Annotated in this window: 38 protein-coding genes and 2 pseudogenes; 21 read left to right on the top strand and 19 right to left on the bottom strand. The window is 73.8% G+C overall.

Going from position 1 to position 47,210, the window contains the following annotated elements:
• The 4 genes and pseudogenes from ABT048_RS37835 to ABT048_RS37850 all read left to right on the top strand — a co-directional run.
• A pseudogene (locus tag ABT048_RS37835) lies at positions 1–93 on the top strand (electron transfer flavoprotein subunit beta); the annotation flags it as partial.
• Positions 94–138: 45 nt separating this feature from the next.
• Complete coding sequence (locus ABT048_RS37840) at positions 139–1,101, top strand: electron transfer flavoprotein subunit alpha/FixB family protein (RefSeq protein ID WP_350526166.1); 963 nt, start codon at positions 139–141, stop codon at positions 1,099–1,101.
• A gap of 346 nt (positions 1,102–1,447) precedes the next feature.
• A complete protein-coding gene (locus ABT048_RS37845; RefSeq protein WP_350526167.1) occupies positions 1,448–2,869 on the top strand; it encodes an acyl-CoA synthetase in 1,422 nt (473 codons plus the stop codon).
• Positions 2,870–3,228: 359 nt separating this feature from the next.
• Positions 3,229–4,116 carry a C40 family peptidase gene (locus ABT048_RS37850; protein ID WP_350526168.1) on the top strand — a complete coding sequence of 296 codons (888 nt, stop codon included), beginning with the start codon at positions 3,229–3,231 and terminating at the stop codon, positions 4,114–4,116.
• A 176-nt stretch (positions 4,117–4,292) separates the two neighbouring features.
• Here ABT048_RS37850 and ABT048_RS37855 read toward each other — a convergent pair whose 3' ends face one another.
• On the bottom strand, positions 4,293–5,207 hold the full coding sequence (locus tag ABT048_RS37855) for a ribokinase (protein WP_350526169.1): 915 nt from the start codon (positions 5,205–5,207) through the stop codon (positions 4,293–4,295).
• Positions 5,208–5,628: 421 nt separating this feature from the next.
• On the opposite strand from ABT048_RS37855, the gene ABT048_RS37860 reads away from it, so the two are divergent.
• Together ABT048_RS37860 and ABT048_RS37865 are read left to right on the top strand one after the other, a co-directional pair.
• Positions 5,629–6,696 carry an NUDIX hydrolase gene (locus ABT048_RS37860; protein ID WP_350526170.1) on the top strand — a complete coding sequence of 356 codons (1,068 nt, stop codon included), beginning with the start codon at positions 5,629–5,631 and terminating at the stop codon, positions 6,694–6,696.
• Between the two features lie 181 nt (positions 6,697–6,877).
• Positions 6,878–7,753 carry a DUF4184 family protein gene (locus ABT048_RS37865; RefSeq protein WP_350526171.1) on the top strand — a complete coding sequence of 292 codons (876 nt, stop codon included), beginning with the start codon at positions 6,878–6,880 and terminating at the stop codon, positions 7,751–7,753.
• On the opposite strand, the gene ABT048_RS37870 is transcribed toward ABT048_RS37865, so the two are convergent.
• On the bottom strand, positions 7,729–9,093 hold the full coding sequence (locus ABT048_RS37870; RefSeq protein WP_350526172.1) for a dipeptidase: 1,365 nt from the start codon (positions 9,091–9,093) through the stop codon (positions 7,729–7,731). The two genes, ABT048_RS37865 and ABT048_RS37870, sit on opposite strands and share 25 nt — an antisense overlap.
• A 295-nt stretch (positions 9,094–9,388) precedes the next feature.
• Between ABT048_RS37870 and ABT048_RS37875 the strand changes: the two genes are divergently transcribed.
• Positions 9,389–10,654, top strand: a complete 1,266-nt coding sequence (locus tag ABT048_RS37875; RefSeq protein ID WP_396553343.1) for a geranylgeranyl reductase family protein — start codon at positions 9,389–9,391, stop codon at positions 10,652–10,654.
• A gap of 213 nt (positions 10,655–10,867) precedes the next feature.
• Here ABT048_RS37875 and ABT048_RS37880 read toward each other — a convergent pair whose 3' ends face one another.
• Entirely contained in the window at positions 10,868–13,171 is a 2,304-nt protein-coding gene (locus ABT048_RS37880; RefSeq protein WP_350526173.1) for a glycosyl hydrolase family 18 protein, read from the bottom strand.
• A 180-nt stretch (positions 13,172–13,351) separates the two neighbouring features.
• Positions 13,352–14,338 (bottom strand): ArsR/SmtB family transcription factor, encoded by a 987-nt coding sequence (locus ABT048_RS37885; protein WP_350526174.1) that lies wholly within the window; start codon positions 14,336–14,338, stop codon positions 13,352–13,354.
• Between the two features lie 108 nt (positions 14,339–14,446).
• Here ABT048_RS37885 and ABT048_RS37890 point away from each other — a divergent pair, with 108 nt between their 5' ends.
• Complete coding sequence (locus tag ABT048_RS37890; protein ID WP_502894119.1) at positions 14,447–16,009, top strand: MFS transporter; 1,563 nt, start codon at positions 14,447–14,449, stop codon at positions 16,007–16,009.
• 99 nt (positions 16,010–16,108) lie between these two features.
• Here ABT048_RS37890 and ABT048_RS37895 read toward each other — a convergent pair whose 3' ends face one another.
• Entirely contained in the window at positions 16,109–16,513 is a 405-nt protein-coding gene (locus ABT048_RS37895) for a RidA family protein (protein WP_350526176.1), read from the bottom strand.
• A gap of 63 nt (positions 16,514–16,576) precedes the next feature.
• Positions 16,577–17,395, bottom strand: a complete 819-nt coding sequence (locus ABT048_RS37900) for an ATP-grasp domain-containing protein (protein ID WP_350526177.1) — start codon at positions 17,393–17,395, stop codon at positions 16,577–16,579.
• 279 nt (positions 17,396–17,674) lie between these two features.
• Between ABT048_RS37900 and ABT048_RS37905 the strand changes: the two genes are divergently transcribed.
• Positions 17,675–18,448, top strand: a complete 774-nt coding sequence (locus ABT048_RS37905) for an enoyl-CoA hydratase family protein (protein WP_350526178.1) — start codon at positions 17,675–17,677, stop codon at positions 18,446–18,448.
• 158 nt (positions 18,449–18,606) lie between these two features.
• On the opposite strand, the gene ABT048_RS37910 is transcribed toward ABT048_RS37905, so the two are convergent.
• Positions 18,607–19,371, bottom strand: coding sequence for a maleylpyruvate isomerase family mycothiol-dependent enzyme (locus ABT048_RS37910; RefSeq protein ID WP_350526179.1), 765 nt, complete (start codon positions 19,369–19,371; stop codon positions 18,607–18,609).
• A gap of 240 nt (positions 19,372–19,611) precedes the next feature.
• On the opposite strand from ABT048_RS37910, the gene ABT048_RS37915 reads away from it, so the two are divergent.
• The gene (locus tag ABT048_RS37915; protein ID WP_350526180.1) at positions 19,612–20,367 is read left to right on the top strand and encodes an acyltransferase; all 756 of its coding nucleotides are present in this window, start codon (positions 19,612–19,614) and stop codon (positions 20,365–20,367) included.
• A 106-nt stretch (positions 20,368–20,473) separates the two neighbouring features.
• Entirely contained in the window at positions 20,474–20,836 is a 363-nt protein-coding gene (locus ABT048_RS37920; RefSeq protein WP_350526181.1) for a peptidoglycan-binding domain-containing protein, read from the top strand.
• Between the two features lie 155 nt (positions 20,837–20,991).
• Here the strand turns inward: ABT048_RS37920 and ABT048_RS37925 are convergent, their stop codons facing one another.
• Positions 20,992–22,431 carry a PucR family transcriptional regulator gene (locus ABT048_RS37925; RefSeq protein ID WP_350526182.1) on the bottom strand — a complete coding sequence of 480 codons (1,440 nt, stop codon included), beginning with the start codon at positions 22,429–22,431 and terminating at the stop codon, positions 20,992–20,994.
• 113 nt (positions 22,432–22,544) lie between these two features.
• Between ABT048_RS37925 and ABT048_RS37930 the strand changes: the two genes are divergently transcribed.
• Positions 22,545–23,573: an esterase/lipase family protein gene (locus ABT048_RS37930; protein WP_350526183.1), complete on the top strand. Its 1,029-nt coding sequence runs from the start codon at positions 22,545–22,547 to the stop codon at positions 23,571–23,573.
• A 147-nt stretch (positions 23,574–23,720) separates the two neighbouring features.
• Here the strand turns inward: ABT048_RS37930 and ABT048_RS37935 are convergent, their stop codons facing one another.
• Positions 23,721–24,293: a HutD/Ves family protein gene (locus tag ABT048_RS37935; RefSeq protein WP_350526184.1), complete on the bottom strand. Its 573-nt coding sequence runs from the start codon at positions 24,291–24,293 to the stop codon at positions 23,721–23,723.
• Between the two features lie 199 nt (positions 24,294–24,492).
• Positions 24,493–25,704, bottom strand: a complete 1,212-nt coding sequence (locus ABT048_RS37940; RefSeq protein WP_350526185.1) for an MFS transporter — start codon at positions 25,702–25,704, stop codon at positions 24,493–24,495.
• A gap of 236 nt (positions 25,705–25,940) precedes the next feature.
• Here ABT048_RS37940 and ABT048_RS37945 point away from each other — a divergent pair, with 236 nt between their 5' ends.
• The gene (locus tag ABT048_RS37945) at positions 25,941–27,125 is read left to right on the top strand and encodes an ROK family protein (RefSeq protein ID WP_350526201.1); all 1,185 of its coding nucleotides are present in this window, start codon (positions 25,941–25,943) and stop codon (positions 27,123–27,125) included.
• Between the two features lie 137 nt (positions 27,126–27,262).
• A complete protein-coding gene (locus tag ABT048_RS37950) occupies positions 27,263–28,381 on the top strand; it encodes a PLP-dependent cysteine synthase family protein (protein WP_350526186.1) in 1,119 nt (372 codons plus the stop codon).
• Positions 28,382–28,606: 225 nt separating this feature from the next.
• Here the strand turns inward: ABT048_RS37950 and ABT048_RS37955 are convergent, their stop codons facing one another.
• From ABT048_RS37955 to mscL, 4 genes are all read right to left on the bottom strand, one after another.
• Complete coding sequence (locus ABT048_RS37955) at positions 28,607–31,150, bottom strand: right-handed parallel beta-helix repeat-containing protein (RefSeq protein WP_350526187.1); 2,544 nt, start codon at positions 31,148–31,150, stop codon at positions 28,607–28,609.
• Between the two features lie 421 nt (positions 31,151–31,571).
• The gene (locus ABT048_RS37960; protein WP_350526188.1) at positions 31,572–32,447 is read right to left on the bottom strand and encodes an MOSC domain-containing protein; all 876 of its coding nucleotides are present in this window, start codon (positions 32,445–32,447) and stop codon (positions 31,572–31,574) included.
• Positions 32,448–32,647: 200 nt separating this feature from the next.
• The gene (locus ABT048_RS37965) at positions 32,648–33,433 is read right to left on the bottom strand and encodes a DUF6643 family protein (protein WP_350526189.1); all 786 of its coding nucleotides are present in this window, start codon (positions 33,431–33,433) and stop codon (positions 32,648–32,650) included.
• Positions 33,434–33,872: 439 nt separating this feature from the next.
• The gene (gene mscL / locus ABT048_RS37970; RefSeq protein ID WP_350526190.1) at positions 33,873–34,319 is read right to left on the bottom strand and encodes a large conductance mechanosensitive channel protein MscL; all 447 of its coding nucleotides are present in this window, start codon (positions 34,317–34,319) and stop codon (positions 33,873–33,875) included.
• Between the two features lie 488 nt (positions 34,320–34,807).
• Between mscL and ABT048_RS37975 the strand changes: the two genes are divergently transcribed.
• The 3 genes from ABT048_RS37975 to ABT048_RS37985 all read left to right on the top strand — a co-directional run bounded on the left by ABT048_RS37975 (position 34,808) and on the right by ABT048_RS37985 (position 37,873).
• Complete coding sequence (locus tag ABT048_RS37975; RefSeq protein WP_350526191.1) at positions 34,808–35,971, top strand: glycosyltransferase; 1,164 nt, start codon at positions 34,808–34,810, stop codon at positions 35,969–35,971.
• A 225-nt stretch (positions 35,972–36,196) separates the two neighbouring features.
• Complete coding sequence (locus tag ABT048_RS37980; protein ID WP_350526192.1) at positions 36,197–36,868, top strand: thiol:disulfide interchange protein DsbA/DsbL; 672 nt, start codon at positions 36,197–36,199, stop codon at positions 36,866–36,868.
• Positions 36,869–36,997: 129 nt separating this feature from the next.
• The gene (locus tag ABT048_RS37985; protein WP_350526193.1) at positions 36,998–37,873 is read left to right on the top strand and encodes an alpha/beta fold hydrolase; all 876 of its coding nucleotides are present in this window, start codon (positions 36,998–37,000) and stop codon (positions 37,871–37,873) included.
• A 106-nt stretch (positions 37,874–37,979) separates the two neighbouring features.
• On the opposite strand, the gene ABT048_RS37990 is transcribed toward ABT048_RS37985, so the two are convergent.
• A complete protein-coding gene (locus tag ABT048_RS37990; RefSeq protein WP_350526194.1) occupies positions 37,980–38,726 on the bottom strand; it encodes an SAM-dependent methyltransferase in 747 nt (248 codons plus the stop codon).
• A gap of 87 nt (positions 38,727–38,813) precedes the next feature.
• Positions 38,814–39,953: a glycosyltransferase gene (locus ABT048_RS37995; protein ID WP_350526202.1), complete on the bottom strand. Its 1,140-nt coding sequence runs from the start codon at positions 39,951–39,953 to the stop codon at positions 38,814–38,816.
• A 66-nt stretch (positions 39,954–40,019) separates the two neighbouring features.
• Between ABT048_RS37995 and ABT048_RS38000 the strand changes: the two genes are divergently transcribed.
• Positions 40,020–40,790: a glutamate racemase gene (locus tag ABT048_RS38000; RefSeq protein WP_350526195.1), complete on the top strand. Its 771-nt coding sequence runs from the start codon at positions 40,020–40,022 to the stop codon at positions 40,788–40,790.
• A gap of 1,245 nt (positions 40,791–42,035) precedes the next feature.
• Here the strand turns inward: ABT048_RS38000 and ABT048_RS38005 are convergent.
• Complete coding sequence (locus tag ABT048_RS38005; RefSeq protein WP_350526196.1) at positions 42,036–43,073, bottom strand: polysaccharide deacetylase family protein; 1,038 nt, start codon at positions 43,071–43,073, stop codon at positions 42,036–42,038.
• 535 nt (positions 43,074–43,608) lie between these two features.
• Here ABT048_RS38005 and ABT048_RS38010 point away from each other — a divergent pair.
• A complete protein-coding gene (locus ABT048_RS38010; protein WP_350526197.1) occupies positions 43,609–43,833 on the top strand; it encodes a hypothetical protein in 225 nt (74 codons plus the stop codon).
• A 567-nt stretch (positions 43,834–44,400) separates the two neighbouring features.
• Here the strand turns inward: ABT048_RS38010 and ABT048_RS38015 are convergent.
• Positions 44,401–45,316, bottom strand: a pseudogene (locus ABT048_RS38015) (IS982 family transposase).
• 77 nt (positions 45,317–45,393) lie between these two features.
• Here ABT048_RS38015 and ABT048_RS38020 point away from each other — a divergent pair.
• On the top strand, positions 45,394–45,882 hold the full coding sequence (locus tag ABT048_RS38020; protein WP_350526198.1) for an NUDIX hydrolase: 489 nt from the start codon (positions 45,394–45,396) through the stop codon (positions 45,880–45,882).
• Between the two features lie 22 nt (positions 45,883–45,904).
• Here ABT048_RS38020 and ABT048_RS38025 read toward each other — a convergent pair whose 3' ends face one another.
• Positions 45,905–46,351, bottom strand: coding sequence for a PTS-dependent dihydroxyacetone kinase phosphotransferase subunit DhaM (locus tag ABT048_RS38025; RefSeq protein WP_350526199.1), 447 nt, complete (start codon positions 46,349–46,351; stop codon positions 45,905–45,907).
• Between the two features lie 443 nt (positions 46,352–46,794).
• Between ABT048_RS38025 and ABT048_RS38030 the strand changes: the two genes are divergently transcribed.
• Positions 46,795–47,058, top strand: coding sequence for a DUF397 domain-containing protein (locus tag ABT048_RS38030; protein ID WP_396553097.1), 264 nt, complete (start codon positions 46,795–46,797; stop codon positions 47,056–47,058).
• Positions 47,059–47,210: the final 152 nt, after the last annotated feature.

Consider the following 47,210-nt stretch of genomic DNA (forward strand, 5'->3'; position numbering starts at 1 on the left):
CGTCCGGCGCGTACCGCGGGCACGGTCGTCAAGGACGAGGGCGAGGGCGGCAAGGCGCTCGCCGGCTTCCTCGCCGACCAGAAGTTCATCTAGTCCCACCCGTTCGCGCATCCAACGATCGATCAGGAGCAACGAATCATGGCTGAGATCCTGGTTCTGGTGGACCACGCCGACGGTGCGGTCCGCAAGCCGGCCCTGGAGCTGCTGACCCTGGCCCGCCGCATCGGCGAGCCGTCCGCCGTCGTCCTCGGCGCCGGTGCCGCGGCCGCCGACATCGCCGCGAAGGCCGCCGAGTTCGGCGCGGCGAAGGTGTACGTCGCCGACGGCGCCGAGTTCGCGGACCAGCTGGTCGTCCCGAAGGTGGACGCCCTGGCCCAGATCGCCAAGGCCGGCGACGTCGCGGCCGTGCTGGTCACCTCCTCCGGCGAGGGCAAGGAGGTCGCCGCCCGCGTCGCGCTGCGGATCGGCTCCGGCATCATCACCGACGCCGTCGACCTGGAGGCCGGCGACGGCGGCCCGGTCGCCACCCAGTCGGTGTTCGCCGCGTCGTTCCAGGTGAAGTCCAAGGTCACCAAGGGCGCGCCGGTCATCACGGTCAAGCCGAACGCCGTCGCCCCGGAGGCCGCCCCGGCCGCCGGCGCGGTGGAGAACGTGTCGGTCGAGTTCACCGGCAACGCCGCCAAGGTCACCTCGCGCACCCCGCGCGTGTCCACCGGCCGCCCCGAGCTGACCGAGGCCGCCATCGTGGTCTCCGGCGGCCGCGGCGTCGGTGCCGCCGAGGGCTTCGGCGTGGTCGAGGAGCTCGCGGACGCGCTCGGCGCGGCCGTCGGCGCCTCCCGCGCCGCCGTCGACGCCGGCTGGTACCCGCACAGCAGCCAGGTCGGCCAGACCGGCAAGCAGGTCTCCCCGCAGCTGTACATCGCGGCGGGCATCTCCGGCGCCATCCAGCACCGGGCCGGCATGCAGACCTCGAAGACCATCGTGGCCGTCAACAAGGACCCCGAGGCCCCGATCTTCGAGCTGGTCGACTACGGAGTGGTCGGCGACCTCTTCGAGGTGCTGCCGCAGCTCACCGCCGAGGTGAAGGCCCGCAAGGCCTGATCCCGCGGGAAGGTTCGGAGGGCGTGGTGCCGGGTGCTCGGTGCCACGCCCTCCGTCGTCGTCCCCGGAGCGCGGCGGGTGGTGCCGGGGCCCGTAGAGTCGGCGCAACGTGTGACGTGCGGGCATGAGCCGAGCTCATGTCGCAGGCATGAGTCGAGCTCATGAGCCGGACGTGTGATGCGCGGGGCATGAGTCGAGTTCATGAGCCGGACGTGTGATGCGCGGGGCATGAGTCGAGTTCATGAGCCGGACGTGTGACGCGCGGGGCATGAGCGGACCTCATGGGCCGGACGCGTGATGCGCGGGACGTGACGTGACGGCGTGGGACGAGGGCGAGGACGGTGGCATGGCACTGCTGACGGCACTTCAGGGCGGTTTCGGCGACGCGGCGGACGCGCTGCGGATCGACGGCAGGGCGCTCTCCCGGGAGGAGTTGCTGGGCGCGGCGACCGCCGTCGCGGATCGGGTGGCGGGCGCCCCCGCGTTGGCGGTGCTCGCCCGGCCCACCGTCGAGACGGTCACCGCCGTGGTCGGCGGCCTGCTGGCGGGCGTCCCGGTGGTGCCGCTGCCGCCCGACTCGGGGCCCAAGGAGCGCGAGCACATCCTGCGCGACTCCGGTGCGGCGCTGCTCGCCCACGCCGTCGGGGAGGCGCTGCCCGACGGCGGCTCCGTCGAGGGGCTGCCGGTCGATCCGCTGCGGCGCTCCGCCGCCACCCACGCCGAACCGGCCGCGGACTCGACCGCCTTCGTGCTCTACACCTCGGGCACCACCGGCGCGCCCAAGGGAGCGGTGATCAGGCGGGAGGCGATCGCCGCCGACCTCGACGCCCTGGCCACGGCCTGGCAGTGGACCGCCGAGGACACCCTCGCCCACGGCCTGCCGCTGTTCCACGTGCACGGGCTGCTGCTCGGCGTGCTCGGCGCCCTGCGCACCGGCAGTCGGCTGGTCCACACCGGCCGGCCCACCCCGGCGGGGTACGCGGCGGCCGGCGGCAGCCTCTACTTCGGGGTGCCCACCGTCTGGTCCCGGCTGGCGGCGGACCCGGAGGCGGCCGCCCGGCTGGCCTCGGCCCGGCTGTTGGTCTCCGGTAGTGCACCGCTGCCGGTGCCGGTGTTCGAGCGGCTGGCCGCGCTCACCGGCCACGCCCCGATCGAGCGCTACGGGATGACCGAGTCGCTGATCACCGTCAGCACCAGGGCGGACGGCGAACGGCGCCCCGGGAGCGTCGGCCTCCCGCTGGAGGGGGTGCGCACCCGGCTGGTCGGCGAGGACGGCGCACCGGTGCCGAACGACGGGGAGACCGTCGGTGAGCTGCAGGTCTCCGGTCCGACGCTGTTCAGCGGCTACCTCAACCGGCCGGACGCCGACGCCGAGGCGTGGACGGCGGACGGCTGGTTCCGTACCGGCGACGTCGCGGTGATCGGAGCGGACGGCTTCCACCGGATCGTCGGCCGGGCCTCGGTGGACCTGATCAAGAGCGGCGGCTACCGGATCGGTGCGGGCGAGGTGGAGGCCGCGCTGCGCGACCACCCGTCGGTGGCCGACGCGGCGGTGGTCGGCGTGCCGGACGAGGACCTCGGACAGGCGATCGTCGCGTACGTCATCCCGGACGGCGCCGTGACGGGGGAACAGCTGACGGCCTTTGTGGCGGATCGGCTGTCGGTGCACAAGCGGCCGCGCCGAGTCGTGCTGGTGCCCGAACTACCCAGGAACGCACTGGGAAAGGTGCTGAAGAAGCAGCTGCTGACGGAGGCCGCGGGTCGGTGATGAGGGGGCGTCGGACGCCCCCTGCGGTGACGGGTCCTCACCCTGATGCGCCGTCGGTGCCCACGCCGGCGGCCCTTCCTTCCATTGGCGCACTCCACTGCGCGCCGTGAGCGGACGCGTGCCTAACGTGACGGGCAGGCAGAACCGAATCCCCGGGTGACACGTCGCGGCTCCCGGCCGCAAGGCCGGAGGCCGCGGAGTGTCCGGGCGGGGATCTGCCGAGCCGTACCGACCGGTGCCGCCGGGACGTACGGCGGGTTCGAAGCAGTTCCGCAGCCGCCCGCCCGGCGGTAGTCCGCAGCGAGCCGCGCGATCCGCAGCGACTCGCAGAGACCGCAGCAGTGAAGGAAGTCAGCAGTATGACCACCGTCAACACCGGCGCGCCGGATGCCGCCGACGAACCGACCGCGCAGCAGGTTGCTGCCACCACCCGTTCCCCCCGTCCGTCCCGGGCCGCGCGGCTCCGCCGGGGGATAGGCATGGTGGCCGTGATCGCGACCGGAGCGGGTGTCCTCGGCCTCGGCACCGGTGTGAGCCCCGCGGCCGCCGAGACCGCGCCGGCCCACGCCGGCTGGGACGGCTCGCGGTACTGGTTCAAGAACAGCCAGGGGCAGTGGCGCTGGACCTCGCACTACGACGTCTACCTGGCGCGGACCGGAGGCGGGACGAAGTCCTCGGGCGCGTCGTCGAGCGGCACGAAGTCGAGCGGGGGGATCAAGCAGGGCTGGGACGGTTCGCGCTACTGGTTCCGCAACAGCAAGGGCGAGTGGCGCTGGACCACGCACTACGACGTCTACCTGTCGCGGACCGGGGGCGGCTCCTCGTCGGCGGGTTCCTCCGGCTCCTCGGGCTCGGGTTCCTCCGGCGGCTCGGTGGCCGCGGACCCGGACGTCGAGACCGCCGTGCAGTACGCGCTCGCGCAGCTCGGCAAGCCGTTCAGGACGGCGGGCAACGGGCCGGACGGGTACGACTGCTCGGGCCTGGTGCAGCAGTCCTTCAAGCGCGGCGGCATCAGCCTGCCGCGGGTCGCCAACGACCAGTTCGCGGCGACCACGCCGGTCAAGGCGAGCCAGCTGCGTCGCGGTGACCTGCTGTTCTGGTCGCCGGACGGGACTCCGCGGGGCATCCAGCACGTGGCGATCTACCTGGGTAACAACCAGTACGTCGAGGCCGCGCGGCCGGGGACCAACATCAGGATCTCCAGTATCAGCAGCGGCTACTACCCGGCGTACATGGGTCGGCCGTAGCGGCTGCCGCGGGCCCGGGGGTTCGCAAGTCCGCAGGTCGGGGGCGTCCGGTCGGGCCGGCGCCCCCGGCCTGCGGCTGGTCGTCCGTGGCCGGCCCGGTCGTCCGGCTCGGTCGTCCGGGGCGGTCTCGTCCGGGGTCCGGTCGTCCGACGCGCGGTCAGAAATCCGTCCCGCGGTCAGAGGTCCGTCGGGCGGGGGAGGGCGCCGCGGGCGCCGAGGGCGGTGACGGCGAAGGCCCCGGCGGCCACGGCCGTGGCGGCAGCGGCGCGGAGGTCGCTGCCGCGCGCGAGCTCGGCGGCGAGTGCGCCGCAGAAGACGTCCCCGGCCCCGGTGGTGTCGACCACCCGGACGGCCGGGGCGGGCAGCCGGTCGTACCGTCCGTCCGCGGCGACCAGGACGCCGTCACCGCCGAGGGTGATCACCACGCCCTCGGCGCGGGTGGCGAGGGCCCGGGCGGCTTCGGTGACGTCGGCGGCCCCGGTGAGCTGGCGGGCCTCGACGGCGTTGGCGATGACCAGCGGCCGGCGCCCGGTCGGGCCGACGTCCGGCAGCTCGCCGGCCGGGGCGGTGTTGTGCAGCCAGCGGGTGCCGCCGGAGGGGCCCGCGGCGGGCAGGGCGGCGGCGGTCGCGCGGATGCACTCCGCGGGGACCTCGTTGCTGGTGAGCACCACGTCGACGGGGAGGAGCCGGAGGCGGCCCAGGGCCGCGGTCACCTCGTCCGGGGTGAGGTGCGCATTGGCGCCGGGGACCACGACGATGCTGTTCTCGCCGGAGGGGTCGACCATGACGATCGCCTGACCGGTGGGTGCGTCGGGGTGCGTGAGCACGGAGCCCGTCTCGACCTCCGCGCCGTGCAGATCGGCGAGCGCCGCCTCGCCGTCGGAGTCGCGCCCGATCTTGGCGACCAGGTGCGTCGCCGCGCCCATCCGGGCCGCCGCGACCGCCTGGTTGGCGCCCTTGCCGCCGAAGCCCCGGGTGGCGGCGTCGGCGAGGACGGTCTCGCCGGGGGAGGGGAGCACGGGGCAGCGCAGGATGCGGTCGGTGTTCACCGATCCGATGACGACGACTCGGCCGACGGGCAGCAGCTTCATCGTTCCTCTGTACGCGCCGGGGCGCCGGCGGCGCAAGCGGGCGGGCGCAGCGGGCGCAGACCGGGGTGCAACCCGGGGTGCGGACCGCACTGCAAGCCGCCGTGCAGGCTGGGGCGCATGAGTCGGGTGCGGTGACGCGGGGCGGGTGTGCACAGGAAGTCGGCCCATCCGATCTCCTGTGCGTGAGCAGTGGTGAAGGGGTGCAATTTTGATGTAGACCGGTCTGCATATTTCCGACCTCGGGCGCCTGGCCTGGGCACATGCCGCTGTCACGGGGCAGACCGGGGCGCGCGGACGGGCGCGGTGGGGAGGCATGGGGAGCGGCGTGACGCGGGTACCACCACGGGTGGCGCTGGTTCGGCCGACGGGGGCGCTGCCCGGTGCGATCGGCATCGGGGGAAGTCGAGGGGCAGGGGACGTTGTGATCGTCTGGGTCAATGGCACATTCGGGGCGGGCAAGACGAGCGCCTGCCGCGAGCTGGTGGAACTGCTGCCCGGGAGCGTGCTCTTCGATCCCGAGCAGGTGGGCTTCGGTCTGCGCCGGATGCTCCCGGCCGACCGGCTGGCGACGGTGTCCGACTTCCAGGACCTCGCGGCCTGGCGCCGACTCGTCCCCGAGACGGCGGCCGCACTGCTCGACGAGGTCGGGGGCCCGCTGGTGGTCCCGATGACGCTGCTCAGAGAGGACTACCGGGACGAGATCTTCGGTGACCTCGCCTCCCACGGGATCACGGTGCACCACTTCGTCCTGGACCCAGAAGAAACGATCCTGCGCGAGCGCATCGCCAACCGGGAGGAGTGCCCGGGCGACCCGGAGGCCAGCGAGCGGGTCCGGACCTGGTGCCTGGAGCACCTGCCGCGCTACCGCGCCGCCCGTCGCTGGCTGGTCGGGGACGCCCGGATGGTCGACACCAGCGAACTCACGCCGCGGGAGACCGCCCTCCGGATCGCCGAGCTGGTCCGGGTCGGCGCCGCCCGCTGCCCGATCGTCCAGAGCCCGGACCCGACCGGGGACACCGTGGCCTCCGCCGTCCTGTTCTTCGACGAGCAGGACCGCGTCCTGCTGGTCGACCCGGTCTACAAGCCCGACTGGGACTTCCCCGGCGGCGTGGTCGAGCGCGGCGAGGCCCCCACCGACGCGGCCCTGCGCGAGACCGCCGAGGAACTCGGCCTGCGCCTCGACCCGTCCGGGCTGCGCCTGCTCGCCGTCGACTGGGAGCCGCGCACCGGTCCGCGCCGCGGCGGTCTGCGGCTGGTGTACGACGGCGGCCTGCTGGACGCGGCGGGCCGCCAGAACCTGCTGCTGCAGCAGGAGGAGCTGCGCAGCTGGCGCTTCGTCACGCTGGACGAGGCCGCCGAGCTGCTGCCCCCGAGCCGCTACCGGCGTCTGGCGGCCTCCCTGGACGCCCGGCGCAGCGGCGAGCTGCGGTACCTGGAGGCGGGGTGCCGGGTGGCCGTCGGGCTGGCGAGCGCGGCGGACGCGGCGTAGTCGGCGGGTGCGGCGGAGCCGGCGGCTGCGACCGAACCGGTGGCTGCGCTGCGGGCGGGGTGGCGGTCGGCCGGCCCGGTGCAAGGACGGCCCGGTGCCGGACGGCTCGGTGCAGTACGGGCCGGTGCAGTACGGGCCGGTGGGTTGGCCGGGCCGACGGCGGGGGCGCGAGGATGGGGGCATGCCGTTCACACTGAGCCACCCCGCCGCCGTCCTGCCCCTGCTGCGCCGGGCCGGGGCGCGTGGGCCGTTGGTCGCGTCGGCGCTGGTCGCCGGGTCGATGGCGCCCGACGTGCCGTTCTTCGCCGAGTCGCTGCTGCCCGGGGTCTACGGCCACGGCGGGCTGACGCACAGCTGGTGGGCGGTGCCGACGCTGGACGTGGCGATCGCCGGGGCGCTGGTGGCCGGCTGGCACGGGCTGCTGCGCGGACCGCTGGTGGCGCTGCTGCCCGAGCGGTGGGCGGGCGGTGCCGAGGCGTTGACGACCCGCCGGGCCGCCACCACGGCGGGCACGGGCACGGGCGCGGACACCGAACCGGGCGCGGGCGCTGGTGCCGACGCGGTGTGGTTCGCGGCGTCGGCGGCGATCGGCGCGGCCACCCACGTGGGCTGGGACGCGTTCACGCACGGCGGCCGGCTGGGCGTTCGGCTGCTGCCCGTACTGAACCGGTCGGTGGCCGGTGTGCCGCTGTACGAGGCGCTGCAGTACGGCAGTTCGGCGCTCGCCCTGGTGGCGATGGGCGGCTGGGCGGCGCGGGCGGTACGTGCGGTCGAGCCGGTGCGGCCGGCCGTCGGGCTCGCGCCCCGGACGCGGCGGACCGCCGTCGCGGTGCTGGGCGCGGCGACGGCGGCCGGGGTGCTGCACCGGCTCAGCCCGCTGAAGCGGAACCTGGTTCCGGAGGTGTGCTTCGGCGCCGGCGCGGGGCTCGCGGTGGGCGCCGTCGGGTACGCGGCGGTGGTGGCGGCCGCCCGCCGGCTGCGCGGCGGACGACCGGGGCCGGGGGCCGCGAGCAGCCCCCGGCCCGACGTCCGTCAGACGGAGCGCAGTTCGGCGTAGCGGCGCAGGAAGAGGGCCTCGGTGAGGGCCATCCGCTCCAGCTCCTGCGGGTCGACGCTCTCGTTGACCGCGTGGATCTGGGTGGTCGGCTCCTCGACGCCGATCAGCACGATCTCGGCCTGCGGGTACAGCGAGCGCAGCGTGTTGCAGAGCGGGATCGAGCCGCCCTCGCCGGAGGCCACCATGTCGGTGCCGAAGGCCTCGGCCATGGCCTCGCCCATCGCCTCGTACGCCGGGCCGGTGGTGTCGGCCCGGAACGGGGAGCCGCAGCCCTGGCGCTCGACGGTGAGGTCGGCACCGAGCGGGACCTGCGCCTCCAGGTGGGCGACCAGCGCCTCCTGGGCGGCGGTGGCGTCCATGCCCGGCGGGACGCGCAGGCTGATCAGGGCCTTGGCGGCGGCCTGGACGGAGGAGGTGGCGCCGATCACCGGCGGGGCGTCGATGCCGAGCACGGTGACGGACGGGCGGGCCCACAGGCGGTCGGCGATGGTGCCGGTGCCGGTCAGGGCGACGCCGTCGAGCACCTTGGCGTCGGAGCGGAACTGCTCCTCCGGGTACTGCACGCCCTCCCAGGTCTGGTCGGCGCTCAGCCCGGCGACCGCGACGTCGCCGTTCTCGTCGTGCAGCGAGGCGAGCATCCGGACCAGCGACTGCAGCGCGTCCGGGGCGGCGCCGCCGAAGGCGCCGGAGTGGAGGTTGCCGCCCAGGGTGGTGACCGAGGCCTCGACCACCGTCATGCCGCGCAGCGAGGCGGTCACCGTGGGCAGACCGGGGGCGAAGTTGCCGGTGTCGCCGATGATGATGGCGTCGGCGGCGAGCAGCTCGGGGTGGGCCTCGGCGTAGCGCTCCAGGCCGCCGGTGCCCTGCTCCTCCGAGCCCTCCACGATGATCTTCAGACCGACCGGGTAGGCGTCCCCGTACACCTGGCGCAGCGCCCGCAGGGCGGTCAGGTGCATCAGGATGTTGCCCTTGCAGTCGGCGGCGCCGCGCCCGTACCAGCGGCCGTCACGCTCGGTCAGTTCGAAGGCGGGGCTGAGCCAGGCGTCCGCGTCCAGCGGCGGCTGGACGTCGTAGTGCGAGTAGAGGAGCACGGTCGGCGCGCCCTCGGGGCCCGGGAGCTCGGCGTAGACGGACTGGGTGCCGTCCGGGGTGTCGAGCAGCTGGACGTTGGTCAGGCCCTCGGCGGCGAAGGCGTCGGCGACCCAGCGCGCGGCCTTCTCGCACTCCTCGACCGGGAACTGGCGCGGGTCGGCGACCGACGGGAAGGCGACCAGCTCGGCGAGGTCGGTGCGGGCACGGTCCATCAGGGACCGGACGGCGTCGGCCAGGGGCTGTGACATCGGGGCTCCGAGGGGATGCGTCCGCCCGCGGGGTGCTGCGGGCGGAGGGGGCGGTTGGGGTACCGCCGATCATAGGCGGAGCGGGTTCCGGGGCTCGGGGACCGGGGGTTCCGGGGCTCGGGGACCGGGGGTTCGGGGGCCGCGGGCCGGGAGCCGGGGGCTCGGGGCCCGCGTGGTCAATGCTGTCGGGCGCGGTCGGGCGTGGTCGGGTGGCCGGAGCCGTGCGGCGGGTTCGTGAGGACGCTCGGGCGGTGCTGCGTCCGGCGGGGCGGGCGGACGCATAGGATTGCTCGACGTGACTGACTCCGGAAGCTCCGATTCCCGTAGCCCGCTCGACAGCCCGAACGACGACGAGACGGCCGCGCCGCTCGGCGACCCGGCCTCGCCGCCGGACGGCGTCTGGGACGTCGTGGTGGTCGGCGCCGGACCGGCCGGCTCCTCGGCCGCCCACGCGGCCGCCGCCCAGGGCCGCCGGGTGCTGCTGCTCGACAAGGCCGAGCACCCCCGCTACAAGACCTGCGGCGGCGGCATCATCGGCCCCTCCCGGGACAGCCTGCCGCCGGACTTCCGGCTGCCGCTGCAGGACCGGGTGCACGCCGTCACCTTCGCGTACGACGGGCGGTACACCCGGACGCGGCGCTCCCAGCGGATGCTGTTCGGCCTGGTCAACCGGGACGAGTTCGACCTGCGCCTGGTGCAGGCGGCCAAGGCGGCCGGGGCGGTGCTGGTCACCGGAGTGACCGTCACCGGTGTCGAGCAGCGCGGCGGCGAGCACCGCACCGCGCTGGTGACGGCCGCCGACGGTCGCACCTTCGAGGCCCGCGCGGTGGTCGGCGCGGACGGCAGCGCGAGTCGGATCGCCCGCCACGTCGGCGTCACCTTCGACCAGATCGACCTCGGCCTGGAGGCGGAGATCCCGGTGACGCCCCAGGTCGCCGCCGACTGGGCGGGCCGGATCCACCTCGACTGGGGCCCGCTGCCCGGCAGCTACGGCTGGGTGTTCCCGAAGACCGAGACCAGCAGCCTGACCGTCGGCGTCATCTCGGCGCGCGGCGACGGGGAGCGCACCAAGCAGTACCTCGCCGACTACATCCGGCGGTTGGGCCTGTCCGGTTTCACCCCCAGGGTCGAGTCCGGGCACCTGACCCGCTGCCGGGCCGAGGACTCGCCGCTCTCCCGCGGCCGGGTGCTGGTCGCCGGGGACGCGGCCGGACTGCTGGAGCCGTGGACCCGCGAGGGCATCTCGTACGCGCTGCGCTCGGGCCGGCTGGCCGGCGAGTGGGCGGTGAAGGTCGCCGAGGCGGGCAACGCGGCGGAGGTGCGTCGCGAGGCGCTGAACTACGCGTTCGCCATCAAGGCCGGGCTGGGCGTGGAGATGCGCGCGGGCAAGCAGCTGCTGGGCGCCTTCGAGCGGCGGCCGTACCTCTTCCACGCGGCGGTCAGCCTGGTGCCGGCGGCGTGGCGGGCCTTCGCCCGGACCACCCAGGGGCACACCACCTTCGCCCAGGTGCTGCGGCAGAACCGGGCGGCGCGCAAGCTGATGTCGATGGCGTCGCGGTAGGGCCCGGCGCCTCCGGCCGACGTCGGGCCGACGCCCGCGGCCGACGCCGGGCCGGTGCGCGCGGCCGACGCCGGGCCGGTGCACCGGTGCGGGGCGGGTGTTCCTCCCGTGGTGGAGGAGCACCCGCCCCGCTCCTGTTCCCGTTCCGTCCTCGTGGCGTGGCGTGGCGTGGCGGTCGGCTTCGGGCGCCCGGTACCGGGGCGCCGGTGCCGGCTACCTGAGGCCGGTGTCGAGGGCGGTCATGAGCGTGCCGGACGGGGTGTCGCCGGACATCTCCCAGATCATGCCGCCGAGCAGGTTCTTCGACTTGAGGTAGGCCGTCTTCTGGGCGATCGACCAGGCGTCGTCGAAGGTCCACCACTGGCCGCCGGCTCCCGTGTAGCCGTACGTCGCAACCGACTTGGGGTCGTGGTAGACGGTGAGGCCGGGCACGCCGGTGATCAGGTTCTGGTACCCGCGGGTGCCGGCCTCCTCGGCGAACTGGCCCGGTGCGGCCCCGCTCGCGGACTGCCAGACGCCCTTCGCGCCGCCGTCCGCCACGCCCTGCCAGCCGCGCCCGTAGAACGGGAAGCCGATGGTGAGCTTGCGCGGGTTGACCCCGGCGTCGAGGTAGGTCCGGACGGCCGCGTCCACGCTGAAGTGGCTGCCGTACGGGTCGTTCGGGTCCGGGAAGAGGTTGGCCTGGTGGCCGGTGCGGTCGGGCTCCCAGGAGTTGTCGCTGCCCGAGCCGTGGAAGTCGTAGCCCTGGACGTTGGCGATGTCCAGCGAGCCGAAGATCCTGCCGAGGTCCCAGCCCGCGGCGACCTTCGCCGGGTCGGCCGGGGTGAAGGCGGTGAGCAGCTTGTGCGAGCCGCCCGTCGCGTCGAGCTGCTTGCGGAACTCGGCCAGCAGCAGGGTCAGGTTGTCCTTGTCGGCGGCGCTCCAGTGGTTGCCGGCGTGGCCGTCGCCGGAGCCGGGCCACTCCCAGTCGAGGTCGATGCCGTCGAAGATCCCGGCCGCGACGCCGTCGCCGCCGGCGCCGTTGTAGACCGGCAGGTTGCCCTTGATCCAGGTGTCGACGCAGGACTTGACGAACTTCCGGCGGGAGGCGTCGGTGGCGGCGACGTCGGAGAAGTACTTGGAGTACGTCCAGCCGCCGAGCGAGACGACCACCTTGAGGTTCGGGTACTCGGCCTTGAGCTTCTTCAACTGGTTGAGGTTGCCGCGGAGTTTGCCCCAGCCGTCGTCGGCCACGCCGTCCACCGACTGGTCGGCGCTCATCGGGCGGGCGTAGTCGGCGTCGGCGTCACCGGCTCCGGTGCCCTGGTCCGGGTCCTGGGGGTTGGAGGTGGTGCCCCTGGTGACGCCCGCGAGGCAGGTCAGGTTGACCGGATCGATGTTCTCGAAGGCGTAGTTGACGACGTCCAGCTTGGCGGCGCTGCCCGAGGTGTCGAGGTTCTTGACGAAGTACTGGCGGCCGTAGATGCCCCACTGGACGAAGTAGCCGACCCGGGCGTACTTGCCGGCGCCGACCAGGTCCGAGGTGGTCGCGGTGAGCGGGGCGGAGGCGGGCGAGGCGTTGTCGGCGGCGTCGCGGGCCTTCACCGTGAAGGTGTAGGTGGTGGACGGCGAAAGGCCGCCGACGGTGGCGGTGAGCGTCTTCCCGGTGACCGTCGCCACCGGGGCACCGCCCTGGTAGACGTCGTACGCGGCGACCCGGACGTTGTCGGTCGCGGCGTTCCAGGCGAGCGTCACGTCCGTCGAGCCGACCGCCGTGGTCCGGAGGCCGGTCGGCGCAGTGGGCGGAACGGGGTCGGTGGACGGGTCGAAGGTGGCGGCGGTGACGGGGACGCTCGACGGGCCGGTGTTGCCGCGGCTGTCCCTGGCGCGGACGGACAGGGTGTACGAGGTGGCCGGGGTGAGGCCGGTGACCAGGGTGGCGGTGGTCGGGCTGGAGGCGAGGACGGTGCTGCCGTTCAGCACGTCGTATGAGGCGACCGGGAAGTCCCCGCCGGTGGCGGCCGGCCAGCTCAGGGCGAGCGTGTGCGCGGTGGACTCGGTGACCGTCGGGGTGCCCGGGGCGGACGGCGGGACATCGGGGGTGCCGTCGCACTTGTCGCCGTTGATGCGGCAGTTGAGCGGGGTGGAGACCGGGCCGCTGCCGACGAACCAGAAGCTGTACGGCTCGGTGGTGGCGTGGGCGTTGACGGTGGAGTTGTAGAACGCGGCGACCACGCTGACGTGTCGGCCGGTGACCGTGGCGGTGCCGTTGTAGCTGTTGCCGATGGTGACGCCGGCCGGGAGGTCGAACTCCAGGGCCCAGCCGGACACGGCGGTCGCGTTGTCGTTGTGGACGACGTAGGTGCCCTGCCACCAGGAACCGTTGTCGGCGGTGGTGAAGGTGGCGGTGAGCCTTCCGGCGGCGTTCGCCGGGGCGGCGAGCGCGGTGAGCGTGGCGAGGGGGAGGAGCAGGACAGCGAGCAGTGCGAGCAGTCTGCTGCGCACGCGCGGGCGTCCGGCCCGGGATCGAGCGGACATGGTTCTCCCTGTGACTGTGGGGGTTGGAACAGGGGGTGTAGAACCGGGTTTGATCCGTGTGCGATCGGTGCCTGCGCCGTGGGGGGTGAAGGCATGGGAACTGTAGGAGGACTGGATCAATGCGTCAACAGGTCTGTACCACGCTCGTAGGCTGTTCGCCCCGTCAGCCGGTCGCCCGCGTCATCCGTTCGCGCCCGTCAGTTCGTCCCCGAGCGGGCTGCGTCGGTACAACACCGAGCGGCCGTGCCGGGCCCGGGTGACCAGGCCGGTGGCGGCGAGGACGGAGAGGTGCTGGCTGACCGCTCCCGGGGTGACGCCGAGGCGGTAGGCGAGGTCTGTGGTGGAGGCGGGTTCGGCGAGCAGGGCCAGCAGCCGGGCCTTCGGTGCGCCGACCAGGGCCTCGACGGCCTGCGGCGGCACCGGCGCCCCCCGGCCGGCCATGCCCGCCTGGCCGCGCGCCGGGTAACTGATCTGCGGCGCGCGGTCGTTGCTGATCATCGTGATCGCGCCGCGGACGAAGAACGTCGGGCACAGCACCAGGCCACGCCCGTCAACGGGGGTCTCCACGTCCCCGTCCGTCCAGTTCCGGTAGATCGACAGGACGCCGTTCTCCCAGTGGAGCCGGTGGTCCAGGTCGGCGAAGAGCGCCGTCGCGCCGTGCTGGGCGAGCATCCGGGCGCGGTAGACCAGGTCGGCCTCCAGCACTGCGCGGGCCTGCGGCCACCAGGTGGGGGCGAGACACACCTCCCAGTACTCCTCCAGCGCGTCGCAGATCCGCGCCAACAGCCTTTCCGGGCGGGCGATTCCGGTGGCGATCCCAGCAGGCAGCCGCCGGCCCTGGGACAGGAAGGTCTGCTCCATCTCGGCACGCAACTGCTCCGGCGGGAACGCGCGCACGGTGGCGATCTCGGAGCGGAAGTCGGGGGCAGGGGAGACCGGGCGGGGCGTCAGGAAGTCGGGGACGAAGCGGTTCTCGGCGACGAGTGAGAGCAGCAGGCGGGAGTCCAACCGTTCGAAGGAGGGCCTGAGCTGCTCGAAGGCCCGGGTCTGGAGGTGGTAGACGCCCGGGTGGGTCCACATCCGCAGGCTGAGCACAGCCTCGTGGATCGGGGAGACGGCGAACCAGGTGGTGGCGAGGTCGGCCAGGCGGAGGGTGAACCGGTGCACGGGGGCGTCCTCCTGCCGGGTCCGGCCGGGACCTGCAGCGCCCGACTCTGATTTAGCCATAGCCTAAAGGAGTACCCGGGCCGCTCCGGCGGGCGGTGAGATCCACGCATGACCACCTCGACGGCGGAGTCCTCCGCATCCTCCCGTGCCGTGCCCGAACCACCGGCTACCTCCGACACCGCTGCCGCGCCCGAAGGATGCGCCGTGGCACCCGTGAGTCCTGCGGAGGCTGTGGGCCCCGTGGAGGCTGCTGTGGGTCCTGCGGAGGTCGTGGGTCCTGCGGAGGTCGTGAGCCATTCGGAGGCCGTGAATCCTGACGCCCCGTCGGGCCCCGGCCGGAACGGAGTCGCCACCGCTCTGCGAGGGCGCCTCCACCCCGATCCGACGGTCCGTCGGCTGGCCGGAATCACCCTGGTCAACACGATGGGCAACGGCCTCTCGCTGTCCGTTGCGGTGCTGTTCTTCACCCGGGTGCTCGGCCTGAGCGCCGCCCAGTTGGGCCTGGGGATGACGGCCGCCGGCCTGTGCGGGGTCGCCGCGAGCGTGCCGGCCGGTCGGGCAGCCGACCGTTGGGGCGCCCGGCGGGTGCTGGTGGTGCTGGTGTCGGTGCAGGCGGTCGGCACCGCCGGGTATGCGTTGGTGCACAGTTACCCGGCCTTCGTGGCGCTCGCCTGCCTGGTCTCCGGCGTGGACCGGGGCTCCGCCGCCGTGCGTAACGCGCTCTACGCCGAGGTGCTGCCCGCCGACCGCAGGGTCGCGGGGCGGGCCCACCTGCGGGTGGTGACCAACATCGGGATCTGCCTGGGGACGGGCCTCGGCGCGATCGCGCTCCAGGCTGACAGCCGACCGGTCTACCTGACGGCGATCCTGGCCGATGCCGTCTCCTTCGTGGCCGTCGCCGTGCTGTTCCACTGCCTCGTCGTTCCGCCGCGCCCGTGGGTGACGGGAACGTCTGTGCCCGGGACGGTGCCCGGAACGCCGGCCTCCGAGTCGTCGGGGAACACCGGTGTCGTGAACACGTCGGATCCCTCGGACAAGGGCGTCAAGCAGGGTCGACGGCGCAACCCCGCTCTGCGGGACGGTCCGTTCGTGGCCGTGACGGTGCTGAACGCCCTGCTCTGCCTGCAGTTCGCCGTTCTGGAGGTCGGTGTGCCGCTCTGGATCGTCCAGGAGACCGCTGCGCCGCGGATCACCGTCGCGGGCACCCTGATCGTCAACACGTTGCTGGTGATCACCCTGCAGGTGCGGGCCACCCGGGGAACCGAGGAACGCGCGGGGGCCGCCCGGGCCTGCGGCCGCGCTGGTGTGGTGCTTGCCGCGTCCTGCCTGGTCATCTCGCTGGCGCACGGCCTGCCCGCGATCGCCGCGGCCGCGGTGGTGCTCGGCGGGGTCGCGTTGCAGTCGCTGGGCGAGGTGAGCGCCCAGGCGGGCGCCTGGGCACTCAGCTACGACCTCGCGGGCGAGCGCGACCACGGCGCCTACCAGGGCGTGTTCAACGCGGGGACGGCGGCCGCGCTGATGGCCGGTCCGGCACTGGTCAGCACCTTGGTGATCGGGTACGGCGCGGTCGGCTGGGTCGCTCTGGGCGCGGTGCTGGCGGCCGCCGGCCTGGCGATGCGTCCCGCCGTGCGGTGGGCCGGGCGGCGGGACGCGATCCGCACGGCGTCGTGAGTCCGGGGGTGTGATGAGTCCGGGGCGGTGTGTTCGGGCGGCGCGGTGCGGGACGAGGCCGCGGCGCGGGGCCGGGTGGCCCCGGCCGGCTCCGGCCGACTACGCGGGGAGGACCGCCAGGGCCTCGATCTCGATCAGCACGTCGGGCCTGAACAGGGCCACCACCTGCATCGCGGACGCGGCGGGCAGGGGCAGGGCGCCCAGGTACTCGTCGCGGGCCTCGCGGATGTCCGCGAGGTAGGCGATGTCGGTCATGAAGAAGGTGAACTTCACGACGTGCTCGAACCCGGCCCCGGCAGCGGCCAGGCAGCGGCGCAGGTTCTCGAAGACCTGCCGCGCCTGGGCCTTCGGATCGCCCTCGCCGACCAGGTTCCGCTGCTCGTCGAAGGCGACCTGGCCGGACACCTGGACCAGTCGGCCGGTGCCGGTGACGACCTGGGTGTAGCCGGTGCCGGGTGCGACACCGGGAGGCTCGGCGATGTGGGTGAGGTGAGAGGTGGTCATGCCGCGGATCCTGACGGTGATCCGCTGCCGTCGCAAGTTCCGGCTCCGGTCCGCCGACCGGCCTCAGCGCACCACCTCGGGCAGCTCGCGCAGGAACGGGCGGTCGGTGGCGGGGAGTTGGGCGGCCGGCCCGCCCGAGCGCAACACCACGTCGAGGACGGCGTCCGGATCGGCGGCGTAACCACCGCTGGCCCAGGCCGCATTGGCCTCCACTACCGCCCAACGGCCGTTCTCCGTACGCCCGATGTCCACCACGGAGGCGCTCGGCAGCGGCGCCCCTGCCGCCGAGGCCGCCAGGACGTCCCGGGTGAACGCGAGCACCTCGGCGGCCTCCCCGTCGGGTGCCCCCGCGGACTCCAACGGCGCGACGGACAGCTCGCCGTCCACCGCGTACCGCGAGCCGGCCCGTACCTCGCCGTCCAGGACGAACAGCCGGTACTCCGTGACGAACCGCACCACCTCGCTCACCAGCACCGGCGTGTCGGCGTCCAGCACCGCGGGCCCCGGTAGGGCACCGCCGTCGGGGTAGACCCGGGCGGCGAACAGCTTGTCCGCCGGCGGCTTGACGAACGCCGGGCGCCGCAGCCGACGCGCCTCGGCCAGCGTGGTGGCGGTGACCCGGCGCCCGGTCAGGGCGAGCGGCAGGCGGGTCAGCCAGTCGGCGGCCGGCTCCAGCAGGCCGAGGCCGAGCTCCCGTCCGACGGCGTCACCGAACAGCGGCCCGCCGTACACGTGGACCCGCGCGTCGAGCAGTTCGCGTGGGGCCTGCCAGGACGTCGCGACGCACGCCCGCAGGCCGCGGCGCCCGGCGGCGGTGCGCAGCTGCAGGCCCGTCTCGTTGATGCGCGGGGCGAGGAGCAGGACGGGGGTGTCGGTGGTCATGGCGACGATGCTGCCGTGGTGGAGGCGGGTGTCACCAGCGGATTTCGGCTCGTGCGCGGCGGGCCGGGCCGGGGGGTGGCGGCGGGCCGGTTCCGTGCGCGTCGGCGGGTCGGTCACGGTCGGGCCGGGGGGTGGGTACCGTCCGCGGCTCGCTGGGTGCGGCGGGTTGGCTCTGGCCGAGGGGCGGGTGGGCGTGCCAGAGTCGTCCGGGCGCCGTCCGGGCACCCCGGACCGCGCCCGCAGTCCGACCCACCCTCAGCCGGAAGGCAGGCCCCGCCGATGACCAGCGCAGAGCCCCTCGTCCGCGTCAGCACCGCCGACGCCGTCACCACGCTCACCCTCGACTCGCCGCACAACCGCAACGCGCTCTCCACCCGGCTGATGGCCGAGCTGCGCGCCGGGCTGGCGGCGGCCGCGGCCGACCCGGAGGTCCGCGCCGTGGTGCTCGGGCACACCGGCAAGGTGTTCTGCGCGGGTGCGGACCTCTCCGAGGCGACCGGGGCGGACCCGACGGTCGGACCGCGCGGACTGGTCGAGCTGCAGCGGGCGATCGTGGACTGCACCAAGCCGGTGATCGCCGTCATCGACGGGCACGTCCGGGCCGGCGGCCTCGGCCTGGTCGGCGCGGCGGACCTCGCCGTCGCCGGACCGGCCTCGACCTTCGCCTTCACCGAGGTCCGGCTCGGCCTCGCGCCCGCCGTCATCTCGCTGCCGCTGCGCCCCAAGCTGGAGCCGCGTGCCGCGTCCCGCTACTACCTCACCGGCGAGGTCTTCGACGCCGCCGAGGCCGCCCGGATCGGCCTGATCAGCAGCGCCACCGGGTCCGCCGAGGACACCGGCGTCGCGCTGAAGGGCCTGCTGGACGCGCTGCGCCAGGGCTCCCCGCAGGGGCTGGCGGAGTCGAAGCGCCTCGCCAACGCCGATGTGGTGCGCTCCTTCGAGCGTGACGCCGACGAACTGGTCGAGCTGTCGGCGCGGCTGTTCGGCTCGGAGGAGGCGCAGGAGGGCATGCGGGCGTTCCTGGAGAAGCGGCCCGCGCGCTGGGTGCGCTGACCGCTGGGTGCGCTGACCGCTGGGTTCGCTGACTGTCGGGTTCGCTGACCGGCGGGTTCGCTGACCGCTGGGTTCGCCGGCGCGGCTGCTCGGGTCGCGCCCGCCCGCTTGCACGCCCGGTCAGTGGGCGTCACGCCCCCCCGTGGCCGGCGTCGCGCTCAGCGGACCACCGCTGCCTCCCGCCAGAAGTCGAGCAGGCTCCGGTCGCCCGCCTGCTCGACGTCCGGGGCCTGCTCGGCGGGCAGCCGGTTCCACAGCATCAGGTAGAGCTCGCGGGCGGGGCCGGTGAGGGTCAGGTCGGCCGCGTCGGCGCTCTCGCCGGTGGTGACGGCCGGCGGCTCCTGGGTGATCGTCAGCAGCCAGGAGCCGGGGCCGTCGGTCGTGCGGATCCGGAGGGTGCGTGGCCGGTCGCTGCGCAGCTTGGTCCGGCTGCGGGTCATGAAGCCGCGCACCAGTTCGTCGATGCCGTCCAGGGCGAGCACGGTGTCCACGGCCGGGCCGGGCGCCCCGGCGGCCGCGTCGGCGTCGTGGCGGTGGACGGCGGTCTCGTGCGCCTGGCGCCGGGCCCAGAACGCCAGCGGGCTGGACGCGGGCAGGAAGGTCCAGCAATCGAGGTCGGCCGGGGCTTCGGTGAGCGCGTGCACCAGGGTGGCGTGCCCCTCGCGGTACCAGTCGAGCAGCGCCGCGTCCGACGGCATCGGCCCGACGGCGGCCTGCTCGCCCGCGTCGTCCAGCGGCGTCTGCAGCCCCCGGGACGGGAACGCGGTGGCCCAGCGGTGCACATGACCGACGTGCTGCAGCAGGTCGCGCAGTTGCCACTCCGGGCAGGTGGGGACCGGGGCGGACAGGTCCGTACGGGCGGCGGCCTCGGCGAGCCGGATGCCCTCGTGCCGCAGTGCGTCGATGTGCTCGATGATCTCCATGGCACGGAGTCTTCCATCGCGGATCGTCGACGGGCGCGGAATTCGGACATTTCTTCGAATGGTTGGGGGGTTGGGGTCGGGGCCTGCCGCCTGCGGCCCGCAGGTGCGGCGGGCTCCGGTGGGCTCCGGTGGTGGTGCAGCGGCGGTGCTCCGGCGGTGGTGCGGCCGGGGCGGGAGGGGCCGGTGTGATGTTGGCCGCCCGGCGGCCGGGCTTCCGCTACGGGCCGGTAACGTGAGCGCATGCCGATAACCCGTTCCCTCGTCTCCGCCGTCCGGGCAGGTGGCCGCCGTGTCGCCGGACGCCTCGTCCACCGGGGCTGGCGCTGGGTGCAGCGGACCGGGGCGGTCACCAACCAGAGCCCCGGACCGTACCGGTTCGGCGAGCTGGGGGACGGTACGACCCTCGCCTTCCCGCTGGGGGCGGTGTTCAACGAGCAGTGGATCACCATCGGACCGTTCTCGATCATCGGTGAGCGGGTCACCATCAGCGCCGGTTTCCTGCCCGGCCTCGACCTCGGGCCGGAGCCGATCGTGCGGATCGGCGGCGGCTGCGTGATCGGCCGGGACAGCCACATCGTCGGCCACCAGTCGATCGTGCTCGGCGATGACGTGTGGACCGGGCCCGGCGTCTACATCTCCGACCAGGCGCACGAGTACCGGGCCACCGACCTGCCGATCGGCAAGCAGTGGCCGCGCAACGAGCCGGTGGAGATCGGTGCGGGCAGCTGGATCGGCACCGGTGCGGTGATCCTGCCGGGGGCGCGGATCGGCCGCAACGTGGTGGTCGCGGCGGGCGCGGTGGTGCGCGGCGAGGTGCCCGACCACAGCGTGGTGGCGGGTGCACCGGCCAAGGTCGTCCGTCGCTGGACCGAGGAGGAGGGTTGGCAGCCGCCGCTGCGCCACGAGGCGCCGCAGCCGGTGCCGGAGGGCGTGACGGCGGAGCAACTGCGCGCCTTGGTCGGCTGGGACCTCAGGTTGCCGGGGCAGCAGGACTGACCATCGTTTTGTCGATCCTTCAGGTGGATTTTCCGTTCGTCCTGTGGTGCATCGGCTAGTGTGCCGTTCGTTCGATTTTGATCGACTTATGGAACGGGGGACCTCCATGCGCAATCGTCTCGTCGGCGGCCTTGCCACTGCCGCAATCGTGCTGGCGGCCGGGATAGCGACCGCGCCCGCCGCATCGGCGCAGGCCTCGCAGTACTGCGGCTACACCGGCGCCCAGCCCACCCTGCGGTACAACAGCACCGGTGACGCGGTGAAGCAGCTCCAGTGCGAGCTCAACCACGTCCCGTACTCGTCCGGGAGCACCCGGCTGAGCGAGGACGGGGTCTGGGGCAACGCGACCGACGCGGCCGTCTGGCGGTTCCAGCGGTGCGCAGGCATCGGGCAGGACGGCGTCGTCGGCCCGCAGACCTGGGACAAGCTGAACGGCTGGGTGCTGGCCCACACTTCTCTCGACTGCTGAGCTCGGGCTCTCCGAGGCCCCGGCCTCACTGATGACCGGGCCTCGCGGACTCTCCGGCCGGACCACCGGCCGGGGACTCCGCAGGCACCCGTGCTGTCGCCGTCCGGTGAACGGCGGCGGCGCGGGTGCGGGGCGATGTCCGGGGCTGGTGGGAACTAGCGCATGAGGGACGCCTGTTCGGCGGTCCGTGCGGCCATGGCGGCGGTGATACGCAGGACGTCGGCGGGGCGGGCCGGGTCCAGACCGGTCAGCACGGCGATCCGGCGCAGCCGGTAGTCGACGGTGTTCGGGTGCAGGTGCAGCGCGCTGGCGGTGTGCCGGCGGTTGAGGCCCCCGGCCAGGTGGGTGCGCAGGGTGGTGAGCAACTCCCCGCCATCGGCCAGGGGTTCGAGCAGCGCGGCGAGTCGGGCGCGGGCCCGGCTGGGCCGGGTGAGCTGGTACTCCAGCAGGACGTCGTCCAGCAGGTGCAGCCCCGGTGGGCGGCCGAACGCCCGGGCGATGTCGAGGACTTCGTACGCGAGGGCGGCCGCCTCGGGCACGTCGGCGGGTACGGCGGCGGCCGCCCCGGCGAGGATCGGAGCGCCGGCCGCCCGGGCCGCGGCGGTGAGGGCGGTGGCGAGCTGCGGCCAGGGCGCGCCGGCGTCGCCGTCGGGTGGCTCCAGCAGTTGCGCCGGGACCTTCGGTGCTCCGGGAACTCCTGCCGCTCCCTTCGCCGTTGCCTGCGGCCTCGGAGTCCACGAGGTCGGAGGCATGGGACTCGCCGGTGACTCCGGCGACGCCGGGGGTCTCGGTGTCGGGTCGAACGGAACGAGGACCAGTCCACCCGACGGCGTGAGCGCGGTGAGCGCCGACTGCCGGGTGCGGTGGTCGAGTTCGGCGACGAGCCGGCGGAGCTTGCGGCGGGCGGCGACGCCGGGGTCGACCTCGGGGGAGTGCTCGTCGGGGTGGTCCGCGACGGACAGGCAGAGCACGGCGTAGCGGGCGGGCAAGCGGAGCCCGGCCCGGGTGGCGGCCTCGTCGGCGGGGGTGCCCGCGAGCAGCGCGGTGAGCAGGGACTGCCGGGCCGTCCACCGCAGGTCGGCGGTCGGGCGGCGTCCGTCCAGGTAGCCCGCGCCGGCGGTGGTGGTGGCTTGGCGGAGCTGGTCGAGCAGCAGCCGGTTGAGGACCAGCAGCTCGGCGGCGTCGCCCTCCCGGGCGTGCCGGGTGACGAACTCCCAGCACACCTCCAGCCCGAGGTGGTGGGCGAGCAGGACGGCGTCCAGCGGCAGGCCCTCCTCGGCCCGCCGGGCGGCGGCTTCCCGGACGGCGGCGAACTCCTCGGCGGGGGCGGGAAGTCCGGTGCGCACAGTGTGGGCGAGGGCGCGGATCCGGCGCTCGGTGTCCCGGGTGAGTTCGCCGGTGATCTGTTCGCGGGGAAGGCGGCGGTAGACCGGCACGCGGTCCAGCAGGGCGTCGACCACGGAGCGCGCCAACTCGTGGACGCCGCAGAGGAGCCGTTGGTCGGCCGGGAGGCCGCCGATCACCGGGATGCGCCAACCCGGTTCCTGCGCCGAGGTGTTCGGTGGGGTGCAGTGGGGTGCGTTGTGACCGGTCACAGAGAACACCGTCCAGGTCTGGGGAACGCCCAAGGGCCGGGCCGGAGGGGCGACCGCATGATGGAGCCCTCGGGTTACCTGTTGGTAACAAACTTCCGCTGTGGAGGCAACAGTTGAGAACCCCACTTCTCCGCTTCTCCGCAAGTCCCTCGCGGCGTGGGCTCGGTGGCGCGTTCGGCGCGGCCCTGCTGGCGGGTGCGCTGCTGGTGGGCGCGACCGCCGTGCCCGCGAGCGCGGCTCCGGCGCTCGCCGCTCCGGCCGCCGCCGCCGCTACCGGTGACGCCGCCTCGTCGGCCGCTGCCGCCAGTCCCGGTGACGCCGCCTCGTCAGCCGCTGCCGCCGAACTGCCGCCCGACGGCGATACGGTGGCCTCGCCGCCCGGCGCCAACGACTGGACGTGCCGGCCGACCGCCGCCCACCCCAACCCGGTCGTCCTGGTGCACGGCACCTTCGCCAACCGCTACGAGAACTGGCTGGCGCTCTCCCCGCTGCTGAAGAGCCTCGGGTACTGCGTCTTCGCCCTCGACTACGGGACCATCCCCGGCATCACCTCGACCGGCAGCGGCCTGCTGCTGCCGATCGGCGGCCTCGGTGCGGTGCCCGACTCGGCGGCCCAACTCGCCCGCTTCGTGGACCTGGTGCGCAACGCGTCGGGCGCGGCCAAGGTCGACATCGTCGGCCACTCGCAGGGAGGCATGCTGCCGAACTACTACGTGAAGTTCCTCGGCGGCGCCTCGAAGGTCGACAAGCTGGTCGGGCTCGCGCCGTCCAATCACGGCACCACGCTCGACGGGATCGTCAACCTCGCGCCGTACTTCCCGGGCGTCGCGAACCTGATCTACACGGTCTGCCAGGCCTGCCGGGACCAAGCGGTCGGCTCCGACTTCAACAGGACGATGGCGTCCCGGCCGGACACCGTGCCGGGGGTGAGCTACACGGTGATCTCGACGGTGTACGACGAGGTCGTCACCCCGTGGCGGACCCAGTTCCTGAACGGTGCGAACGTCGACAACGTGGTGCTGCAGAACCACTGCCCGGTCTCGCTCGTGGAACACGTCGCGATCGCGTTCTCGCCGACGGCGCTGCACCTGGTGACCAACGCCCTGGACCCCGCGCACGCCACGCCGGTGCTCTGCGGCTGAGCCGGCTCGCTCGGTTGACCGGGTTGGCCCGGTTGCTCGGTTGACCGGGCTGCTCGGGCCGGCAGGCTGACCGGGCGACGGCGCTCCCGCCTCCGTGATCCGGGGGCGGGAGCGCCGTCCTTCGTCGGTACGTGCTGAGGCCGGCTGTCAGTGGGCCGGACGGAAGGCGACGACGGCGGTGACGCCGTCCGGGCGCAGCTCGTGCGTGCCCGGTGCGTCCAGCAGGACGGCGTCGTAGCGGGCGAGTTCGGCGCCGCTGACGACGGCCGTGCCGGCGAGGCAGACGAGGAGGACGGTTCCTCCGGCCGGGACCTCGACCGTGACGGGCGCGGTGGCCAGGTCCACGGCGGCCTCGACCCGCCCGCGACGTGTCATCACGTTGAAGTCCACCACCGGGCCGGACAGCAGGCGGCAGTCGGTGGCGGCATCGCCGGAGAACGGGAACGGCCGGTACGGGGTGTCCACCAGTTGCTCGACACCGTCGACGGTGAGCGCCATGCCGGCGCCCTCGACCAGGGTGATCACGCGGTCGATGCCGGGGAACGGGGAGAACGGTCCGGCCGAGGCGACGTCGGCCAGGCTGACCCGCCAGTCGAAGCGGTCCAGCCCCGCCCCGACCGGGAAGCCGGCGACCTCCCTGGTCACCCCGCCCCCGTTGAGCCACGCCGTTGCCGGGCGCTCGCCGGCCCGCAGTACCTGGAAGCGTTCGCTGGTCGTCATGGCCCCGCATCCTGCCACTGCTCGGGCGGTTCCGTCAGCTGGGGGAGGGCCGAGCGGGCGAGGGGCCTCGGAGGCGAACAGGTGACGGAGAACGGATGACAGCCGACAGCCGACAGCAGACAGCTGACAGCTGACAGATGTTGAAATCTGTCAGCTGTTCTTTGTCATCTGTCGTCGCCCGTCGCCCGTCGCCCGCCGGCTACCGGAACCGCCGTCCGACCGAGAGCGGCAGCAGCGCCGCGGCCGTCGCAGCGACCGCGACCGTGGTGAGGGCCAGTGGTAGTCCGGCCGCGTCGGCCAGGAAGCCGATCACCACCGGGCCGATCAGCATCCCGCCGTAACCGAGCGACGAGGCGAGTGCGACGCCCTGTGGACCGCCCGCCTCGCCGGCCCGGGCGATGGCGAGCGGGAAGAGGTTGGCGAGGCCGAGCCCGACCAGGACGAACCCGCAGATCGCCACCGGCGCCACCGGGGCGAGGGCCGCGACCAGCATCCCCGCCGCGGCCGTCAGCCCACCGAGCAGCATCAGCCGGGTCTGGCCGAGCCTGATCGACAGCCAGGTCCCGCCGACCCGCCCGCTCGCCATCGCGAACGCGTACGCGCCGTAGCCGGTCGCCGCCACTGCGGAGCTCGCGTGGACGTCGTCGGTGAGGTGCAGGGTGGTCCAGTCGGCGATCGCGCCCTCGCCGTACGCGGTGCACAGCGCGGTGACGCCGAGCAGCAGCACCAACAGTCGGGTGGCCTTACGGCCCGCGCCCGCGCCGCCTTCGCCGCCCGCGCCGGCCGTCGGACCGCCGTCCGCCCGTCCGGCCGCACGGCGGGGTGCCGGGGTGGGCGCGACCGGCGCCGCCGCCGGGCTGCGCATCAGCACGACGCCCGCACCGACCGTGACGGCCATGCCGAGCAGTCCGCTGAGCGCGAGTGCCCACGCGGTGCTCAGTGGCCCGGCGAGCAGTCCGCTGACGCCCGTACCGAGCAGTCCGCCGAAGCTGTACCCGGCGTGGAAGCTGGGCATGACCGGCCGCCGCAGCTGCGCCACCAGGTCGACGGCGGCGCTGTTCATCGCGACGTTGGCCCCGCCGTACCCGGCGCCGAACAGCAGGAGCGCGGCACCGAGCGCGGCCACCGAGTGGGCGTGCGCGGGCAGCAGGACGGCGAGGCTGAGCAGGGCGAGCGATCCGACGGTCACCGGCCGCGAGCCGTACCGCAGGCAGAGTCGGCCGACCATCGGCATGGTGAGGACGGCCCCGACCGACAGGCACAGCAGGGCGAGTCCGAGGGCGCTGTGCGAGGCGCTGACCTGCCTGCGGACATCCGGGATGCGCACGACCCAGGCGGCGAAGAGGAAGCCGTCGACGGCGAAGAACGCGGTGAGCGCGATGCGGGCGGGGCTCCAGGGGCTGTCGGCCACCGGGGGTGTGCTGCGAGACTGGGAGGGCAGGTGGTCCGGTGCGGGACGGGCGTGGATTTTGTTTCGAAGCGACACAAAGTCACAATAGGGGCGTGCAGCTCTCACCTTCAAGTCCGAAGCCGTCGAGCCCGAGGCCGTCGAGCCCGAAGTCGTCGAGCCCGAGGCCCGGCGCGGGGAACGACTCCGACGCGCAGCGCGACGGCCACCGCCGCGCGGCCCCCGACCGCGGTCGGACGCTGCTCGGCCCCGCCCTCTCGCTGATCCACACCGGCCAGACGCCGACCCGCTCGGCACTGACCCGCGCGCTGGACGTCACCCGGGCGACGGCCGGTGCCGTCACCGCCGAGCTGGAGGCACTCGGCCTGATCACCGTCGATTCGCGCCCGGCCGGCGGCGGCCGCGGTCGGCCCTCGCACCGGCTCGCGATCGACCCGCAGGGCCCGGTCGTGATCGCCGGGCAGATCCACGCCGACGGCCTGAGCGTCACCCTGGCCGGCCTCGGCGGCCTGCTCGACGCGCCCGTCCACCTGCCGCTGCCCGCCGCCACCGACCCGGTCCGGATGCTGCGCGCCGTCGCCGAGGCGGGTGCCGAACTCGCCCGCGCGACCGACCGCCGCTGCCTGGGTGCCGCGCTGGCGCTGCCCAACCCGGTCACCGAGCCGGACGGCACCGCGCTCGCCGCGCTGCACTTCGCCTGGCCCAGCGGCACCCCGGTCGCCGACCTGTACGACGTCGAGGTCGGCCGCGCCGACCACGGCCCGAACGCGCTGCGCCCGCTGCCCACCGCGATCGCCAACGACGCCAACCTCGCCGCGCTCGCCGAGTACCGGCACGGCGCCGGCCGCGGCGCCCGCCACCTGCTGTTCGTCACCTCCGGCCACCGCGGCGTCGGCGGGGCGCTGGTGATCGACGGCCACCTGCACACCGGCAGCGCCGGGCTCGCGCTGGAGGTCGGCCACCTCACCGTCGACCCGCAGGGCCGGCCCTGCATGTGCGGCAACCGCGGCTGCCTCAACGCGGAGACCGACCCCGACGCGCTGTTCGCCGCCGCCGGCCTCAGCCCGGAGCCGGGGCGCCCGCTGCTCGACCAGGCGCGCGAGCTGTGCCGGGCGGCCGCCACCGACGACCGGGCGCGCGCGGCGGTCGAGCACGTCATCGACCGGCTCGGGCTCGGGCTGGCAGGTGTCGCCAACATCCTCAACCCCGACCGGGTGGTCCTCAGCGGCCTGCACCTCGACCTGCTGGAGGCCGCGCCCGAGCGGCTGCGCGCGGTGGTCGCCGAGCGCAGCCTGTGGGGGCGCAGCGGACGGGTGCCCATCGTCGGCGCGGAGCTGACGCACGGCGCACTCGCCGGCGCGGCCGAGCTGGGCTGGGGGCCGTACCTGGCGGATCCGCAGTCGGTGCCCGTCCGCGTCGGCTGAGCCCTCGGGTCCGACGGGTCGTCGAGGCGGTGTGGTGAGGCAATAAGCGGAAGCTGGATCCTCGGAAACGGTCACTTATCGTGACACTCATACACTCGTAGTGAGCAGTGGGGGGCCATCGCGAGGGAGAAGTGACCATGAGCACCCAGTCCGGCATCGAGCCGACCGTCGACGTCGATCGCTCCGACCAGGACTACCGTGCCTGGCTCAAGGAGGCGGTGCGCAAGGTCCAGGCCGACGCCAACCGCTCGGCCGACACCCACCTGCTGCGCTTCCCGCTCCCGGACGAGTGGGGGATCGACCTCTACCTCAAGGACGAGTCCACCCACCCGACCGGCTCGCTCAAGCACCGGCTGGCCCGCTCCCTCTTCCTCTACGGGCTCTGCAACGGCTGGATCCGCCCCGGCAAGCCGGTGATCGAGGCCTCCAGCGGCTCCACCGCCGTGTCCGAGGCGTATTTCGCCCAGCTCATCGGTGTGCCGTTCATCGCCGTGATGGCCAAGAGCACCAGCCAGGCCAAGATCGACCTGATCCAGTTCCACGGCGGCGAGTGCCACCTGGTCGAGCGCTCGGACGAGGTGTACGAGGCGTCCGCCCGGCTCGCCGAGGAGACCGGTGGGCACTACATGGACCAGTTCACCTACGCGGAGCGGGCCACCGACTGGCGCGGCAACAACAACATCGCCGAGTCGGTCTTCGCCCAGCTGCGTCTGGAGCCGCACCCCGAGCCCGCCTGGATCGTCGCCACCGCCGGCACCGGCGGCACCTCGGCGACCATCGCCCGCTTCGTGCACTACATGCAGTACGACACCCGGATCTGCGTCGCGGACCCGGAGAACTCCTGCTTCTTCGACGGCTGGGTGCGCCACGACCCGGACGCCGTCTGCGAGAGCGGTTCGCGGATCGAGGGCATCGGGCGGCCCCGGATGGAGCCGAGCTTCGTCCCGGGGGCGATCGACCGGATGATGAAGGTGCCGGACGCCGCGTCGATCGCCGCGGTGCGGGTGTTGGAGCGGGTCCTCGGGAAGAAGGCGGGTGCCTCGACCGGGACGGGACTGTGGAGTGCGCTGCGGATCGTCTCCGAGATGCGCGAGGCCGGGCGGACCGGCAGCGTGGTCGGCCTGATCTGCGACCCGGGGGACCGCTACCTGGACAAGTACTACTCGGACGACTGGCTGGCCGGTGAGCGGATCGACATCGCGCCCTACCAGGAGGCGCTGGAGTCCTTCCTTGCCGGCGGCCCCTGGACGGGCTGACACCGCAGCCGGTCCGACGGTCGGGGCGGATCGCTCGCAGGCGGACGCAGAATGACAGCTGTCAGCTGTCAGCTGTCATCCGTCATCTGTTTGCTGTCATCTGTTCGCGGCCGTCCGCAACCCGCCCGCTGCGCCCGTCGGAAGCATGCCCATGACCGCCTCAACGACCGTGTACAGCCGGCGAGTTCCCGTACGGATGCGCTACAGCAACAGTCACAGCAACAGCTACGGCAGCGGTGCTCCCGGCAGGTCGGCCGGCACGAGCAGCTGGAGCTCCTCCGTGGACGGGTCGGCCAGGTGGGCGACCCGTACCGCGTGCCGCTCGACCATGGTCTCGAAGATCTGCCGAGCAGTGCGCCCGTTGCCGAAGTTGGGGCCGCGCTCCAGCTGCCCGAAGTGCTCCAGCAGGGCCTTCTCCGCTTCGTCGGAGAGCGCGTACTCGTGCTCCGCGCACTGGGCGCGGGCGATCTCCAGCAGCTCGTCCGCGGTGTAGTCGGGGAAGCTGATGGTGCGTGAGAAGCGCGACGAGACACCGGGGTTGGCGGAGAGGAAGCGCTCCATCTCGGCGGTGTAGCCCGCCACGATGACGACGACCTCGTCCCGGTGGTCCTCCATCAGCTTGACCAGGGTGTCGATCGCCTCGCGCCCGAAGTCCCGCGCGCCGTCCTCGGGGGCCAGGGCGTAGGCCTCGTCGATGAAGAGCACGCCGCCGCGCGCCCGGTCGAAGGCGGCCGCGGTGCGGATCGCGGTGGAGCCGATGTGTTCGCCGACCAGGTCGACCCGGGCCACCTCGACCAGGTGTCCGCGCTGGAGCACCCCGAGCGAGGCGAGGATCTCGCCGTAGAGGCGGGCGACGGTGGTCTTGCCGGTGCCGGGGGCGCCGGTGAAGACCAGGTGCCGGCGCAGGGACGGGGCTTTGAGTCCGGCCTGGCGGCGGCGTCGCCCGACCGAGATCAGGTCGATCAGGGTGCGCACCTCCTGCTTCACCGTGGCCAGCCCGACCAGCGAGTCCAGTTCGGCGAGCGCCTCGTCGGCCGGTCGGCAGTCCGGGATCGGGGCAATGCCCGACGACGAGGCTGATGCCGGGATCAACGCGGGGGTCAACGCCGAGGCTGCTGCGGCCAGTTGGGAGGTTCGGGGCGAGGGCACGTCGGTGCTCCCGAACGACGACCCGAGCCCGCCGCCCAGCCCGGGGCCGGAACCGCGCCCGGACCCCAGTCCGGGACCGCCGCCCAGCCCCGGCCCGCCACCCGGTCCCGGCCCGGACGTGCGCCCGCTGCCCAGTCCCGGTGCCGCCGCGACGTCGTCCGAGGTGCATCCCTCCGTGACCGGCCCCGGCTCGGAGAACTCGAACCCGGCCCGCTCGTTCTGCTCCGCCCGGCACCGGGTGAGCTGCGTCCGACAGCCGTCGATGATGTGGAAGCCGAAGCCCTTGCCGTGCGAGACCCGGCAGTCCTCGAAGGTGCCGCGCCCCTGCGCCGAGACGTACACCCCGGCGTCCGTGCTGGCCCGCACGCTGCAGTCGCGCAGCACCGGGTCGGCGCCCTTGGTGACGATCACGCCGGTGGCCACGTCGGAGATCTCGCAGCCGGTGAGCAGGCCGCCGCTGCCGTGGTCGCGGAACCAGAGGCCGGTGCCCGCCTCCTGCACCCGGCAGCCGGCCAGCGAGACGGTGGCCCCGCCGCTGACCGAGACCGCCGAGCTGCGGATCCGACTGAAGGAGCAGCCTTCGGCGGTCGCGGCGGAGTCGCGGTCCAGGACGAACAGGGCGTCCGGCAGGTCGTGCAGCGAGCAGTCGGTGAGGGTGAGCCGGGCGCCGTCGCTGACCCACAGCGCCGGGTACTCGCCGTTGGAGCCGTGGATCTGGCAGGCCTCGGCGACGGCCTCGGTGCCCTGATCCCAGACCGACAGCGCACCACGGCCGAAGTCCCGGACGGTGCTGTGCGCGAGGCTGAGCCGGGAGCGTCCGCGCAGGTCGGCGCCGTTCTCCGGCAGGTCGTGCACCCGGCATCCGGTCAGGACCAGCTCGGCCTCGCCGTCCAGGGTCAGCCCGTTGCCGGTGACCCGGTGGATCTCGCAGTCGACCAGCCGCCCGCCCGCCTGCGCCTCCGCTTGCACGCCGCTGCCACGGATCTCGTAGATCTCACAGCCGGTCAGCTCGGCCGCGCTGCCCGGGTCGGAGAGCAGCACGCCGGCGCCGGAGGCGTGGTGGACGCGGCAGCGGTCCAGGGCGGCGGTCGCGCCGCCGAGGACGGCGAGTCCGGCCTGGCCGGCGGCGGCGACCTCGCAGTCCTCGAACGCGGCGGCGGTGCCCTCGCCGCGCAGCCGCAGCCCGAGTCCGCCCGGGTTGGCGACGACGCAGCCGCGCAGGGTGGGCCGGGCGCCGTCGGTGATCTCGATGCCGCTGGCCGAACGGGTCTCGATCCGGCAGCCGCTGAACGCCGGTGTCGCCTGTGCGCCGGTGACCAGGACGGCGGGGGCGGAGCTGTCGCCGCCCTCCACGACCAGGTCGCGGACGTTCGCGGCGGCGGTGACGGTCAGTGCGACCCCGGAGCGCGGCTCGATCCGTACGGTGCCCGGGCCGTGGGCCGGAACGATCGTCACCGGCTTGTCCAGCAGCACGTTCTCCCGGAAGGTGCCGGGCCGGACGGTCACGGTGTCGCCGGCCTCGGCGGCGGCCAGGGCCTCCGCGAGCGTGTCGTACTCGCCGGCGCGGCGGCGCCAGCGGGATGCGCTGTCCTGGGTGACCCGGACCCTGTGCTCAGCCATGACGGTCTGTCGTCCCCACCTTCGTCGTGCCGGCGTGCAACGGGCCGAACGCGCGGGGGTGCGCGGGCCGTCCGCCCCACCGTAGCGCGCTCGCATGGGTGCTCCGGCCGACCGTTCTCGCGCGGACACCGGTAGAGCCCACCGCCGCCACAGGTTCCGACCACTTGTTTCAACGAGCGCGCACAGCGGTGGTTCCGTGCGGCGGCGGTTCGGCCAATCGGCACGCGCACGCAGCGACGATCCGGTGCTGCAGCGGCCGCCCGCGGCAGCTCCACGCGGACTCCCGTCCACGAGACCACGGCGACCACGGCGACCCGGGCACCGAGACGGCCGGGGCAGCCGAGGCGACCCGGGCACCGAGACGACCCGGCCGGCCGGGACGGTCAGGACCGCCCGGCCGGCCCCGGGGCGCGGCCCGTGCTCAGCGCTCGTCGGCCGGCCAGTGCGCGCCGTCCTCCAGCACCTCGACCTCGTCGCCCACGCGCAGCGTGCCGAGCACGTCGCCCTCGACGCCGACGGGGCGCTCGGGGATCAGGTTCTGCCCGAAGGCGGCCTTGCGCAGCAGGCGGTGGTGCCGGGCCAGCGTGCGCAGCGGCTCCTTGCCGCGCCGCTCGCCGGTCTCCTGGTCGGTGGTGGTGATGACGCAGCGGCCGCAGGGCTTGACCACCTTGAAGGTGAGCCCGCCGATCCGGATCCGGCGCCAGCCGTCCTCGGCCCAGGGCGCGGAGCCGGCGACGACCACGTTGGGGCGGAAGCGCTCCATCGGCAGGGGCGCGTCCTCCTCGGGGTGCTCGGCGGCGATCAGCTCGTTGAGCCGATCCAGCGAGGCGGTGGTCGTGAGCAGCAGCGGGAAGCCGTCGGCCATCGAGACGGTGTCGCCGGGCTCGCCGTACTCGGGGTCGACGGGGCGGGCGCGCGGGTCGTCCAGGTGCACCAGGCGGTAGTCGCCGAGGTGTTCGGCGATCCACTGGTGCGCTTCCTTGGCGGCCTCGGCGGCGCGGAAGCGGGTGCCCCAGACCTCGACCTCGGCGAGCGGGTCACCGGCGGCGACGCGGGGGGCGTGGATCTCGATCCGGGAGCCGTCGGGGGCGGTCAGGGTGAGCGAGCCGTCGGGCAGGAGGGCGGGTCGGATCTGTCCGAGGGCGGCGTCCTCACGCTGGCTGACGAAGCGTCCGGTCGGGTCGGCGAGCATCCAGCGGCGGTCTCCGGCCAGGCCCCAGGGATGGACCACGGCGGTGTCCGGGCTCAGGCGGTACATGGACTTGACGGGGTAGACGTGGAGTCCGGTGAGCTGCATTCCCCCATCCTGCCAGCCGCCTTCGTGCTGGTCACAGGCCCCCCGTACGCGCACGGACCGCCCGGACGCCGTGGGGGGCGTTCCGGGCGGTCCGTGGATGACCCGTTTCTCCGTTCGCCCGGCGTTCAGGGGGCGCCGGGTGGTGCTCAGGTGGTGCGGGTGCGGGCCGCGTGGGGGACGGCCCAGGGGGTGTCAGCGGTTCAGTAGCCCTGGCCCTGCGACTGGTAGCCGCCGTTGCCCTGGAACTGGCCGGGGTCGCCGTACGGGCCCGGGCGCTGCGGCTGCATCGGGCGGACCGGCGCAACGGGTGCCATGGCCGGGCGCAGCTGGGCGCCGCCGAAGGACTGGTCGCCGCCCTGGCCCGGGAACCCGGGGCCGCCGGCGGTCGGGCCGCCGAAGGACTGCTGGCCGCCGAAGCCCTGCGGGCCACCGGGCTGGCTCTGGCCGAACCCGCCCTGGCCGCCGCCCTGCTGGGCGCCGAAGGACTGCTGGCCGGCCTGGCCACCGATGAAGGTGTTCTGGCCGCCGAAGCTCTGGCCGCCGGTCGGCTGGTAGCCGCCGCTGGCGGTCTGGGTGAAGGCCGGGGTCGCGGGCTGCGGTCGCTGGTACGGCTGGGGGGCGCCGTAGCCGGGGACCGGCGGCTGCGGGGAGGCGTACGCCGGCGCGGGCTGCGCGGGGATGTACGCCGTGGAGGGGCCGGCGGAGGGGCCGCTGCTCGGGCCGGGGCCCAGGGCGAGGCGGGCGGGCGGCAGCGCGGGGAGGTTGCTGCCGGCGCTCTCGTACCCGTTGCCGTACCGGTTCTCGTAGGACTGGCCGAGGCCGGATCCGTAACCGGACGACAGTGCCGGCGGCAGGGCGGCCGGCACGTTGATGGGTGCGATCTGGGGGACGCCGCGCTCAGCCACGAGGCTGTCGTAAATCGGCGTGCCGGAGGAGAAGGACGGAGAGGGGTAGCCGACTCCGTCGTAGGAGCGGGGCGAGGTCATGGGGCATACGGTAAGCCCACAATGCGCCTGCTGAGGAGAGCGGGAGGGGGAGCAGTTCGAGTGTTTACACAGTCTTCGCTCGCACAAAGGTTTCGAAAGTGGGAAGAACGGACAAACCGGAGTCCAGATCCGGACAACCTTGGCACCCCGTCAGTGATCGAACAGCGCCCGGACGGTGCCGCCGGACGGCCTTGCGGTGACCGGCCGGTAGACGGTCGGGGACCTCGCGGAGAAACCTTTGCGGACGGGGCGTGCGCTGGCGCATTCGAGCCCCCGCCGAGGGGGCGACGGGGGCTCGTGAATGTTTCGGGGATAAAGGCCCCGTGAGCACGCTGATCACCTGGTCCGGGCCGGTCGACCGGTGGCGGGTCGGTGGTCGCGGGCGGATCCGGCGGACGCGCTCCGGTCCGGTCGTCGCGGGTGGGTCCGGGGGCGCGGGTCAGTGCGACTGCAGCGCCTGGGTCTGCGCGGGCAGACCGGGCTTGCCGACCTCCGACGTGCAGAACGAGCAGCGGCTCGCCGCGGCCGGGATCGAGCTCAGGCACTCCGGGCAGTCCACCTTCGCGGCCGGCGCGGGCTTGGCCGATTCGAAGCGCGCCTGCAGCCTGCCGACCGGCACCACCACGGCGAAGTAGATGACGGCGGCGGTCAGCACGAAGCCGATCACGGCGTTGACGAAGAGGCCGTACGGGAACCGGGTGCCGGCCACCTCGAAGGTCTTCTGCGTGAAGTCGCCGACGGCACCGGACGCGACCCCGACCAGCGGGGTGAGGAAGGCGCTGACGAACCCGGTGACGACGGCAGTGAAGGCCGCGCCGATCACGATGCCGACCGCGAGGTCCACCACGTTTCCGCGCAGCAGGAAGCTGCGGAATCCCTTGAACACCGGGCGACTCCAAATCCGTACGGGGAAGGGGCAGATGGGGCAGCACGGCGGCGCCCCGGCCGGACATCCTGCCGAGCGGTCCGGGCCGAGGTCCAACTGCGTTCACCCGATCCGCCTAACGGGCCCCGGGGCCGCTCGGGAGTCGGCGGCGACTCGGCAGCAGCTCGGTGGCGCCCCGGCGGTGGCTCGGCGGTGGACCGGCGGTGGCTCGGCGCGGTGGCCCACCGCCCGTCCGGCGGTGAAGGGTCGGGCGGTGCGAGCGCGCTCCGCCCGGCGCGGGCCGAGGGCCCGCGAGCCCGGGGATCGGGACGGCGCGACGGTGGCGAACCGGAGCGCGGCCGGGGGCGAGACGGGGCGCACGGCGGTCGCAACCGGCGCACGACGGCGGCTCTCTGGCGCACATCCGGTGTACACGTGCGGGCGGATGGGCCACCATCAGGTTGCGCGAAGGGGCTGTCCCGGGCGGACCGCTGTGCCAAGGTCAGTCCATGCCCGACCATATGTCGGCCGATCCGGCCGGAACCCGTCCGCGTGTCCTGCACCTGATCAGTGATTCACGCCGCGGCGGCGCCCAGAACTTCGCCCGTGACCTCCACCGGGAACTGGGCCGCCGGGGCCAGTCCTCCGCGCTGTGCGCGCTCGCCCCGCACCCGGTGGTCCACCCGGGTGCTTCGGAGGCCGACCCGGGGGACTGCCCTGGCGCTTCCGGCCTGCGCACGGCCGCCGTCCTCGGCCCCGGCCGGCTGCGTCCGAGCACCCTGCGGGCGCTGCGTTCCGCCTCGCGCGCCGCCGACGTCGTCCTCGCCCACGGCTCCGACACCCTGGCCGCCTGTGCGCTCGCCCTGGCCGGCACCCGCACCCCGTTCGTCTACGTCTCGGTCGGCCACCCCCGCTACTGGACCGCGAACCGGCTGCGCCGGGTGCGCGGCGGCGCGCTGATGCACCGCGCCGCCGCCGTCACCACGCTCACCGACGAGGCGCGGGTCGTCCTGGAGGAGCAGTTCGCGCTGCCCGAGGGCAAGGTGCACGTGATTCCCAACTCCCGTGCCGCCGAGAGCTATCCGCCCGCCGACAGCCGGGACGACCGGCGTGCAGCCCGGCACGAGCTGGGCCTGCCGGCCGATGTCCTGCTGGTCGCCTGGATCGGCGCGATAGCGCCCGAGAAGCGGCTCGACCTCGCCCTCGACGTGCTCGACCGCCTCCCCGACGTCCGGCTCGCCGTCGCCGGGGACGGCCCGCTGCTGGAGACGCTGGCCCGCCATCCGGCCGCCGCCCGCGCCCACTTCCTCGGGCCCCTGTCCGATCCGGCCCCGCTCTACCGCGCCGCCGACGCGCTGCTGCTCACCAGCGACAGCGAGGGGGTTCCCGGAGCGCTGATCGAGGCGGCACTGGCCGGTGTGCCCGCCGTCGCCACCGACGTCGGCTGGGTACGCGAGGTCGTCCGGGACGGCGCCACCGGCGCGCTCGTGGCCCCCGGCGACCCGCTCGCCCTCGCCGAGGCGCTGGGCAAGGTGCTGGCCGTCAACCGGGCGGGCCTCGGCGCGGCGGCCCGGGCGCACGCGCTGGAGCACTTCGAAGTGGGCGCGGTGGTGGACGCCTGGCAGCGGCTGGTGGCCGAGGTGTGGACGGCGGGCGCGGCTCCGGCGGACTGACGCGGGACCGGTCGGTCGGGCCAGGGCGGATCGACCGGCTCGGGACCGACGGACCAGGAACCGGCCGACTCGGGACGGCCGGACCAGGAACCGACCGGCTCCGGACGGGTCGCCCCGGGGGACGGGCCGACGCCCCGGGCCCCGGCTGCGCCGTTCGGGCGAATCCCGGGACGCCGCCGCGCACGGACTCGCCGGTAACGAAACGCGGCCAGCACACTGCCCGGTGTGAACTCGAAGTCGCTGCTGCGGTCCACCGTCCTGTTCGTCGCCGCCGCCGGGATCGTCGCATCCCCCGTCCAGGCCGGCGCTGCGAGCCACCAACTCCCCTCCGAGGGTGCCCGGTTCGCGAGGTCCGACACCCCGCAGCCGGTGCGCGAGAGCGCCCGGACCGAGGCGGTGGAGTTCTTCTGGTACGACTGCGGCCACTCCCAGTCGCTCGAACAGCCCCTGCAGGCCTGGGCGGAGAAGCACCGCGAGGACGTCTCACTGAGTCGCGTCCCGGCGATCTGGCCGGGCAGCCCGGAGGAGAACGTGCAGCGCGGCCACGCGCGGCTGTACTACACGCTGGAGCGCCTCGGCCTGGTGGAACGCCTGCAGACCAGCGCGTTCCGCGCCATTCACAGCGAGCACGTCGACCTCAGCACCGAGGCCGCCTCCACCGACTGGGCCGCCCGCCACGGCGTCGACGCCCAACTCTTCCGCCGGACGTACCGGTCCACCGAGGTGGGGCAGTCGGTCGACGACGCCGCCGCCGCGTTCGTCCGCTACGGCATCAACGAGCTCCCGACGGTCATCGTCCAGGGCGAGTACCGGACTTCGCCGAGCAGGGCCGGCGGTGTCTCGGCGATGCCCGGGGTGCTCGACGAGCTGGTGCAGCAGGAGCAGATGAAGAAGTGAGACTGCGGCGTCACTGACGACGGATCAGGTGGAGAGCCCGGCCGAGGCTCGACGGCCCGTGGCAACTCCACCGCCCCCGACGCCTCCAAAGCCCTTGTCTAACCATTCAGATGCTGTTTAATGGTTAGCATGAGCGAGCTGACGATCCCGCAGGTCCATCACCGCCACGTCGACGTCGACGGGCTGCGCATCTTCTACCGCGAGACCGGCCCGGCCGACGCCCCCGTCCTCCTGCTGCTGCACGGCTTCCCGTCCGCCTCCCACCAGTACGCCAGGCTGCTCGACGCGCTCGGCACCCGCTACCGCCTGATAGCCCCCGACTATCCGGGCTTCGGCCACAGCGACAGCCCCGCGCCGGACGCCTTCACGTACCGGTTCGACACCCTCGCCGACGTGATCGAAGGCTTCTGCCTCACCCTCGGTCTGGACCGCTTCGCGCTGTACGTCTTCGACTTCGGAGCCCCCGTCGGCCTGCGCCTGGCCACCCGCCACCCGGAGTGGATCACCGGCCTGGTGGTCCAGAACGGCAACGCCTACGAGGAGGGACTCTCCGACCAGGCAAGGGAGTTCATCGCCAACCGGCGTGGCGTCCCGGGCGCCGGGGAGGCCGCGCGGTCGATCCTCACGCTGGAGATCACCCGCAGCCAGTACGAGGGCGGCACCGGGGACCCGAGCCTGGTCGCCCCCGACGGCTGGACCCTCGACCAGCACTTCCTCGACCTGCCCGGCCGCAAGGACATCCAGGTCGAGCTGGCCCTCGACTACTTCTCCAACGTCGAGCTCTACCCCGCCTGGCAGGCCTGGCTGCGCGCCGACCAGCCGCCGACGCTCGTCCTCTGGGGGCGCAACGACCCCTTCTTCACCGAGGCCGGCGCCCGCGCCTACCTGCGCGACCTGCCCGGGGCGGAACTGCACGTGTTCGACACCGGGCACTTCGCGCTGGAGGAGAAGCTGCCCGAGATCGCCCCGCTGATCGACGACTTCCTCGCCCGCACGCAGAAGTAGCCGGTCGTCCGGGGACCTTCAGAAGTAGCCGGTTGCCCGGGGACCTTCAGAAGTAGCCGGCCGTGCGGGGGACTTCGGCCGTCGATCCCGGGTGGCCGGGTGGGCGTCAGTCGCGGCGCAGCAGGTAGGTGACGAAGCCGAGCGTCCCCCGGTAGCCGTGCAGCCACTCGGTGCGGTGCCGGTCCGCCGCCTCCCGGGCGGCCGCCGCGTCCGGGTGGTCCGGGTGGTCCAGCGCCCACTCGGCCAGCGCGCCCGTCCACGCGAACTCGTAGTCCTCCCACTCCCGTTCCGTGCTGACGTGCCCGAACACCGGGGTCCAGCCGTCCGCGAGGACCCGGTCGGTGGTCGTCGCCAGGTCCGCGAACTCGTCCCGAGTCGCACCCAGCCCGTCCAGGGCGGCCCGGGACGGCTCGCGCTGCCAGAACCCGTCGCCGACCAGCAACCGGCCACCCGGCGCCAGGAGTTCGCGGGCCGCCGCGAGCGTGGGCAGCAGTCCGCCGAACGCGTGGGTCGAACCGACGCACAGCATCAGGTCGAAGGGCTCCTTCGCGGTGAACTCCCGTGCGTCCAGGTGGTGCAGGCCGATCCGGCGCACCACGCCGAGGGTGGTCGCGGTCTCCCGGGCGCGGGTCAGGGCCCCGGGGTCGAGGTCCACCCCCACGGCCCGCCAGCCCGGGCGCGCGGCCAGCGCCCGGATCAGCCAGGCGCCCTCGCCGCAGCCGAGGTCCAGGGCCCGGCCGTCCTCACGGCCCGCCGTCGCGCGGTCCAGCAGACGGGCCACCGACTCGTCCGCCAGCGGGGCCGCGATCGGGTGGTGGGCATGGGCGAGGCGGGAGATCTGCTGACGGTCCATCCGAGCAGTATGGATCCGATCGGCGTGCCGCGCCGGGGAAATCCCCGCTCGCGGGGGAGGCCGACTGCTCGCGGGCGGGTACCGGGGTCACGCCCGCGAGTAGGTCCGGCCCTTCCAGGCCGCGCCCCGGCCGCGCCAGTGCTGCACCGCCGAATCGACCGTCATCAGCAGGTACAGCCCCGCCGTGAACGGCAGCAGCAGTACGGCCGGGGCGGGTTGCCCGTAGTACCGGACCATCGGCAGGTACGTGCCCGCCATCAGCGCCCACGCCGCCCCTCCCGACGCGGCCACCGCCGGGTCTCCGGCCGCCAGGCCGGCCACCGTCGCCAGCGGCGGCACCAGGTACACCAGCCCCAGCCCCAGCACCGTCCCGAGCAGCAGCAGCGGCGAGTGCCTCAGCTGGGCGTACGCGCTGCGCGACACCATCCGCCACAGCTGCTCCAGGCGCGGGTACGGTCGGACGCTGTCCACCTGCTCGGCGAGCCCCAGCCAGATCCGGCCGCCGGTGGACTTCACGGCCCGGGCCAGCGACACGTCGTCGATCACCGCGCCCCGGATCGCCGCCACCCCGCCGGCCCGCTCCAGGGCCTCGCGCCGCACCAGCGAGCAGCCGCCCGCCGCGGCCGCGGTCCGGGAGCCCGGCCGGTTGCTCCGGCGGAACGGGTACAGCTGGGCGAAGAAGTACACGAAGGCCGGCACGATCAGGCGCTCCCAACGGGTCTCCACCCGCAGCCGGGCCATCTGCGACACCAGGTCCAGGTCGTTGGTCCCCGCTGCCGCCACCAGCTCGGCGAGCGAGTCCGGGCCGTGCGCGATGTCCGCATCCGTCAGCAGCAGGTACTCGACGTCCGGGCCGGCCAGCTCCACGCCGTGCCGCAGCGCCCACAGCTTGCCCGTCCAGCCGGGCGGCAGCGGGGGCGGGGTGGTGACGGTCAGGTCCAGCCCGTCGATCGTCCGCAACGACGCGGCCAGCGGGCCGGTGCCGTCCGAGCTGTGATCGTCCACCAGGATCACCCGCGCCTGCCCCGGGTACTTCTGCGCCAGCAGTGTCGGCAGGCTCGCCGGGAGCACCCCCGCCTCGTCCCGGGCCGGCACCACGATCGCCGCCTGCGGCCAGCGGACCGGCGGACGGCGCGGTGGCAGCCGCACGTCGGTGCGCCAGAACGAGCCGTGGCAGCACGCCAGCCAGACCCAGACCAGCAGGGAGAACGCGGCGATCCACAGCAGGACGGTCACCCCGGCAGTCTGCCGCAGAACGGGGTCGGGTGGGTGGATCGACTAAAGTCTTGACCCGTGAAGATCGCACTGATGGACTCCGGAATCGGCCTGCTGGCCGCCGCCGCCACCCTGCGGAAGCTGCGCCCGGACGCGGACCTGGTGCTGTCCTCCGACCCGGCCTCGATGCCCTGGGGGCCGCGGACGCCCGAAGAGGTCACCGAGCTGGCCCTCGGCTGCTGCCGGGCCGCCGCCGCGCTCGAACCCGACGCGCTGGTGATCGCCTGCAACACGGCCACCGTCCACGCGCTCGCGGCCCTCCGCGCCGAGCTGGAGCCCGGACTGCCGGTGATCGGCACCGTCCCCGCCATCAAGCCCGCCGCCGCGCTGGGCGGCCGGGTCGCGATCTGGGCCACCCCGGCCACCACCGGGAGCGACTACCAGCGCGGGCTGATCCGCGACTTCGGCGGGACGGCGGACATCACGGAGGTCGCCTGCCCGGGCCTCGCGGACGCCGTCGAGCACGGCGACGACGACGCCATCACGGCCGCCATCGCCGACGCCGCTGCCCGTACGCCGGCCGGCACCGACGTCCTCGTCCTGGGGTGCACCCACTACGAGCTCGTCGAGGACCGCATCCGCGCCGCCGTCAGCCCGACCGCCTCCCCGGCGCTCACGCTGCTCGGTTCCGCCGACGCCGTCGCCGCCCAGGCCCTCCGGCGCGTCGGCGACCCCACGCGCACGGGGACGGGCACCCTCACCGTGCTCCACGCCGGCGTCCCCGCGGTGCTCCCGCCGGCCGCCGCCCTCTACCCGCAGGGCAGCGTGCTGGCCACGCTCATCGGCTGATCCCCGCACCACCGGCCACACCCTCACGGACCTCCCCGCACACCGGGGAGGTCCGCGTCGTCTCCGCCGCCGCACCGGCCCCGATCGCCGCTCGGGATGAGGAACACCCCGCGCGCCCACCATGCCGAATCCGGCACTCCGGATTTCCCGCGGGCGAGCTTCGCATCCGATTTTCCTCGCCCGGGGGCGAAATCCGGTGGGGATATTCGGAGGGGTGATCCATATGACGTCCGGCATGAACTGACGGCGTCCGCATGGATATGCGGCCCCCACCGCGCCCGGCCCCGAAGATCGCGCACAGGAAGTCGATCCGGCCGACCTTCGGTGCGAGCCCGCATTCCATGATCAGGCCGCTGGCCTGGGCTTCAGTGCGTTGCACCGGAAGTCGGCCGATCCGACTTCCCGCGCCTGAGGGGTGCCGGCCCAGGGTGGATCTACTCGCGTAGATAGTTGAGGGCATTACTGTCGTGAACATGAAAGAAATCGGTGCGGCCTCCCGCGGGTGAATCGGCATCGAGGGTTCGTGTGGCGCGTGGGGCTGTGGCTTGGCACGCGGGAAGTCGGCGGGTCCGACTTTCCGTGCTCGGCGAGGTGGCGTGCGGGTCACCGCCTCGATCTACTCGCGTAGATGGGTGCCTGTGTGGGCCTCCGTGCCTGCGTGCCCCGCACGGGAAGTCGGCCAGGTCGACTTCCCGTGCGGGGGTGGCTGTCGGATGACCGATGGTCGCGGGCGGCGCCGTCGCGTTGCGCGAGCGGGTCGGCCCGCGTGGCCGGATGTGTCGCCCAGGGCGGAATCTACTCGCGTAGATGGTGTGGCTGAGATGTATGTGACGCATGGGAAGTCGGCTCTGTCGACTTCTCGCGCGCGATGGTGCCTTGATGGCGCGACAGTGTGCGGATATCGGGCGATTGGACTTCTCTGTCCGGTGATGTCCGGGATCTATCCGTGATCGTCCTTCCGTCCGGGCGGAAGGGGTGGTGCGCACAGGAAGTCGATCGCGTCGACTTCCCATGGAGAGCTACTCGCGTAGATTTCTCATGAGGGCCAATGTTGTGCCTTGGTGGCATTTCGGGTGACTTCCGGGCAATCGGGCAATCGGCCCATTTCCGCGGCCTGCGCGGGAAGTCGGTCCGGTCGACTTCCCGCGCGCCGACCTCCCGCGCACCGACGTCCTACGGGCCGCCTTCTCGCAGGCCGACTCCTCGCAGGCCGACCCCGCGGGCCGACTCCCGGCGGGCCGGAGGTCAGGCGACGGCCTGGCGGCGCCAGCGGCGGTAGGCGGGTTCGAGGCCGGAGAGGATGGTGTCGAAGCGGCGGGTGGTGGTGGAGGAGTCGACCTGGAGGCGGCTGATCTGGAGGGGGTGGGAGGGGAGGCGGGGGCCCAGGCGGTGGTCGGAGAGGAAGCCGAGGCGGTAGCCGAGTTCCTGCAGAACGGTTTCGGCACGGGGGTCGTGGCCGCCGTCCGGGTAGGCGAAGGCCGTCGGCGGCTCGCCGAGCCAGCGGGTGAGGGCCTCGTGCGCGCCGGTGATCTCGGCGCGGACGGTGTCGTCGTCGCAGCGCCCGAGGCACGGGTGCCCCTGGGTGTGGTTGCCGATCGCGACGCCCCCGTCCCGCAGGGCGAGGAGGTCGGCGGGGGTGAGCTGTTCCTGGCCGGGCGGCCGGCGGTCGGCGCTGACCCGCAGCTCGTGCAGGCTGCGCCGGCGGTCCGGGTCGGGCATGGCCTTCAGTCGGCGGAGCAGCTGGGAGGGGTGGCCGCGGTCGAGGGACCGGGCGCGGCCGCCGTGTCGGGCGAGGAAGTCGGCCTCGTGCCACCAGAACGGCCGCTCGGTGCCGATGAGCTCCGAGATGACGAAGGCGGTGGCCGGGATGCCACGGGCGTCGAGGGCGGGCAGGGCGTGGGTGAGGACGCTCCGGTCGGCGTCGTCGAAGGTGACCAGGACGCTCCGGGGCGGCAGCGGCCGCCGCTCGGTCACGGCCTGGAGGACCGCGGCGAGCGAGACGGGCGTGGCGAGCCGTTGGAGCCGGTCGAGCTGGGCGCCGAACGACCGGTGGTCGGTGACCCCGTGGTACGCCAGCACGGCGAGGCGTTGGGCGGCCCGGGCCCGGAACAGCGGCTGGACGGGGGCGAACCGCAGCCATTCGCCCCGCGTGTCCTGCTGTTCCGCCTCGACGGTCGGACGGCTACGGCCCCCGCCGTGCCCTCCGGCCTCGTGCCGGTCCGCCGCGTACCCGACGGGCGGCGGAAGTGCGCGCACGCCAAGCGCGGGCCTGGCGCGGGCCATGGAGATCGATGTTGTGGACTGGGACTGCGGCACGGTTCCCCCTCGTTCGCCGAGCGGCGTGGCGGTACCGCCGGAGGACGGAGCCCGGCCTCCGACTCCAGGGGTCGGCGGCTCCGCCCCTGGATTTTCCTGTTCTCGGTGGGGGGTTCTCGCCCACCCCTCGAACGGCTCCTGGATCACTCAATGCCATTGAGACCGTTGCACCACGGGGATGGTTGTACCGGGGGGACGAGGATTTTTCGTGGACTGATTGTGGAGTAGGAATGCGCATCCGCGGTTCCCGGACATCTCCGACGGAAGCCTTCGGACGAGCCCCGGATCGCCCCCCGGGTCAACCCCCGGATCGGCTGCCGGATCGGCCCCCGCTGCGCCCCGCGACCACCCCCGTGACACCCCGAACCGGCTCGGGTGCCCCGGTTGCGCAGCGTGTCGGGCGCTGCACTCCCTGCGGGCTGCCTCCCGCGTCGGGCGGGGGTACCTTGGGCTCATGGCAGATGCGGACCGTGACCCCTTCCACTTGCACGGAGCCTCACGGATGGCCCGCGCGTGCAGTGGCGGAGCCCTGGTCACCCACCAGCTCCCGTTGGCCGTGGTGGGCCTGGCCTGCCTGGCAGCGGGCATCGTCGTCGCAGTGATCGTTCCGGACAGTGGCGGCCCGGCCTGGGCGATGGCGGTGGCCGGATGTCTGGCGGCCGGTGTCCTGCTGCTCGGCCGGATCGCCTTCGGCCGTCTCCGCGATCGGCGGCGCACAGCGGTCTAGCGGAGCCCGGTCCGAGCCGGGGGCCGGGACCGGACCGGACGAGACCGGGCCGGACCGGCCGGGGGTCACCGGGCCCGGCCGCACCACATCACCCTCACCCGCCCGCCGTGTGTCGACGGTGTTCGGAATTCAGAAACAGCAGATCGAGCGGAATTGGTCAGGCCGACCGGATACCGTCCGGCCGGACAGAATTCATCCCCCTTCTTTCACCATTCTCGGACGACGTCCTCATCGCGTCCTTACTGTGAATAGTTTCTTCCGGCCGAAACGCCGTGGAGGGGAGCGACGAGCGGCAGGCCGGATAACGCTTCGCCCGCCTCGTGAAACGCGGTGGCGATCTCGCCGTCGTCGCCCTGGCCGCGATCACCTGACGCTGCCGCCGGCCCCGCCGGCCCCCGTCCTGCTGCGCCGCACCGGCCGTGGTCCGGTGCTCCGGCGGCCGACCCGGGCCGGGCAGCACGCCCAGGCCACGCCCAGGGCACGGCAGGAGCACATCGGGCCACGTCAGGCCGGTCGGCCGCCCCGCGCCGTCGGCGGACCACCCGACTAGATGAATGATGCGAAGGGTTAGTGGTCGTAGGCGGTCAGCGAGCGCATGACTGGCTGACCAGTGTGGTCGTTGTGCCAGATCGCGCAGGTCAGCGCGAGGACACGCTGCAGGACGCGGACCATTACCCCACCCGGGGTGCGGCCCTGGTGGCGTTCGAGGTCGAGCTGGGCCTTGAAGGTCTGGTTGACGGACTCGATGATCTGCCGCAGGGGCTTGAACAGGGCGGATCCGGCCCGCAAGGGCTCGCCCTTGCGGGCCGGCCGCAGCAGCTGCACTCCCCACTCGGCGAGTTCGTGTTCGAAGGTGCGGCCGTAGTACTGCCGGTCGCTGATGAGGGTCTGGCCCGGCCGGGAGGCCGCAAGGTCGGGCTCGGCGTGGAGCATGCCGAGCAGGGTCTCGCGCTCGTCCGCCTTCGCGCCGGTCAGCGCGAAGGCGACGGGCAGCCCGTGCAGGGTGCACAGGAGGTGCAGGCGCAGGCCCCAGAAGAACCGGGAATTGGCTGGCGCAGTAGCCGTATTCGGCCCATCCGGCCAGGTCCGAGCGTTTGGCCGTCTCGCGCGAGCGCCCGCACTTCACCGGTGTGGAGTCGACGACCCAGACGGTGTCGGTCCACAGCGAGGTGTCTCGGGCGAGCAGGCGGTTGACCCGTGCGACCAGGTCCGCGGCCTTGCGCAGGCGCCGGTTGTAGCCCGACTGCCCCGGCAGGTAAGGGAACAGGTGCCGCAGGTGGGATGAGGCGTGGCGGATCCAGCGGCGCTCGGAGGTGAAGCCGAGCAGGGCCTGCATCACCGCGAGGGTGACCAGTTCGGCGTCACTGAGCCGCGGCTTGATGCCGATCTCGGGACGCCACGGCGCCAGATGCGGCGATTCCTTCAGCAGGTCGTCGGTCTTCACGTAAAGTGCGGTCGCGAGGGAGTCCAGGTCAGGCGTCACAACCGACCTTTGGACTCCCTCGCTTCATCTCATGCGTCCCAGCTGACCCTTGGCATCAATCATCTAGGCTGCGGCCCATGGCCATTCCTCCCTTCCTCGCCGACCTCCGCGCCCTCGTGGGCAACCGCCCGCTCTGGCTGAGCGCCGTCGTCGCCGTCGTGCTGGACGACCGTGACCGGGTGCTGCTCGCCCGCCGCGCCGACGACGGCCGCTGGGCGCCGGTCGGCGGGATCCTCGACCCCGGTGAGCAGCCCGCCGACGGCGTGGTGCGCGAGTGCGAGGAGGAGACCGGTGTGGTGGCCGTGCCCGAGCTGCTCGCCTCGGTCACGGTCTCGCCGCAGGTGACGTACCCGAACGGCGACGTGACGCAGTACCTGGTGCTGACCTTCCGCTGCCGCGCGATCGGCGGCGAGGCGCGGGTGAACGACGACGAGTCGCTGGAGGTCGGCTGGTTCGCTCTGGACGAGCTGCCGCCGATGGTGGAGTCCGAGCACGAGCGGCTGCGCCACGCGCTGGAGTGCGAGGGCCCGGCCGTCTTCACCTGGGACGGCAAGGAGCGCCCCTGACCCGCACCGGCTCCGGCCGCGGTCAGCCCTTGTACTGCCGGTAGGCCTCCTCGGCCGCGTCCAGCACCGCCGCCAGGTCGCCGCCCGCCGTGGCGGTCGCTGCCGCGGCCACCGCGCCCTCGACGAACGGGGCGTTGGCGAACCGGACCGGGAACGGCAGGCCGTGCTCGTCGGCCTCGGAGAGCAGGGCGCGGACGGTGGTGACGGCGCCGCCCAGGTCGGCGAGCACCACCACGCCGTGGCCCTGGTCCACCCGGCGGGTCGCGGCAGCCACCAGGACGGCACTGATGCCGGGCCCGTCCGACGGGTCGCCGCCGGTCGCCGAGATCGGGGCGGGGGAGTCGGATCCGGTCAACGCGAGCGCGAGGTTGCGTACCGCGGTGGCCAGTTCCTGGCTGTGCGAGACCAGGGCGATCCCGACCCGCCCGTGTGCGGGGGGCCGGCCGGGGGTCGGCCGGGGCAAGGGCATGGGCGAGGGGGGCGTGCGGGGTGCCGGGGGGTGTGCCGAGGGTGCGTCGGAGATGGGGATGACGTCGGCGCGGGTGCCGTCCCGGCGGCTCATCGGCTGCTCCCTTGGGCGGGTCGTGGGGTTGGGGCGGGCCGGGACCGTCCGCAGGCGCGCTCCGGTCCCCGTGCGGGGCCCCGGAAGGTCCCGTACGGGCCACGGAGGTCCCCGTACGGCCCGGGGGTGCCCTCCCGCGCCCTCGCGGGCCCGGGCGGCGCCCTGGCAGCACTCTGGCAGCTGCCCGGCGCCCCCGCCGGTCGGGACACGCCTCGACCCTCTGCGGGGCGGCTCCACCGCCCCTCCGGCGGTGCCCGACCGGGGCCGGGGGAGTCCTCGTCAACCCGCTGACCGGGGCCGGGCGGTGTGGCTAGGCTGGCCCCGGAACGCCGTCGGGAGGAGATCGGTCAGTGGCAGTCAACAGCGGTACGGACACGGAGACCGTGGGCGCGCAGCCGGAGCTCGCGCCGAGCGGGAAGCCGAAGGTGGACTTCACCGGTGCGGAGTGGCTGTGCAGCAGCCAGGGGGTCGGAGACGTCCAGATCGCGTTCGTGGACGGGTACATCGGGATGCGGGACGGCCGACAGGAGGACGGGCCGGTGCTGGTCTTCACGCCGGCGGAGTGGCGGGCCTTCGTGCTCGGCGCCCGGGACGGCGAGTTCGACCTCACCTGAGCCGCTCGTTCGAGCGCCTCGCCACTGCGGAGCGGGTCCCCGGATGACGACCGGGGACCCGCTCCGCAGGCGGGTTTCCGGGCGGTACCACCCCACAGAAGAACAAATATGACGGCCCCCGCAGCAATTGATTTGTCTATTATAACAACGCC

This window comes from Kitasatospora sp. NPDC096140 (assembly GCF_040303045.1).
Taxonomy (GTDB): domain Bacteria; phylum Actinomycetota; class Actinomycetes; order Streptomycetales; family Streptomycetaceae; genus Kitasatospora.

Excerpts from the sequence above, each read along its gene's own strand:
- ABT048_RS37840 (WP_350526166.1), top strand. The coding sequence starts at position 139 with ATGGCTGAGATCCTGGTTCTGGTGGACCACGCCGACGGTGCGGTCCGC.
- ABT048_RS37845 (WP_350526167.1), top strand. The coding sequence starts at position 1,448 with ATGGCACTGCTGACGGCACTTCAGGGCGGTTTCGGCGACGCGGCGGAC.
- ABT048_RS37850 (WP_350526168.1), top strand. The coding sequence starts at position 3,229 with ATGACCACCGTCAACACCGGCGCGCCGGATGCCGCCGACGAACCGACC.
- ABT048_RS37855 (WP_350526169.1), bottom strand. The coding sequence starts at position 5,207 with ATGAAGCTGCTGCCCGTCGGCCGAGTCGTCGTCATCGGATCGGTGAAC.
- ABT048_RS37865 (WP_350526171.1), top strand. The coding sequence starts at position 6,878 with ATGCCGTTCACACTGAGCCACCCCGCCGCCGTCCTGCCCCTGCTGCGC.
- ABT048_RS37870 (WP_350526172.1), bottom strand. The coding sequence starts at position 9,093 with ATGTCACAGCCCCTGGCCGACGCCGTCCGGTCCCTGATGGACCGTGCC.
- ABT048_RS37880 (WP_350526173.1), bottom strand. The coding sequence starts at position 13,171 with ATGTCCGCTCGATCCCGGGCCGGACGCCCGCGCGTGCGCAGCAGACTG.
- ABT048_RS37890 (WP_502894119.1), top strand. The coding sequence starts at position 14,447 with ATGACCACCTCGACGGCGGAGTCCTCCGCATCCTCCCGTGCCGTGCCC.
- ABT048_RS37895 (WP_350526176.1), bottom strand. The coding sequence starts at position 16,513 with ATGACCACCTCTCACCTCACCCACATCGCCGAGCCTCCCGGTGTCGCA.
- ABT048_RS37900 (WP_350526177.1), bottom strand. The coding sequence starts at position 17,395 with ATGACCACCGACACCCCCGTCCTGCTCCTCGCCCCGCGCATCAACGAG.
- ABT048_RS37905 (WP_350526178.1), top strand. The coding sequence starts at position 17,675 with ATGACCAGCGCAGAGCCCCTCGTCCGCGTCAGCACCGCCGACGCCGTC.
- ABT048_RS37910 (WP_350526179.1), bottom strand. The coding sequence starts at position 19,371 with ATGGAGATCATCGAGCACATCGACGCACTGCGGCACGAGGGCATCCGG.
- ABT048_RS37915 (WP_350526180.1), top strand. The coding sequence starts at position 19,612 with ATGCCGATAACCCGTTCCCTCGTCTCCGCCGTCCGGGCAGGTGGCCGC.
- ABT048_RS37920 (WP_350526181.1), top strand. The coding sequence starts at position 20,474 with ATGCGCAATCGTCTCGTCGGCGGCCTTGCCACTGCCGCAATCGTGCTG.
- ABT048_RS37935 (WP_350526184.1), bottom strand. The coding sequence starts at position 24,293 with ATGACGACCAGCGAACGCTTCCAGGTACTGCGGGCCGGCGAGCGCCCG.
- ABT048_RS37950 (WP_350526186.1), top strand. The coding sequence starts at position 27,263 with ATGAGCACCCAGTCCGGCATCGAGCCGACCGTCGACGTCGATCGCTCC.
- ABT048_RS37955 (WP_350526187.1), bottom strand. The coding sequence starts at position 31,150 with ATGGCTGAGCACAGGGTCCGGGTCACCCAGGACAGCGCATCCCGCTGG.
- ABT048_RS37960 (WP_350526188.1), bottom strand. The coding sequence starts at position 32,447 with ATGCAGCTCACCGGACTCCACGTCTACCCCGTCAAGTCCATGTACCGC.
- ABT048_RS37965 (WP_350526189.1), bottom strand. The coding sequence starts at position 33,433 with ATGACCTCGCCCCGCTCCTACGACGGAGTCGGCTACCCCTCTCCGTCC.
- ABT048_RS37975 (WP_350526191.1), top strand. The coding sequence starts at position 34,808 with ATGCCCGACCATATGTCGGCCGATCCGGCCGGAACCCGTCCGCGTGTC.
- ABT048_RS37985 (WP_350526193.1), top strand. The coding sequence starts at position 36,998 with ATGAGCGAGCTGACGATCCCGCAGGTCCATCACCGCCACGTCGACGTC.
- ABT048_RS37990 (WP_350526194.1), bottom strand. The coding sequence starts at position 38,726 with ATGGACCGTCAGCAGATCTCCCGCCTCGCCCATGCCCACCACCCGATC.
- ABT048_RS38005 (WP_350526196.1), bottom strand. The coding sequence starts at position 43,073 with ATGGCCCGCGCCAGGCCCGCGCTTGGCGTGCGCGCACTTCCGCCGCCC.
- ABT048_RS38010 (WP_350526197.1), top strand. The coding sequence starts at position 43,609 with ATGGCCCGCGCGTGCAGTGGCGGAGCCCTGGTCACCCACCAGCTCCCG.
- ABT048_RS38020 (WP_350526198.1), top strand. The coding sequence starts at position 45,394 with ATGGCCATTCCTCCCTTCCTCGCCGACCTCCGCGCCCTCGTGGGCAAC.
- ABT048_RS38025 (WP_350526199.1), bottom strand. The coding sequence starts at position 46,351 with ATGCCCTTGCCCCGGCCGACCCCCGGCCGGCCCCCCGCACACGGGCGG.